Origin of the sequence: Nocardia sp. NPDC004604 (genome assembly GCF_040609795.1) — a bacterium.
Taxonomy (GTDB): Bacteria; Actinomycetota; Actinomycetes; order Mycobacteriales; family Mycobacteriaceae; genus Nocardia.
In genome coordinates, this window is the sequence record NZ_JBEXLC010000053.1 from 1 (window position 1) to 54,470 (window position 54,470).

General features: G+C 65.2%; 51 protein-coding genes and 2 pseudogenes. 36 read left to right on the forward strand and 17 right to left on the reverse strand.

Annotated elements, in window-relative coordinates; genetic code table 11:
• Positions 1 to 457, reverse strand: a 457-nt coding sequence (locus ABZW16_RS20165) for a TetR/AcrR family transcriptional regulator (protein ID WP_354957459.1), incomplete at its 3' end; no start/stop codon positions are given.
• A 127-nt stretch (positions 458 to 584) separates the two neighbouring features.
• On the opposite strand from ABZW16_RS20165, the gene ABZW16_RS20170 reads away from it, so the two are divergent.
• The 5 genes from ABZW16_RS20170 to ABZW16_RS20190 all read left to right on the forward strand — a co-directional run bounded on the left by ABZW16_RS20170 (position 585) and on the right by ABZW16_RS20190 (position 8,572).
• A complete protein-coding gene (locus ABZW16_RS20170; protein WP_354957460.1) occupies positions 585 to 2,396 on the forward strand; it encodes a long-chain fatty acid--CoA ligase in 1,812 nt (603 codons plus the stop codon).
• 1 nt (position 2,397) lies between these two features.
• The gene (locus ABZW16_RS20175; protein ID WP_354957461.1) at positions 2,398 to 3,270 is read left to right on the forward strand and encodes an SDR family NAD(P)-dependent oxidoreductase; all 873 of its coding nucleotides are present in this window, start codon (positions 2,398 to 2,400) and stop codon (positions 3,268 to 3,270) included.
• Entirely contained in the window at positions 3,267 to 4,790 is a 1,524-nt protein-coding gene (locus tag ABZW16_RS20180; protein WP_354957462.1) for an aldehyde dehydrogenase family protein, read from the forward strand. The genes ABZW16_RS20175 and ABZW16_RS20180 overlap by 4 nt, the downstream gene beginning before the upstream one ends.
• A 159-nt stretch (positions 4,791 to 4,949) precedes the next feature.
• Complete coding sequence (locus tag ABZW16_RS20185; protein ID WP_354957463.1) at positions 4,950 to 5,897, forward strand: formylglycine-generating enzyme family protein; 948 nt, start codon at positions 4,950 to 4,952, stop codon at positions 5,895 to 5,897.
• Positions 5,898 to 6,193: 296 nt separating this feature from the next.
• Positions 6,194 to 8,572 carry an arylsulfatase gene (locus tag ABZW16_RS20190; RefSeq protein ID WP_354957464.1) on the forward strand — a complete coding sequence of 793 codons (2,379 nt, stop codon included), beginning with the start codon at positions 6,194 to 6,196 and terminating at the stop codon, positions 8,570 to 8,572.
• Positions 8,573 to 8,963: 391 nt separating this feature from the next.
• Here the strand turns inward: ABZW16_RS20190 and ABZW16_RS20195 are convergent, their stop codons facing one another.
• Positions 8,964 to 9,902 (reverse strand): class I SAM-dependent methyltransferase, encoded by a 939-nt coding sequence (locus ABZW16_RS20195; RefSeq protein ID WP_354957465.1) that lies wholly within the window; start codon positions 9,900 to 9,902, stop codon positions 8,964 to 8,966.
• 151 nt (positions 9,903 to 10,053) lie between these two features.
• On the opposite strand from ABZW16_RS20195, the gene ABZW16_RS20200 reads away from it, so the two are divergent.
• The 7 genes from ABZW16_RS20200 (at position 10,054) to ABZW16_RS20230 (ending at position 17,504) form a co-directional block, all read left to right on the forward strand.
• Positions 10,054 to 11,817, forward strand: a complete 1,764-nt coding sequence (locus ABZW16_RS20200) for a helix-turn-helix domain-containing protein (RefSeq protein WP_354957466.1) — start codon at positions 10,054 to 10,056, stop codon at positions 11,815 to 11,817.
• Positions 11,818 to 12,472: 655 nt separating this feature from the next.
• Positions 12,473 to 13,168 (forward strand): alpha/beta hydrolase, encoded by a 696-nt coding sequence (locus tag ABZW16_RS20205; protein ID WP_354957467.1) that lies wholly within the window; start codon positions 12,473 to 12,475, stop codon positions 13,166 to 13,168.
• A 73-nt stretch (positions 13,169 to 13,241) separates the two neighbouring features.
• The gene (locus ABZW16_RS20210; protein ID WP_354957468.1) at positions 13,242 to 13,874 is read left to right on the forward strand and encodes a TetR family transcriptional regulator; all 633 of its coding nucleotides are present in this window, start codon (positions 13,242 to 13,244) and stop codon (positions 13,872 to 13,874) included.
• A 109-nt stretch (positions 13,875 to 13,983) separates the two neighbouring features.
• The gene (locus ABZW16_RS20215; protein WP_354957469.1) at positions 13,984 to 14,451 is read left to right on the forward strand and encodes a nuclear transport factor 2 family protein; all 468 of its coding nucleotides are present in this window, start codon (positions 13,984 to 13,986) and stop codon (positions 14,449 to 14,451) included.
• A gap of 476 nt (positions 14,452 to 14,927) precedes the next feature.
• Positions 14,928 to 15,776: an MBL fold metallo-hydrolase gene (locus ABZW16_RS20220; RefSeq protein WP_354957470.1), complete on the forward strand. Its 849-nt coding sequence runs from the start codon at positions 14,928 to 14,930 to the stop codon at positions 15,774 to 15,776.
• Positions 15,777 to 16,355: 579 nt separating this feature from the next.
• Positions 16,356 to 17,057, forward strand: coding sequence for an SDR family oxidoreductase (locus ABZW16_RS20225; protein WP_354957471.1), 702 nt, complete (start codon positions 16,356 to 16,358; stop codon positions 17,055 to 17,057).
• 27 nt (positions 17,058 to 17,084) lie between these two features.
• Positions 17,085 to 17,504, forward strand: coding sequence for a tautomerase family protein (locus tag ABZW16_RS20230; protein WP_354957472.1), 420 nt, complete (start codon positions 17,085 to 17,087; stop codon positions 17,502 to 17,504).
• 66 nt (positions 17,505 to 17,570) lie between these two features.
• On the opposite strand, the gene ABZW16_RS20235 is transcribed toward ABZW16_RS20230, so the two are convergent.
• Complete coding sequence (locus ABZW16_RS20235) at positions 17,571 to 17,834, reverse strand: helix-turn-helix transcriptional regulator (RefSeq protein ID WP_354957473.1); 264 nt, start codon at positions 17,832 to 17,834, stop codon at positions 17,571 to 17,573.
• 532 nt (positions 17,835 to 18,366) lie between these two features.
• Between ABZW16_RS20235 and ABZW16_RS20240 the strand changes: the two genes are divergently transcribed.
• On the forward strand, positions 18,367 to 19,011 hold the full coding sequence (locus ABZW16_RS20240) for a prolyl oligopeptidase family serine peptidase (RefSeq protein ID WP_354957474.1): 645 nt from the start codon (positions 18,367 to 18,369) through the stop codon (positions 19,009 to 19,011).
• A 244-nt stretch (positions 19,012 to 19,255) separates the two neighbouring features.
• On the opposite strand, the gene ABZW16_RS20245 is transcribed toward ABZW16_RS20240, so the two are convergent.
• From ABZW16_RS20245 to ABZW16_RS20255, 3 genes and pseudogenes are all read right to left on the reverse strand, one after another.
• On the reverse strand, positions 19,256 to 19,378 hold the full coding sequence (locus tag ABZW16_RS20245; RefSeq protein WP_354957475.1) for a hypothetical protein: 123 nt from the start codon (positions 19,376 to 19,378) through the stop codon (positions 19,256 to 19,258).
• A gap of 39 nt (positions 19,379 to 19,417) precedes the next feature.
• Positions 19,418 to 20,503 carry a sulfite oxidase gene (locus tag ABZW16_RS20250; protein ID WP_354957476.1) on the reverse strand — a complete coding sequence of 362 codons (1,086 nt, stop codon included), beginning with the start codon at positions 20,501 to 20,503 and terminating at the stop codon, positions 19,418 to 19,420.
• 94 nt (positions 20,504 to 20,597) lie between these two features.
• Positions 20,598 to 20,726: pseudogene (locus ABZW16_RS20255) on the reverse strand (catalase); the annotation flags it as partial.
• Positions 20,727 to 20,998: 272 nt separating this feature from the next.
• Between ABZW16_RS20255 and ABZW16_RS20260 the strand changes: the two are divergent.
• Positions 20,999 to 21,382, forward strand: coding sequence for a hypothetical protein (locus tag ABZW16_RS20260; protein ID WP_354957477.1), 384 nt, complete (start codon positions 20,999 to 21,001; stop codon positions 21,380 to 21,382).
• A 309-nt stretch (positions 21,383 to 21,691) separates the two neighbouring features.
• Here ABZW16_RS20260 and ABZW16_RS20265 read toward each other — a convergent pair whose 3' ends face one another.
• Positions 21,692 to 22,609, reverse strand: coding sequence for a hypothetical protein (locus ABZW16_RS20265; protein ID WP_354957478.1), 918 nt, complete (start codon positions 22,607 to 22,609; stop codon positions 21,692 to 21,694).
• 289 nt (positions 22,610 to 22,898) lie between these two features.
• Positions 22,899 to 24,305, reverse strand: a complete 1,407-nt coding sequence (locus tag ABZW16_RS20270; RefSeq protein ID WP_354957479.1) for a selenium-binding protein SBP56-related protein — start codon at positions 24,303 to 24,305, stop codon at positions 22,899 to 22,901.
• A gap of 494 nt (positions 24,306 to 24,799) precedes the next feature.
• On the opposite strand from ABZW16_RS20270, the gene ABZW16_RS20275 reads away from it, so the two are divergent.
• The 3 genes from ABZW16_RS20275 (at position 24,800) to ABZW16_RS20285 (ending at position 27,837) form a co-directional block, all read left to right on the forward strand.
• Positions 24,800 to 25,618 (forward strand): class I SAM-dependent methyltransferase, encoded by an 819-nt coding sequence (locus tag ABZW16_RS20275; RefSeq protein ID WP_354957480.1) that lies wholly within the window; start codon positions 24,800 to 24,802, stop codon positions 25,616 to 25,618.
• A gap of 45 nt (positions 25,619 to 25,663) precedes the next feature.
• Complete coding sequence (locus tag ABZW16_RS20280; RefSeq protein ID WP_354957481.1) at positions 25,664 to 25,948, forward strand: hypothetical protein; 285 nt, start codon at positions 25,664 to 25,666, stop codon at positions 25,946 to 25,948.
• 224 nt (positions 25,949 to 26,172) lie between these two features.
• Positions 26,173 to 27,837, forward strand: a complete 1,665-nt coding sequence (locus ABZW16_RS20285; protein WP_354957482.1) for an NAD-dependent malic enzyme — start codon at positions 26,173 to 26,175, stop codon at positions 27,835 to 27,837.
• Between the two features lie 57 nt (positions 27,838 to 27,894).
• On the opposite strand, the gene ABZW16_RS20290 is transcribed toward ABZW16_RS20285, so the two are convergent.
• On the reverse strand, positions 27,895 to 28,695 hold the full coding sequence (locus ABZW16_RS20290; protein ID WP_354957483.1) for a crotonase/enoyl-CoA hydratase family protein: 801 nt from the start codon (positions 28,693 to 28,695) through the stop codon (positions 27,895 to 27,897).
• On the opposite strand from ABZW16_RS20290, the gene ABZW16_RS20295 reads away from it, so the two are divergent.
• Positions 28,676 to 28,909 (forward strand): hypothetical protein, encoded by a 234-nt coding sequence (locus ABZW16_RS20295; protein ID WP_354957484.1) that lies wholly within the window; start codon positions 28,676 to 28,678, stop codon positions 28,907 to 28,909. The two genes, ABZW16_RS20290 and ABZW16_RS20295, sit on opposite strands and share 20 nt — an antisense overlap.
• Before the next feature lie 296 nt (positions 28,910 to 29,205).
• Positions 29,206 to 30,117: a cutinase family protein gene (locus ABZW16_RS20300; protein WP_354957485.1), complete on the forward strand. Its 912-nt coding sequence runs from the start codon at positions 29,206 to 29,208 to the stop codon at positions 30,115 to 30,117.
• 4 nt (positions 30,118 to 30,121) lie between these two features.
• On the opposite strand, the gene ABZW16_RS20305 is transcribed toward ABZW16_RS20300, so the two are convergent.
• Positions 30,122 to 30,274 (reverse strand): hypothetical protein, encoded by a 153-nt coding sequence (locus ABZW16_RS20305; RefSeq protein WP_354957486.1) that lies wholly within the window; start codon positions 30,272 to 30,274, stop codon positions 30,122 to 30,124.
• 203 nt (positions 30,275 to 30,477) lie between these two features.
• Between ABZW16_RS20305 and ABZW16_RS20310 the strand changes: the two genes are divergently transcribed.
• The 3 genes from ABZW16_RS20310 to ABZW16_RS20320 all read left to right on the forward strand — a co-directional run bounded on the left by ABZW16_RS20310 (position 30,478) and on the right by ABZW16_RS20320 (position 35,543).
• Positions 30,478 to 31,182: a class I SAM-dependent methyltransferase gene (locus ABZW16_RS20310; protein WP_354957487.1), complete on the forward strand. Its 705-nt coding sequence runs from the start codon at positions 30,478 to 30,480 to the stop codon at positions 31,180 to 31,182.
• A gap of 1,079 nt (positions 31,183 to 32,261) precedes the next feature.
• Complete coding sequence (locus ABZW16_RS20315; protein WP_354957488.1) at positions 32,262 to 33,761, forward strand: wax ester/triacylglycerol synthase family O-acyltransferase; 1,500 nt, start codon at positions 32,262 to 32,264, stop codon at positions 33,759 to 33,761.
• A 324-nt stretch (positions 33,762 to 34,085) separates the two neighbouring features.
• Positions 34,086 to 35,543 (forward strand): NAD(P)/FAD-dependent oxidoreductase, encoded by a 1,458-nt coding sequence (locus ABZW16_RS20320; RefSeq protein ID WP_354957489.1) that lies wholly within the window; start codon positions 34,086 to 34,088, stop codon positions 35,541 to 35,543.
• Between the two features lie 34 nt (positions 35,544 to 35,577).
• On the opposite strand, the gene ABZW16_RS20325 is transcribed toward ABZW16_RS20320, so the two are convergent.
• A complete protein-coding gene (locus ABZW16_RS20325) occupies positions 35,578 to 35,730 on the reverse strand; it encodes a hypothetical protein (RefSeq protein ID WP_354957490.1) in 153 nt (50 codons plus the stop codon).
• Between the two features lie 241 nt (positions 35,731 to 35,971).
• Between ABZW16_RS20325 and ABZW16_RS20330 the strand changes: the two genes are divergently transcribed.
• A complete protein-coding gene (locus ABZW16_RS20330; protein WP_354957491.1) occupies positions 35,972 to 36,712 on the forward strand; it encodes an SDR family oxidoreductase in 741 nt (246 codons plus the stop codon).
• A 256-nt stretch (positions 36,713 to 36,968) separates the two neighbouring features.
• Here the strand turns inward: ABZW16_RS20330 and ABZW16_RS20335 are convergent, their stop codons facing one another.
• Positions 36,969 to 37,625: a hypothetical protein gene (locus tag ABZW16_RS20335; RefSeq protein WP_354957492.1), complete on the reverse strand. Its 657-nt coding sequence runs from the start codon at positions 37,623 to 37,625 to the stop codon at positions 36,969 to 36,971.
• An 18-nt stretch (positions 37,626 to 37,643) separates the two neighbouring features.
• Between ABZW16_RS20335 and ABZW16_RS20340 the strand changes: the two genes are divergently transcribed.
• The gene (locus ABZW16_RS20340; RefSeq protein WP_354957493.1) at positions 37,644 to 37,904 is read left to right on the forward strand and encodes a hypothetical protein; all 261 of its coding nucleotides are present in this window, start codon (positions 37,644 to 37,646) and stop codon (positions 37,902 to 37,904) included.
• A gap of 2 nt (positions 37,905 to 37,906) precedes the next feature.
• Here ABZW16_RS20340 and ABZW16_RS20345 read toward each other — a convergent pair whose 3' ends face one another.
• Both ABZW16_RS20345 and ABZW16_RS20350 read right to left on the reverse strand, forming a co-directional pair.
• On the reverse strand, positions 37,907 to 39,343 hold the full coding sequence (locus tag ABZW16_RS20345) for a TIGR00366 family protein (RefSeq protein WP_354957494.1): 1,437 nt from the start codon (positions 39,341 to 39,343) through the stop codon (positions 37,907 to 37,909).
• A gap of 499 nt (positions 39,344 to 39,842) precedes the next feature.
• Positions 39,843 to 41,033: a hypothetical protein gene (locus tag ABZW16_RS20350; RefSeq protein ID WP_354957495.1), complete on the reverse strand. Its 1,191-nt coding sequence runs from the start codon at positions 41,031 to 41,033 to the stop codon at positions 39,843 to 39,845.
• A 309-nt stretch (positions 41,034 to 41,342) separates the two neighbouring features.
• Here ABZW16_RS20350 and ABZW16_RS20355 point away from each other — a divergent pair, with 309 nt between their 5' ends.
• Complete coding sequence (locus ABZW16_RS20355; RefSeq protein ID WP_354957496.1) at positions 41,343 to 41,900, forward strand: DUF2165 domain-containing protein; 558 nt, start codon at positions 41,343 to 41,345, stop codon at positions 41,898 to 41,900.
• 66 nt (positions 41,901 to 41,966) lie between these two features.
• On the opposite strand, the pseudogene ABZW16_RS20360 reads toward ABZW16_RS20355, so the two are convergent.
• A pseudogene (locus ABZW16_RS20360) lies at positions 41,967 to 42,536 on the reverse strand (phosphoribosyltransferase); the annotation flags it as partial.
• A 159-nt stretch (positions 42,537 to 42,695) separates the two neighbouring features.
• On the opposite strand from ABZW16_RS20360, the gene ABZW16_RS20365 reads away from it, so the two are divergent.
• The 7 genes from ABZW16_RS20365 (at position 42,696) to ABZW16_RS20395 (ending at position 47,356) form a co-directional block, all read left to right on the forward strand.
• On the forward strand, positions 42,696 to 43,109 hold the full coding sequence (locus ABZW16_RS20365) for a hypothetical protein (protein WP_354957497.1): 414 nt from the start codon (positions 42,696 to 42,698) through the stop codon (positions 43,107 to 43,109).
• Positions 43,110 to 43,448: 339 nt separating this feature from the next.
• Positions 43,449 to 43,874: a hypothetical protein gene (locus ABZW16_RS20370; protein WP_354957498.1), complete on the forward strand. Its 426-nt coding sequence runs from the start codon at positions 43,449 to 43,451 to the stop codon at positions 43,872 to 43,874.
• Complete coding sequence (locus tag ABZW16_RS20375) at positions 43,871 to 44,170, forward strand: SH3-like domain-containing protein (RefSeq protein ID WP_354957499.1); 300 nt, start codon at positions 43,871 to 43,873, stop codon at positions 44,168 to 44,170. The genes ABZW16_RS20370 and ABZW16_RS20375 overlap by 4 nt, the downstream gene beginning before the upstream one ends.
• Positions 44,167 to 44,877 carry a thiocyanate hydrolase subunit gamma gene (gene scnC, locus ABZW16_RS20380; RefSeq protein ID WP_354957500.1) on the forward strand — a complete coding sequence of 237 codons (711 nt, stop codon included), beginning with the start codon at positions 44,167 to 44,169 and terminating at the stop codon, positions 44,875 to 44,877. The genes ABZW16_RS20375 and scnC overlap by 4 nt, the downstream gene beginning before the upstream one ends.
• Positions 44,874 to 45,203, forward strand: coding sequence for a ScnB (locus ABZW16_RS20385; protein WP_354957501.1), 330 nt, complete (start codon positions 44,874 to 44,876; stop codon positions 45,201 to 45,203). The genes scnC and ABZW16_RS20385 overlap by 4 nt, the downstream gene beginning before the upstream one ends.
• A 249-nt stretch (positions 45,204 to 45,452) precedes the next feature.
• Positions 45,453 to 46,610, forward strand: a complete 1,158-nt coding sequence (locus tag ABZW16_RS20390; RefSeq protein WP_354957502.1) for an FIST N-terminal domain-containing protein — start codon at positions 45,453 to 45,455, stop codon at positions 46,608 to 46,610.
• Positions 46,607 to 47,356: a Mut7-C RNAse domain-containing protein gene (locus ABZW16_RS20395; protein WP_354957503.1), complete on the forward strand. Its 750-nt coding sequence runs from the start codon at positions 46,607 to 46,609 to the stop codon at positions 47,354 to 47,356. The genes ABZW16_RS20390 and ABZW16_RS20395 overlap by 4 nt, the downstream gene beginning before the upstream one ends.
• A 189-nt stretch (positions 47,357 to 47,545) precedes the next feature.
• On the opposite strand, the gene ABZW16_RS20400 is transcribed toward ABZW16_RS20395, so the two are convergent.
• A complete protein-coding gene (locus tag ABZW16_RS20400) occupies positions 47,546 to 48,223 on the reverse strand; it encodes a FadR/GntR family transcriptional regulator (protein WP_354957504.1) in 678 nt (225 codons plus the stop codon).
• A 206-nt stretch (positions 48,224 to 48,429) separates the two neighbouring features.
• Here ABZW16_RS20400 and ABZW16_RS20405 point away from each other — a divergent pair, with 206 nt between their 5' ends.
• The 4 genes from ABZW16_RS20405 (at position 48,430) to ABZW16_RS20420 (ending at position 53,344) form a co-directional block, all read left to right on the forward strand.
• Positions 48,430 to 49,911 (forward strand): amino acid permease, encoded by a 1,482-nt coding sequence (locus ABZW16_RS20405; RefSeq protein ID WP_354957505.1) that lies wholly within the window; start codon positions 48,430 to 48,432, stop codon positions 49,909 to 49,911.
• Positions 49,908 to 50,975, forward strand: coding sequence for an asparaginase domain-containing protein (locus tag ABZW16_RS20410; protein WP_354957506.1), 1,068 nt, complete (start codon positions 49,908 to 49,910; stop codon positions 50,973 to 50,975). Before ABZW16_RS20405 ends, ABZW16_RS20410 begins: the two co-directional genes overlap by 4 nt.
• Before the next feature lie 13 nt (positions 50,976 to 50,988).
• Positions 50,989 to 52,392 carry an aspartate ammonia-lyase gene (locus tag ABZW16_RS20415; protein ID WP_354957507.1) on the forward strand — a complete coding sequence of 468 codons (1,404 nt, stop codon included), beginning with the start codon at positions 50,989 to 50,991 and terminating at the stop codon, positions 52,390 to 52,392.
• A 466-nt stretch (positions 52,393 to 52,858) separates the two neighbouring features.
• A complete protein-coding gene (locus ABZW16_RS20420; RefSeq protein ID WP_354957508.1) occupies positions 52,859 to 53,344 on the forward strand; it encodes a YbhB/YbcL family Raf kinase inhibitor-like protein in 486 nt (161 codons plus the stop codon).
• 317 nt (positions 53,345 to 53,661) lie between these two features.
• Here the strand turns inward: ABZW16_RS20420 and ABZW16_RS20425 are convergent.
• The coding region (locus tag ABZW16_RS20425) for an NAD(P)H-dependent oxidoreductase (RefSeq protein ID WP_354957509.1) at positions 53,662 to 54,470 on the reverse strand (809 nt) is incomplete at its 5' end.

Below are 54,470 nucleotides of genomic sequence, written 5' to 3' on the forward strand. Positions count from 1 at the left end.
ACGATCCGTCCGAGATGCCTTCGTCGATGAACTCGCGCAACCGGTCGGCCGAGGCGTGAGCGTTGCGGCGGTACAGGTCATCGCCGGGCTCGAAGGCTCGCATATCCGCATAGCAGGCACGCGAGAGGGTCGCCATCTCGTCGCGAACTCCGTTGATATGGCTGATGATTCGTTCTCGCGGTGTGTCCGCCGCGCGGGCTTGCCGATCGATCTTCTCGGCTCGGACACGAAAGACGCGCTCGAGCGTTTTGATGATCAGCTGCTCCCGACTGGGCGCGACGGAGTACAGGGTGGACTTCGAACACTGCAGCCGGCTGGTGATTTCGTCGATCGTCAGGGAGCCGAAGCCTTCGGCCAGGATGATGGTTTCCAGGCGCTGCAGGATCTCGTCGCGCCGCTCCTCGGTCATCCGGCGCACCGTGCCCGTCCGGCGTGGGCTGGTCCGCGCAGCTGGCATCGATAATCCTTCGCTTCCGACTCTCCATGGCTCGAAATTCAGGAGCTCATCGTACAGAGGCTCTTGACTGGGTACCCATTTGGGTACAAAATTACCGCGAAACGTACCCATCTGCTGAAGGATTCCAATGCCCGAATCAACGGCGATCGAGCGGATACGCGAGGCCGACAGCTTCTGCGAACTTTTTCAGGCCACGGCGGCGGCCCGCGCCGACCAGATCGCGCTGCGAACCTCGGATGGCGCGGTGTCGATCACCTGGCGGGAATACGCCCGGCGAGTCCGGCGCATCGGCGCGGGCCTGGCGGCGCTCGGCGTCTCCCACGGCGACATCGTCGCGATCATGCTGACCAACCGCCCCGAATTCCACCTGGTCGACACGGCCACCTATCACCTCGGCGCGACCCCGTTCTCGATCTACAACACCAGCAGCATCGAGCAGATCGGCTATCTGTTCACCAATGCCGAGAACACCGTCGTCGTGTGTGAAGCGCAGTTCTTTCCGAAGGTGCTCGAGGCACGCCGTGACGGCAAGGTCCAGCACGTCGTCTGCGTCGACGGAGATGGAGACGAGATCATCAGTCTGGCCGAATTGGAGTCGGCCGGACGCCCGGACTTCGACTTCGAGGCCGCGTGGCGGGCAGTGCGGCCCGATGACCTGCTGGCGCTGATCTATACCTCCGGCACGACCGGACCGCCCAAGGGCGTCGAACTCACCCATCGCGCCCTGCTGTATTTCACCGAAGCCGTGTTCGCCATCCCCGAATTCGCCGCCGGAGCCTTCGGCGGGCGGCTGGTGTCCTATCTGCCGGACGCGCACGCGCTGAACCGCTGGTTCGGGCAGTACGCAGCGTCGGCCGCCGGAGCGACGGTCACGACCGTGGCCAACAGTGGAGAACTCATCGACGTGTTGCCCACGGTGCGGCCGACACTGTTCCTGGCGGTTCCGATGCTCTGGTACAAGCTGCAGGCGGCCGTCGAAAACGCAGTGGCGGCAGAGAAATTCCCGCGCCGCTCCATCGCGTCCTGGGCGCTCGATGTCGGACGTCGCGGGGCCGCGCACCGGCTGGCGGGCACGGTCCCGCCGCTCCACGAGCGCCTGCGGCAGCTGATCGCCGATCGCCTGGTGCTGTCCGGCCTCGCCGCGAAGCTCGGACTCGACCGAGTGACGCTCGCACTCACCGGCGCCGCGCCGATCGCTCCCGAGTCCTTGGAATTCGTTCTCGGACTGGGTATTCCGTGCTGTGAAGGCTGGGGTATGTCGGAAATCCTGGTGACCACGATCAATCCGCCCGGCGCGATCCGGCCGGGGACGGTCGGCACGCCGCTGCGCGATGTGGAGATCCGGCAAGCCGAGGACGGCGAACTGCTCGTGCGAACTCCGGGGGTCATGCGGGGATACCGCAATGATCCGGTGCGCACCACCGAAACGATCGACGCCGACGGCTGGGTGCACACCGGCGATATCGGCTCCCTCGACGCCGACGGATACGTGACGATCGTCGACCGCAAGAAAGAGCTGATCATCAACTCCGCCGGAAAGAACATGTCACCGGCCAACATCGAGAACGCGGTCAAAACCGCATGCTCGATGATCGGTTGCGTCGCCGCCATCGGGGACCGGCGCAAGTACGTCACCGCGCTGGTCACACTCGACCCGGACGCTGGCGCGACATTCGCCCGCGAGCGCGGCCTCGCCGATGGATCGGCGGCGAGGCTCGCCGAACATCCGGAGGTCCGGCGCCTCATCGACGAGGCTGTCGCGCGGGCGAACGCGAAGCTGTCACGGGTGGAGCAGATCAAGAAGTTCACGATTCTGCCCGTGTACTGGGAGCCCGGCGGAGACGAGGTCACCCCCACCCTCAAACTCCAGCGCGGCCGGATCTCGGCGAAATACGCGAACGAGATCGACGCGCTCTACACTACGAAAGAGGGTGCCTGAGATGGCCCGACCATATGTTTCACCACAAGGCTTGCGCGGCAAGGTGATTGCCGTCACCGGCGGCGCCCGTGGCATCGGCCGGGCGACCGCGGCGGCGTTCCTCGCCGCCGGCGCCGCCGTCGCGATCGGTGACATCGACGCCGGGCTCGCCGCCCAGACCGCCGCCGAATTGTCCGCCCGCCCCGGCGCCCGCATCGTCGGACTGCCACTCGACGTCACCGACGCGGACTCCTTCGCGAGCTTTCTCGCCGCCGCCGAAGCCGAGCTTGGCCCGCTCGACGTGCTGGTGAACAACGCGGGCATCATGCCGACCGGACTGTTCTCCGACGAGGATCCCGCGATGACCGCGCGGATGGTGGATATCAACGTGAACGGCGTACTCATCGGCTCCCGGCTCGCCGTGCAGCGGTTCCGGCGACGGGGCAGCGGACACATCGTCAACATCGCATCGCTGGCCGGGGTGACGGTACTGCCGGGTCTGGCCACCTACTGCGGGACAAAGCGTTTCGTGATCGGGTTCACCGAGACGCTCGAGCGGGAGCTGCGCACCGATGGTGTGGCCGTCACGCTCGTATTGCCGGGCGTCGTCCGTACCGAGCTGTCCGCCGGAACACGAATGCCCAAATGGATGACAGGCATCACGACCGTCGATCCCGAGGACGTGGCCGCTGGAATCGTCGCGGCGGTCGCGAAACGCAAGCGGCGAGCGGTAATTCCGAAATCGCTCGGCCGACTTCTCTCATCGATGGCGATCCTGCCCACCACCGCGCAGTATGCGCTGCTACATGCACTGAAGATCGACGTCGGTGCCATGCACGTCGATCCCGTACTACGGGAGCGCTATCACCGGCGGCTCACCGGTGGCGCGGCATGACCGGCAAGATCGAGGTGCTGTCGCCGGTCGATGGCACAGTACTGGCAACGGTACCCAGCGAGCGGCCCGAGGCGGTGGCCGCGATCGTCCGGGAATTGCGTGAGCAGCAACGGGAATGGGAGGCGATCGGTCCCGCCGCCCGGGCCGGCTGGCTGCGCAAGCTGCGCGAGTGGCTGCTCGCAGAACGGGATCGCATCGCCGATGTGCTGCAGTCCGAGTCGGGCAAGCCGCGTGCCGAAGCGGAAATCGAGCTGCCGTTCGTGGCCGAGGCGATCAGCTACTTTGCCCGGCACGCCATGGAGTTCCTCGCCGACGAACGCGTCCGTCCGTCGGGACTGCTGAGCACACCGAAGCGGATGATGCGGATCCACCGTCCCTTCCCGGTAGTGGGTGTGATCTCCCCGTGGAACTTCCCGCTGCTGATTCCCGGCGCGGATGCGATCACGGCCCTGCTTGCCGGCGCGGCGGTGCTGCTCAAGCCGTCGGAGGTGACACCGCTGACGGCGCTGGAACTGCAGCGCGGCTGGCAGGAGATCGGGGCGCCGGCGGTGTTCGCGGTGGTCACCGGCACCGGCGAGACCGGTGCCGCAGTGGTCGAGAACGTGGACTACGTCCAGTTCACCGGATCCACCCACACCGGGCAGGCCATCGCACACCGGTGCGTCGACCGGATGATCCCCTACAGCCTGGAACTCGGAGGCAAGGATCCGGCGATCGTGCTGGCGGACGCGGACCTGGATCGGGCGGTGCGCGGAATCGCCTGGGGCGCACTGCTCAACTCCGGGCAAGCGTGTATCTCGGTCGAACGGGTATACGTCGAGGCGCCGGTCTACGACCGCTTCGTCACGAACCTGGTGGACTACATCGCCGGGCTGCGCCAAGGCGACGACACCATGCACTACTCCGTCGACATCGGCGCCATGGCCACACCGGCCCAGCGTGCGATCGCGCAGCGTCACATCGACGAGGCCGTCGCGGCCGGAGCCACAGCGCTCATCGGCGGCGGTGACGCAGGCGGGCCCTTCCTCGCGCCAACCGTGCTCGTCGACGTCGACGAGTCGATGACCTGCCTGCGCGAGGAGACCTTCGGGCCGACCATCCCGATCGTGAAGGTCGCCGACGCCGCCGAGGCGATCCGACGCGCGAATCAGTCGGTGTACGGCTTGTCCGCATCGGTGTGGACCCGCGATCCGGCCCGCGGCGCGCAGATCGCCCGTGCGCTGGAGGTCGGTGCGGTCAACATCAACGACACGGTCACCAATCTCTTCGAGATGGGACTGCCGCACGGCGGGTGGAAGCGGTCGGGATCCGGCGCACGATTGGGCGGAGCCGCCGGCCTGCACAAATACACGCGTCAGCAGGCGGTCACCGCGCCGCGCATCCGTCCCCTGCCTTGGGAACCACTGTGGTACCCGTACGGCCCACGGAAGGCGCGAGTCGTACGCCGGTTGCTCGCCGCGGTCGCCACGACCGGCAGCGCGTCGATGTGGCGACTTCCGGCGCGCACCGCGCGGACGTGAAGATGAAGCGCTGTCTGCGGAAGACCGCGTTTGCGACCACGCTCCGCATCGAAACCCTCTTTCGTGGGTCGCCGAGCGCATCGGATGACGGAAGTAGGTTGGCTCAGCACTGTCTGAGAGTGCATGAGGTTCTGATCGGTTCAGCTGGAGGCACGGACGATGTCAGGTAATGCGGTAGCGGTCGGGCGTAAGGGTATGGCGCGGGTCCCGGGCGGCGTGTTCGCCATGGGTTCGCTGGATTTCTTCCCTGAGGAACAGCCGGTGCGTGAAGTTGTGGTGGAGCCGTTCTGGATCGACATCCACCCAGTGACGAACGCGGCATTCCACCGGTTCGTGCGTGAGACGGGATATGTGACGATGGCCGAGCGAGAAATCGACCCGGCGAACTTCCCCAGTGCCGATCCCGCAGACCTCGTGCCGGGCGCATTGGTGTTCCGTTCGCCGGGCAAACCGGTGCCACTGGATGATTGGCACCTGTGGTGGTCCTACGTTCCGGGCGCGAACTGGCGACATCCGGGCGGGCCGGGCACAAATCTGGATGGGCGCACGCACCACCCCGTCACCCACATCGCCTACGCCGACGCCGCCGCCTATGCCGAGTGGGCCGGAAAGACGCTGCCGAACGAGGCCCAATGGGAGTTCGCCGCCCGCGGCGGATTGGACGCGGCGACCTTCCCGTGGGGTGCGGAGTTCGCCCCGCGGGGGCGGCGGATGGCCAACACATGGATGGGCCGGTTTCCGTGGGAGTTCTTACCGGGCAAGGGCCAGACGACGCAGCCGGGCACGACCAAGGTCGGCACCTACCCGCCCAACGGGTACGGACTGTTCGATGTGGCGGGCAACGTGTGGGAGTGGACCACCGACTACTTCCGTCCGGAACACCGCGCTCCGGCGGGCTCGTGCTGTGCACCCGCGACCAGTGCCGCACGCGCTGATGCGCCACCAGAACCGGAGTTCGGTGAGCGGTTCCCGCGTCGCGTGGTCAAGGGCGGTTCGTATCTGTGCGCACCGAACTATTGCCTGCGGTATCGGCCCGCGGCGCGCCAGGGCCAGACCGAGGACACGGCGACGTGCCACCTCGGGTTCCGTTGCGCCGTGTCCGAATGACCGCCCGACCGCAGCGACCCGGCACTACGGCCGCGACCAGGAGGCACCGTCATAGGCCATATCGGCTGGCCACTTTTCAGTTTCTGACTGCGCTTCGGAAACTTCGATTCGCTTGACGCTATGGCCCTACATCGAATTGATATCGAAAGGTTAGTCATTTAATCATGGACCGGTACGACGAGCAGTCTTCGCTCGAATCCAATTCCACTCCTCATCCTCCCGGCAATAAGTTATCCAGGCGTTCCATTCTGGGTGGCTTCGCCGCGGCAGGAGCAACTGCCGCCGCCGTCCCGCTGATGGCCGCGTGCGACAAATCCAAGAACGACACTCCGCCCGGTTACGGAACCGGGATCGACGACGGATTCCACGGCAAGGTCGAACTCGACGTGCGCGACTCCAAGCCGGACTGGACCCCGTACGAGGTCAAGAAGGCACCCGACGGCGCCCCGAATGTGCTGGTGGTGCTGTTCGACGACGTCGGGTTGGCATCCTGGTCACCGTATGGCGGCCGGATCAATATGCCGGTACTGCAACGCCTCGCCAACGATGGGCTGACCTACACCCAGTGGCACACCACGGCCCTGTGCTCGCCCACCCGATCCTGCTTCTTGACCGGCCGCAACCATCACGTGAACAGATTCGCGTCAATCGTCGAGGGCACCAACGGTTTTCCCGGCGCGGCGGGCCGCCTGCCCGCACAGTGCGCGACGGTCGCGCAGGTGCTCCAGGACAACGGCTACAGCACGTTCTGGCTCGGCAAGAACCACAACGTGCCCGAAAGCGACATCTCCAGCGGAGGCACCAAATCGGAATGGCCGCTGCAGAAAGGTTTCGACCGCTTCTACGGGTTCCTCGGCGGTGAAACCAACAACTGGTACCCGAACCTGGCGGAGGACAACCGGTTCATCGAGGCACCCTACAGCCCGGAGCAGGGCTATCACCTGTCCAGGGACCTGGCAGACAACGCCCTCAAAATGCTGCGCGACCAGAGGTCGAGCAACCCGTCCAAACCTTGGTACATGTGGTTCTGCCCCGGTGCCAGCCACGCGCCGCACCACAGCCCAGCCGAATACGCCGACAAATACAAAGGCCAGTTCGACGACGGTTACGAGGCGTACCGGGAATGGGTACTCGAGCGCATGATCGACAAGGGCATCATGCCGAAAGGCACCGCCCTCACGCCGATCAACCCGCTGCCCAAAGACGTCGCGCTCGCAGCGGACGCGGTGCGGCCCTGGAATTCGCTCGATCCCGACGAGAAACGATTGTTCTCGCGGATGGCAGAGGTGTTCGCCGGGTTCTCCGAGTACACCGACGTCCAGATCGGGCGCATCGTCGACTATTTGGAGCAGACCGGGCAGCTCGACAACACCGTCATCTTCTACTGCGCCGACAATGGCGCTTCCGGCGAAGGTTCGCCGAACGGGTCGGTCAACGAGAACAAATTCTTCAACGGCTACCCCGACGATCTCGCCGAGAACATGCGATATCTGGACCGGCTCGGCAGCCCCGACACCTACAATCATTATCCGACCGGCTGGGCCGCAGCATTCTCCACTCCGTTCCAGATGTTCAAACGCTACGCACAGTTCTCCGGCGGCACCTGCGACCCGATGGTGATCCACTGGCCCAAGGGAATCAAGGCCAAGGGACAGATCCGGCACCAATACCACCATTGCACCGACATCGTGCCGACCATTCTGGAGGTCACCGGCATCCAGATGCCCGATGAGTTCCGCGGGGTGAAGCAATACCCGATCAATGGTGTGTCGATGCGCTACAGCTTCGACAACGCCGACACGCCCACCACGAAGAAACGCCAGTATTACGCCATGCTCGGCACCCGCGGCATCTGGGAGAACGGCTGGAAAGCCGCGTCGCTGCACGCCGCCCTCGGCAACAAGGGCCACTTCGACCAGGATAAATGGGAGCTCTACCACGTCGACGAGGACCGCTCCGAATCCAAGAACCTCGCCGACCAGTACCCCGACAAGCTCGAGGAACTGATCAACGCCTGGAACCAAGAAGCCCACGACAACTACGTCCTGCCCCTCGACGACCGTTCCGTCGTCGAACAACTCGGCGTCCAACGACCCAAACCCGAACCGCCCCGCGACCGCTACGTCTACTACCCGGGTGCCTCGCCGGTCCCCGACGCCGCCGCGGTCAATGTCTGCGGCAGGTCCTACAAGATCGTCGCCAACGTCGACCTCACCCCCGAAGCCCGAGGCGTCATCTTCGCCCACGGCTCCCGCTTCGGCGGACACACCCTGTTCATCAAGGACCACAGGTTGCACTACGTCTACAACTTCCTGGGCATCCAACCCGAACAGGACTTCGTCGCCTGGGCACCGCTCCCTCCGGGCAAACACACTCTCGGCATGGAATTCAGCCGCGAAGCCTCTGGGCAACACGGCGAATCCGTAGGCACCACAACGCTGTACATCGACGGCCGACCCGTCAGCAAGGACACGATGCGCGCCCAACCCGCCAGATTCGGCCTCGCCGGCGAGGGACTCAGCATCGGTTACGACAGTGGCGACACCATCTCCCCGCAATACCAGAGCCCCGCCACGTTCGCCGGAGGAACCATCCAGAACGTCACCGTCGACATCGGCAAGGAATCCTTCAACGACCTGCAAAAGGAAGCCGAGGCCGTGTTGGAGGGAAACTAAGCTTCGAACGCGATCTACTCACACCGGGGCGGCCGATCCGGTTGCACCCCACCAGCTCTATCAGCGTCAAGGAAGTTGTAGGTCAGCCGCGCTGCAGTTTCGTTGTTCGATCAGATGGGCTGCACGACATCGCGAGCATGGTGGGGATGGTGCTGAACCACTTCTGATATTGAGTCCACTCGGTGGCCCGTGACACGGGCACCGGCCCGTCGTATCTGTTCGGCCAGCCAACCGTGCCCACACCCCAGGTCCAAGACATCGAGATCGGCGACCGGACCCAGCTGAGACCATAAGAACTCATGAATTCGCCGATAGAAGCTGTCGGCAGGACCCGACACCGTCGTGGTATATCTGTCGGCGGCGATCTGTCGTCGCTGGTCATGTGTCTGGTTCACTGCGTTGGGCCGGGTTTGGTGCACGTGAATTGCATGACGTCGATGCGGCCGCGGCGGGCGTAGTCGGCGCATCCGGTCAGATACCGGATGTAGGCGTTGTAGGTGTCGGGTCCGGCGAGCTCGATGGCGCGGTCGCGGTGCTCGTGCAATGCATCGGCCCACTGGTCGAGGGCGGTGGCGTAGTGCGGCCCCATCGACTGCATGCCGGTAACGGTGAATCCGGCGTCTTCGGCGTATGCGGTGACACCTTTGGGGTCGCGTCCGCTTGGGGGCAGCAGCGGGCCGCCGCCGAAGATGGTTTCGGTGAGGAACCGGATGAATGCGTCATCGATGCCGGTGTGCTGAATTCCGTATGCACACAGGTCGTCGCGGTTGTCGCCGACGATGGCCTGCAGCAGCAGCACTCCATCGGCGCGCAGTGTGCGGTAAGCGAATTCGAAGAACTCGCCGTAGCGGTCTCGTTCGAAGGGGTCGAACGCACCGATGCACACGATCCGGTCTGCGCGGCGGTCGAATTCCTCCCAGCCTTGCAGCCGCACCCCACCATAGGGGCGCCCTCGGACCACCCGGTCGACCAGCAGATTCCGCACATACCGGTACTGGTTGCGGCTGGGAGTCAGCCCGATCACATTCACCCCGTAGGTGTCCATGGCGCGCAACATGGTCGTACCCCAGCCACAACCGACATCCAACAAGGTCATCCCCGGGCGCAGATCGCACTGGGCCAGAGCGAGGTCGATCTTCGCCAACTGGGCTCGTTCCAAGGTGTCGTCCGGGTGGGGCCAGAACGCGCAACTGTAGGTAAGGGTCGGGTCGAGGAACAGTGCGAAGAACTCATCCGGCAGCTCGGCGCGGGGTCGTACCTCTGCGAAGGTCGGCTCCCCCGATAGATCGGTGACCTTTCGATCAGCCTTGCTGAGGCTCTGGCGGCTCAAACGTCTTCCTCCTGGTATTGCTGTGCGAAGCACTTCTCCCTGTGCCCATGACACAGCGGAAGCGATAGACTGACGGTCTCAATCTGAGACGCGTCATCCACTGAGACGGCCGCCACCATGGGTTGAGCAACAAGCACCGAGGTATGAGCAGATGCCGGATCCTCGAGCCGACGTCGCCGTGAGCCCAGAAAAGGCGCGCGAACAATTCCTCACGGTGGGTTCGCTCGATTTCCCGCCGGTGCGCGACACTGTGCTCAATTCGTGGTGCCGATCGCGCGCGCTGCAGATCCATCCCGACCGTGTGGAGCTGCCTTATGTGCGGGAACCGAATCTCGACTCCCCGCTGGTGAGCGCCGCTGCGCCGGTGCTGCAGCGGCTCGCGAGCGATCTGGCCGACCAGGCTGTCAGCGTCATCCTGACCTCGTCGGATGGGCTCTTGCTCGAGCGCTGCGCCGCCGATGCCACAATCATGCGCACACTCGACGGTGTGCAACTCGCTCCCGGCTACAGCTATGCCGAGGACTTCGTCGGCACCAACGGAATCGGCACCACGCTGGAAACAGCCACCCCGACGTTCATTCGTGGCGGCGAACACTATCTCGGCACCCTCGGCGGGCTCGCGTGTGCCGGCTCGCCCATTCGCCACCCGCTGACGCGCTCGGTGCTGGGCGTCATCGATCTCACCTGCTGGGCCAGCAGATCCGATCCGCTGATGCTCGCCCTCGCCAACAGCGCGAGCAGCCAGATCCAGGACCGGCTCCGCGTGCTCGCCAGCGAAACCGAGACCGCGCTGCTGGAGACATATCTGCGCCAATGCCGCCAGTATCCGCTCGGCGTGCTCGCGATCGGTGGCGACGTGGTGCTGATGAACCACTACCTGCGCCAGGCTCTTGACCCGCGCGACCAAGGGGCGTTGCTGCAATATTCGACCGACCTGGTTCGTCCCGGGGCCGTCGATACCCTCCTGGCCCCGCTGCCGAGCGGTCAGACCGCAAAAGTGACAGCAGTCGAACGTATTTCGATACGTGGCAGCAACTTCAACATGGTCCTGCACGTTCAGCTGATCGTTGACCACACCGTGCACCACCCGGTCGCACACGGCACGCTCGCATTGCCCGGCATCGCCGGTAGCAGCAGCTCGTGGCGGCGCAGCTGCCAGCAGGTCGAACGCTGCTGCCGGGATCGCGAATGGGTGGTCATCGATGGCGAAAAGGGTTCCGGACGAACAAAACTCGCGAAATCTGTCGTCGCGCACGTCAGCCCCGGCAAGATGGCCCGGGTGCTGCAGACGGCCGACTTCGCCGACACCGAGGGCCTACTGGCCGCGCTGCGCGCCGAAACCAGCAACAGTAATTTCAATGTTGTCATCAAAGATATGGACTGCCTGCCGACCGAGGCGGTCGAGCCGATCGCGAACATACTCCAGACCTGCGCCGGTCGCGGATGGATTGCGGCAACAATGCATTCGGCCACGCCCGCTACGGCTCTCGATTCGCTGCTGCCACTGTTCGGCCAGACCGTCGGCGTGCCCGCGCTCCGGCACCGCATCGAAGACCTCGAAGAGCTGGTCCCCTTCCTGCTGGGCGAGCTGACCAAGGGCGCCGAAGTCCGGCTTGCCCCGGACGCCATGCGCCAGCTCAACAAGCTATCGTGGCCAGGCAACGTCGCCCAACTACGCCGGGTATTAGCCGAAACCATTTCACAGCAGCGATCCGGTCTGATCCACATCGAGAACCTGCCACCACAGTGCCGTGCGCTGACCCGCCGCAGACTGAGCCGGATCGAAGCACTGGAACGCGACGCGATCGTGCGCAGCCTGCAGGAGAACGGCGGCAACAAGGCCGAAGCCGCCGCGGCACTAGGGATATCGCGGGCGACTATCTACCGCAGGATCAAGGACTTCGGCATCGAGTAGGCATAGTTGCCCCGGGTCGCGCTGCCCCGCCACTGGTGGTGCCGCCAACGCCCTGCGAGCACTCTGCCCGACCATTTCGTCGACGATGTCTGCAATGACCCCGGCACCGATCGCCGGAAACTTATCGGCAAGCCGCTGGACGAGCTCCTCGATCTGCTGATTCTCATCATTTGCTGCCATCATCCATAGTTGCCCCCACCATCGGCGCAGTCGATCAGCCCTGTGGTAATCTAGTCCGCGCAGTATTGCACGCATGGTAGCCAGTCCGCTCAGTGAAACTGACTATGCGCCTTGATGATTGGTGATGCGGCCGAACGCCGGAACGTGGTGCCTCGAAGGCAGATCGCCCACCTCGACCTCGCGCTCCGGCAATGCCCGCCGTCAACTCCTCCTCATCCGCCGCAACAACGGCGGGTGCCGGCCGCTCCCCCAACCAGCCCGGCCACGAGCGCGGCGATAAGCGATGACAAGATCGAGAATCATTGCGGTGCAATGACTTCGACCGGGATTACCTCGCGAGAGCGCGGTCCCGATGCGGGTCGCGGGAGGAGGATGGTGGCCATGAGGGCCCACCCGGCCGTCACAGATCGCAGACAGAGAACAAACCTAGCGCGGTGCGGGTCCCGCCGATTCGTGCCGAGGAAGGGTGCGCATCATGTCGACGCCGACCACACCGAGCATCGTATTCGCCCACGGCTTGTGGGCCGATGGGTCCTGCTTCAGCAAGGTGATTCCCGCATTGCAGGCGGCGGGACACGAGGTGGTGTCCACGCAGAACAGCCTCGACACCCTGGAAGGCGATGTCGCCGCGGTCAGGCGGGCGCTGGGCCGGGTCAGCAGCCCGGCCATCCTCGTCGGTCACTCGTACGGCGGCTCCGTCATTACGGCCGCGGGGACCGATGACCGTGTCGCGGGGCTCGTCTACATCGCCGCGCTCGCCCCGGACGCGGACGAGACGTCGCAGAGTCTGCAGGCCAAGTTCCCCACGACGGATGTGTTCGCGCACATCGAGATCGCCGAGGGTCGCATCTGGTTGCGGTCGGACGGTATCGAATGCTTCGCGGGCGATCTCTCCGAACAGGAACAGCAACTCCTGCTGGCCACCCAGGGCGTACCCGCCGTGGACCTCTTCGACCAGCAGGTCGCGGGCACCGCGTGGAAGTCGAAACCGAGCTGGTACATCGTGGGCAGAAACGACCGCACCGTACATCCGGAGCTGGAGCGCTTCTGCGCAAAACGCATGGACGCCGGCACCTACGAGGCGGACAGCAGCCACGTCCCCATGCTGTCCCAGCCCGGTCTGGTGATCGACGTGATCCGCACCGCCGCGAAATCCTGTTCGGGGGCGTAACCAGCCCCGTACCGCGGAAACAGCTTTCAGCAGGCGTTTGACAAGAAATTCAAGCGACTGCTTGACTTTCGTCGTGCGGGAACAGAAGACGGATTTGCGGCGGGAGACCGGGCAACGGACGCGCGAGCGGTTACTGGCCGCCGCGCTGGAGTTGCTCGCGCAGCGGGGACAGGAGGGGGTGACACTGCGCGAGCTCACCGAGAATGCCGGAGCCAATGTGGCGGCGGTGAGCTATCACTTCGGATCACTGAAGGCGCTGTGTCATGCGGCCATCGAACAGGCGTTGGAGCGGTACCTGGACGCACAGATCCAGGAGCTTGTCGCGGTGGAATCCACTGCGACGCTTCAGGACTTGGCCGCGGCGTTCACGCGGCCGATGATTCGCGCGCTTGCCGCCGGTGGGCAGGACCTGGCGGTCATGCGGACGGTGGCGCGGGTCGGAATCGACCCGCCGGCGGGGTGGGATCGATTGAACGAGAAGTTCGATCGGACCCGCGCCGAGAGCCTGCGGGTGCTCACGAACCACCTGCCCGAGATCGACGAGCAGGAACTGATCTTCCGGACCCGTTGTGCGGCCGGACTTTTGAACTGGCTCGCGCTGGCACCCATCGGCGCCGAGCTCGCCGCCGCACCCACGGCGGAGATCGAGCGGTTGCTCGTGCCCGTGGTGGCCGGAGCCTTCCACGGCCACGAGCACACTGCCTGACCAGGCCGAACAAACCCCTCCCCCAAAACAATTCAAACGATCGCTTGACAAGCCTTCTTATGCGGCAGAATATTTAATCAAGCGTTTGATTTTCCCCAAGGAGAGCGCAATGACCACCACCGCCGAAGCCGCCGTCCGCGCCGCCTACCACGCGGCCGAGGGCAGCGTCCTGGACGTGCAGGGATTCAAAGACCTGTTCACCGAGGACGGCGTATTCAACAACATCGTCGCCGGAGAGACCTACCGCGGTGAACACCTCGGAGACCTGGTCGTCTTCATGGGCCAGCTCGCCCCCGACATCCATCGCAACCTGCACCGATTCCACGTCATGGGCAACGTCGTCGCCGTCGAACTGACCATCGAGGGCACCTTCAACGGCCCGTTCCAGACGCCCGCCGGAACCATCCAGCCCACCGGCGCCAAGCTGGCCATCCCGACCGCCGACTTCTGGTACATCGAGGACGGCAAGATCAAGGAATTCAACTGCTACGTCGGCGTCAGCGTCATGCTCGCCCAACTCGGCATCCAGCCCGACTTCGCCGGCGCCGTGGCCGCGTCCACCGCGGCAGTCAGCTGACCCGACCTACCGTCGACCTCGGGTGCGCGCCTTTCCACTAAGGCGCGCACCTGTCTGTCTGCCCCGAATACCCCGGTAGCGCAGCTACTTCCGCACCGCAAGGACTTCCCGTCCTGAAGACACGACTCGGCTGCCCATGCGGCGAATACATCCGCGCCACACGAGAAGACCCGCGCCCATCTCACCCACAACCGTCCGTGCACGACTACAGCCGCGGGGAAGCCCTCTTCATCGCACGTCGACGAAGGCCACCACCTCCTCGGCGGTCAATGGTGTCGGGCCGGTTCGTCAGCGCGGTATGCGGAAACGGATATCACAGATCACGGTGGTTCGACTCGCCGAGGTCAGGAGCGCCGAGCAGGGTCACACATTCAGGTGATGGAGCGTCCAGGACCGACTGTGGATACTCGAGCTTGATCCGGCTTTCAGGTGGCCCAGGCCACCGATTGCCTCCATTGCGAGCGAAAGCTAATTCCATGTCTGTCACGATCGATGTCTTCAACACTGGATACCTGCCCATCGATGGTGGACCGGGGTGGGATCCGGACACTGCGGCCACCTGGCCCGCGTCGACCGCCACGCTGATCTCCGGTGCGCGCGACGCCATCCTGGTCGACGCTCTCATGACGGTCGAGGAAGGCCGCCGCCTCGCTGCGTGGATCAGCGAAACCGGCAAGAACCTCACCAGCATCGTCGTCACCCACGGTCACGGCGACCACTTCTTCGGCGCGGGCCCAGTCCTCGAGGCATTCCCCCAGGCCCGGCTACTGGCTTTGAACACCACCGTCATCGAGGAAGCGCGCTACAACCTCGGACCCGAGGTCCAACAGAACTGGATCGCCTGGTTCGGCGATCGGTTCGACCGCCGGCCAGCACTCCCGCAGCCGGTGGATTCGGACACGCTGACCGTGGACGGCCATCCGGTGCACTTGGTCGAAGTGGGGGGCGCCGACGGTGTCCTCAATACCGTGGTCCACATTCCAGAGTTGAATACCGTCTGCTCCGGCGACGCCGTGTACAACAACATCCATATGTGGCTGTGGAATTCGACTCCCGACAGCCGCCGGACGTGGTTGGCGACCATCGACAAGATCGCCGACCTGCGCCCCGCCACGATCATCGCCGGACACCGGGACCCCGGCGCGCCCGACGACGACGCCGAACGGCAACTCGCACAATCCCGTTCCTACATCGAGGCATTCGACCGTGCTGTTGCCAAACTGTCCTCGGCACAGGAGGTTATCGATGAAATGACCGGCCTTTTTCCCGGCTACGGGAATCCCTACACGTTGTTCGCCGCCGCCTATTCCCAATTCCAGAACTGATCGCCTGCACGGAAGGAGAGATCGACCCGACATGATCGGGTCGAGTCGGTGCCGGTCGGGCAGCACCCCCACCAGCGTTCAACTGTCGGTGTGGACGATCTCGATATCGCTGAATGTCATTCCGATCAGCACCGGGATACTGCGCCGCCATCCTGGTAGCGCGGCACGATCTCCCGGTCAGTCGCGAAGGCAATCCCATCGATCGTTGCATAGCCGGACAGGATGTGAGCCGCCCGAAGATCTGGGAGTTGTAGTCCAGCCGGCGCAATAGGTGGGTGTCATCGATGCACAGAGCCTGCAGGCGATTGTGGGTTGCAATGCGATCCGGATAGGAACACCAGATCCACTGCGACACGCCCGAGCCGGATCGATAAGGGGCCACCGATTCGAGGGTGAATCCGGGCCATCCGAGTAGGAAAGGCAAGTTCGGGTAGTTCCACACGTGGCGGTGCCGGGCGTTCTGGCCGCGCAACGGCCATAACGGCGGTGTGGATGAAAGCTTCACGCGACCTACCCTTACCCAGTTAACTATAGTTATATATAGTCAGATAGCCGCAAGAGTAGATCAGGGAGGCAGACATGACGACAATCGAGGGTGCGATCGCCCTGGTGACAGGCGGGCAGCGCGGGCTGGGCCGCGCGCTCGCACAGGAGTTCCTGAACCGGGGCGCGTCCAAGGTGTACGTGACCGCACGCAAGCCGGAAGCGAGCGACGATCCGCGGGTCGTGCCGTTCGAGCTGGAGGTAACCGACCCGGATTCGATCGCCGCAGCGAGGGAGCGGGCCGGCGATGTGAGCATCGTGGTGAACAACGCGGGCGTGCTGCGGCCGGGCCCGCTATTGCGGACCGAGATGGCGGATGTGGTGGAGACGTTCGAGACGAATGTCTTCGGGCCGCTGCGGATCGCACGGGCTTTCGCACCTGTCCTCGCGGCGAACGGCGGTGGGGCGCTGGTGGATATGCACTCGGCGCTGTCCTGGAGCTCGGGGGCGGCGGCGTACGGCGCGTCCAAGGCCGCGCTGTGGTCGATCACCAATTCGCTGCGGATCGAATTGGCGGAGCAGGGCACACAGGTGGTCGGTGTGCATCTCGGATTCGCCGACACCGACATGGTGAAGGCCATCGCGGTGCCGAAGATCGGCCCGGCAGAGGTCGCCGCGGCGGTCGCCGACGGGCTGGAGCAGGGAGCGTCCGAGGTGCTCGTCGACGAGTTCACCAGACAGGTGAAGGCCGCGCTGTCCGGGCCGGTCGAGGGCCTCGCTTTGCCATTCGCTCGCTGAAAATCTTCTCTTTCAAGGGAGTTCATCATGCCGCTGTGGCACATCTATCACTCCGCCGACACCTTCACGGCCGAAGACAAACAGAACTTCGCCAAGGACATCACCGCCTACTACGCGCACTTCGGGCTGCCCGAGTTCTATGCGGTGGCGCTCTTCCACGAAGTCCCGGCCGATTCCTTCTACGTCGGCGGCGTACCGACCCCCTCCGTGCGAATCACCATCGACCATCTGGCACGCCAAGTCGACGACCCCGATATGCGCAAGCGCATGAGCGAGCGCCTGCACGACCTCATGGCCCCGTACACCCACGACCGCGGGTTGCATGTCGAATTCAATATCAACGAGGTGCCCCGGGACACCTGGATGATCGCGGGACTGTTCCCGCCCCCGCCCGGCAGTGATATCGAGCGCGGCTGGGCCGAGACGAACAAACCCATTCCCTACTAACCAACGGGAAAACACGCACGCTCATCGGTATTTCCGTGCCTCAGCCACCCTGGATCGGAGCCGAACTCAGCTGGCGGCATGCTGATTCATCACGTTCGCGAGCTGAACGCGTGATCGCACACCGAGTTTGGCGAATACGGACCGCAGATGGGTTCCGATGGTGTTGGTGGATACAGCGAGTTCGGTGGCCGCGGATCTGTTGGTATTCCCCGCCGCGATGAGTGTGGCCACGCGACGTTCGGTCGGTGTCAAGGCATCCCACCCGGTCGTGGCCACGACGGCGGGTGCCTCGCTCGACCATTTCGCGCGCCGCGCGCCGGCCGAGCGCATTGTGCGCTGCACCTCGATGCCGGCAACCCCAGAACACCGGCCAGATCATCGAGTTCGAAGTAACGCCCGAGCGATGCCGCCACCGTGACGACCTCACGAGCAGAACCCGACAGCCCCCTCAGCCGATCGCGCACGCCCTCCACGACGCGCTGCCCCGGACGCCCGCTGCCAAGCTGCAGTGCGTCCGGCTCGGGCATCTGCACCCGCCGGTCCTGCTCGAGCCGGGCGGGTAAACGTGTGCGGTGAATCGGCACGCCTGGTATTCCGTCGTCGCCCACATCCGGCAGCCGAGGGGGCAAAATTCTCCCTGGGCGAAGGTCCGTACTGGTCACACTGAATGTGTACGTGTTCGGGACGACGAGGTGCATCACCTCGATCGGGTGATTGGGGTGACGGCGGGTGCGCTGAGGCCCGCACTCACTCATTCAGGTGAGTGCGACAGCTATATCGACTGCTGCAGGGTGAGAACATGTCGAGCGCCCAGCAGCCAACGGAGTGGTTACAGACCGGGGATGGACGCGAGGGAGGTTTGATGACCAGGACGCACATAATCGTGCTGCCCGGCGGTGGATACGCCGAACACGCACCGCACGAGGGAGAACCTGTTGTCGAATGGCTGCGCTCCATCGACGCTCGGGCAAGTGTCTTCCGATATCCGCTCAATGTCCGACACCCGGTTCCGTTGCAGGCCTTGCGTGCCGAGATCCGGCGCCGACGGGCCGAGGGCGCACACCGAGTCGGGGTCGTCGGATTCTCCGCCGGCGGCCATCTGGCCGGACTGGCCGCCTTGGCGCCCGGAGCAGACACCGACGAAGCAGTACAGTTCGCCGTGCTCGGCTACCCGATCACGTCGATGGAGACCGAGACCTATCGTCCTGCCCGGCTGATCCTGCTCGGTGCGGACGCCAGCCCGGAACTACGCCGGTCGACCTCGCTGGACGCCTTGGTTTCGCCTCAATCACCACCGTTTTTCGTCTGGCACACCGCAGAGGACGCCTACGTAGCGCCCGAGCACACCTACCGATTGGCTTCTGCGCTGGCCGCGAACCATGTACCCCATGCAGTGCATGTGTTCCCGCACGGTCCCCACAGCCTCGGCCTGGCGCGCGGCGCCGGTGACGCCGCGATCTGGACCACGCTGGCCGATCAGTGGATCCATGAACAAGTGCGGGCCTGACGGAAATCTCTGATGGCAGCCCGCACGACCGAGTTCCCGTCTATCGCAGCGGGCACAGGCACGAATTCGACTGTACCCAAGTCAGTTTCGTGCGAGGTCGATACAGCCATTCAGCTCCGGCGGCAGCTGACCGCCGAGCAATCGGATGAGGGTGGCCACAGTCGCTGTCAGAAGTTGGGGCGCAACAGCTTTCGTGTAGTCGCAGCATGCACTCGTTCGCGGCCCCTGCGGGAATTCCCAGCGGTCAGGCTTTGCCAGCGGCGGCGATCTCGGCGAGTTGGGCGCGCGCGGCGGTAACGAGTTCCGCATTGGTATCGGCGTGACCCGCGAGGCCCCACCCGCCGGGGACAGCCTCGGTCAGCAGCACCCAGGTCCGCCGCCATTACGGCGTGCACACCGCGATGCCTTACAGGATCGTCAGTTTGATGTGGGCCCAGGCGTTGTTGCCGTATCCGCGGGGATTCCATACGGATGCCAGGGATTCCGGTTGGGTGGCTCCGGCGTCGTCCCAGGCGCGGGCGGTGATGTTCAGTGGCCCGGGTCGCATGTCGACGGTCAGTGACCACGGCCGCCACGCCCACCGGCCGGGTGCGGGGTGCAGGTCTGCCTGCCGCCAGCTGCGGCCGTCGTCGACGGAGACGTCGACCCGTCTGATGCCGTGGCCGTCGCCGGCGATTGCCCATCCACGAACGGTCCGGGAGCCACGCGGAATCCGATCGCCCCCGGTGGGCACGAGGATGTCGCAGTTGAGCGCCAGCGACGATAGCGAGATGCCCTCGCCCGGTGCGACCGCCTCTGGGTCGGCCTCGGGCGGAAGAATGCGGTAGTCGAGGGCCTGAAAATAGTTCTGTGATGGGACCGGTTGCACGGTGACGGCGGTGACCCATTTGACGCTGCGAGCCCCGATGTAGCCGGGCACCACCACACGCACCGGGCCACCGTGAACGCGCGGAAGTGGCTGAGAATTCATCTGCCAGGCCAACAACACCTCCTCGCGGAGCGCCTTGGTCAGCGGGATGGAGCTGCCGTAGGACTGAACCGGCCGGGCCTCTTGGGCCACATCGGGCGCAGCGAATGCGACGTGCAGCCGGTCATCGTGGTGCACCCCGGCCGCCTGCAGTACATCGGCCAGCCTGGGCCCGGCCCACTCGGCGGTCGAGATCGCGCCGTGCTCCCATGGCTCCTTGCCGGGGATCGGGCGCACCGCCAGCAGTTCAGCGCGCCGGTTGCCGGCACACGCCAGCGTCGCTACCACGCTGTGTTGCTCAAAGCCGGTCGTCAGCTGGTCGTAGGTCACGGTGAGCGGATTGTCCACCCGTCCATCGACGCCCAACCGCCACTGCTCGGTGGGGATGTCGGGGAACGGACCGTGATTGCGCGCATAGAACGCGTCCACCGCGGTGATTTCGCTGCCCGCCAGCACCGATGGCGGCGGCTCGGCGTTGAACGGCAGCCGTCCCCGCACAATCATGTCCTCGCGCTTACCCCACATCTCACCGCCCCGGCAAGGAGTCGTCGCGGACTGCGACTGCGACTTCAATCCTATCGCCGGTTGCAGGGGATCTGCTCGTAGTCGACTCCGAGGCGGCGCGGTGTGCTTCGGCGTAGGAGAAGCCCCTAGCGAGCAGCATTTTGTCGGGGCTGAGACCGGTGCCGGGCACCTGGTTGCGCTTGAAGTCGGCCATCTGCTCGATGATCATCGCCGCCATCGGCACCTAGCGGCGCGAAGGGCTTCTACTGCCGACCGCGGTTCCGGCGGTGAACACCAGGCATGGACCAGATTTCGGCGCGGGCACAGGTGAGCAAACCGGGACGCTCACATTCGGTAGATTGGTTATTGAAATAATCAGATTATCGTTTGGATCACAGCCGATCCAGTGAGCCGAGTTCGCCACGTCGGGTCATGGTCATTGCCGGGCGTGGCGAAATCGGGGTTGCGCGAGGACACTGAAGACGTAGCGCCGAACTCGTCTCCAGGAGCAATGTGATGGCACCCGACCGGCCTTTCGGGATCGATCCGGAAGAATTCGAGCGCGCGTTACGGGAGGTGGGGATCGAATTCCGCGACCTCCTCGGAAAGGCCGGCGAGTACATCGATCGCGCAAGCGGAAGTACGCTGGCGTCGCTGCTCGGTCAGTTTGTTCAGCCGGAGCGTACGCGGCCGCCGCAGCCGGAGGGCGAGACCACCGGCGAGACCGGCAGTGGGGTGTGGGTCATCTACAGCATCGACGACGTCGGCGAGGCCAGGGTCGAGCAGGTTTTTCCGAGTGAGCTCGAGGCCTTGCGTGCGCATCGCGACAATACCGATGAACGCCGTCGCGTGCGGTTCCTGCCCTACGGCGTCCCGGCAACTGCGCTGGGCACGCCCTGACACAGGCTGTGGCCGCTCGCCTCTCGGGCTGATCAGTTCTCGGCATCGGGTACCGCCGAGTGGAGTGCAACCAGCTGACAGCGCACGAGTCCGCAGTCGAGCATTGTTCGCGACTCACGCTAGGACCAGCAATTTCTACTGGTACAGCGCGTGGGCGTAGTGATCAAGTCCCCCTCCGGACACTCAGATTTCTCCCTACTTGTATTTGGACATGCATGGCGTTTTCCTCCGCGCAGGAATGCCGCAGCCGACGCCTTGCGTAACGCGACGATCCGCTCTCCGGCGAATTCCGCGCTGTCAGGCGCGGTGCTAATACGACTGCAGTCGTGATGTGCGTCCGGCCCGGAGTTTGCAGCCGATCAGTAATGTTGGGGTCGCCGTGCGTAGCTCGCGGCAAACCGACTCGAGCGGATTCAGAGCTGTAACGTCGATTCGCGCCGCCCGCGCCAGTTCACCCCGTTCACGATGCGCCTGTGCTATAGCGGCAGTACATCTGATCAGCTGTCCCACCAGCAGAGATTCGACCGACGGATCGTGAACCTCCCTGCATAACTGGGCCAGGACCAACGCGGTCTGCGCAAGATCTGGCGCTGGCGTTCCGAGGGTGGGTGACCGCCAGCTTCCAGCCAGTGACGACATGCCGACCTCTTGCGCTGCCGCTGCGAACGGTCCGTCCGCATTGGGCTCTCTTCGCCGTGACCAGAGCGCCAGCACTCCAGAGATCCGATTTGCCACCCATCGCCATGCCGACCGATCATTGCCGGGAAAGCGCGCCAGTGTTCGATTGAAGTTCCGAGCATCAGCGAGTGCGTCCGTCCACAACGCCGGATCGCCCCAAAGCGCTGTTTCCCTGCTGGACGGCTCAACCGAGCGGGGCAGTTTCCATTCTGTCTGTGCGTCCGCTATAGCCTGCGCGTCGGCTTCCCATCCGTCTCGAAGATTGGGCAGGCTCAGACTGCCGCCCACTTCAAGATCAGTTACGGTGGGACCGAGGCGCGCGTTGTGGGGGTCACGCCACTGAGCAACGTATCCCGCGACATATCCATCGACAACATTGACTCGAGGCTCCAATTTCGTCCCGGTGGCTCGCATCCGGCGAATCCACTCCGCCTCGGAGAGGCTGACTACGGCCATGGCGCGGATCGTGTGCCGCAGCATCCGGTGGTCGGTCCCGACACTGTCCTCGAGCCGTTCGATTCTCGCCTGCATTTGCTCCTCGAAGCTCAAATGAGTTCCAGGCAGCCCGGGGTTCACCGACTTATAGATGCAGACGTTACAACCCGACAATGCCGCACGATCCCGTCAGAGTTGCAGCGATGACCTGGCTTGCCCAGAGCTGGCCACTTTCGCAGAAGCAGCCGCGGATACGTGGTTGCCTGCTGCCGGTCGTGTCATTGGGTATGGAGCTCATGTCTGCCGATGCTGTCAGCCGCGAGCAGTAACCGACCAATGTTGCGAAGAAGGTCGCAACCGCGGGCGTACGCGGTCGAGATCCAGTGGTCCCCACTCGATCCGACTACCGGTAGCAGTAGGAGTCGGAGGATGCGTCGCCGCCCTGGAGGCGCACCTGATGCACCCGCAGACCTCGAAAGTCCTCGTCGTGTGGGAAGAACGACTCCTCGATGGTCATTCCGCCGTCCGGATCGGTGTCTATCAGGGCCATCCAGGCGCCGACCCCATCCGGGTAGAACTGGTCGTCCCACGCGCTATAGAGCGAGTTGGTGAGGTAGACCCGCCGACCATTACGGCTGATCTCGACCATCTGGGGCCCGCCGGCAAGCGGCTGGTTCGGCGCGGCCGGGTGGGCGCTGCGGCCGACGATCCCGCCGAGCCGGATCGACCCGGTCTGTTTCGGGTCAGCCGGATTGCGCACGTCGAACTGCCGGAGTTCCCCGGTACCCCAGCACGAGACGTAGAGGTATGCGTCGTCGACCGACAGGTCGATGTCGGTGACCAGCGGCGGTACCGCGCCGAACGGTTTCAGTGCCGGCGGCAGCAGGTCGGGATCGGCCGGTTCGGCCGGAATGGTGATCACCTTGTCGACCGCCCACACACCACCATCGCGGTGCCAACGCCACACGGAGGCCGACAGATCCTCGGTCGAGATCACCACACCGACGAATCCCCAAGTGGCGTCCGGATCGTGCGAAGGGCGCAGCTCGAGTGGCATCTGGTACTGCTCGCCGAGATCGATCCGCTGCTGGTGCCGACCGGCGGCGAGGTCCCAGAAGTGGATCGCGTGACCGTACTTGTTGGCCAGCAGCAGCTCCGGCTTCAGCCCGTCCTCGATCATGGGCGGGGTGCCCCACTCGCTGCTGATCAGCGTGTTCTGGTTGAGATGCCACCAGGCGTCGTACGCGAAGTACTGCGGCCCACGGTCGGTCTCCCATTGCCGCAGCACATCGAACGTACCGTGATCGAGCAGCGCGATCCCGCCCGGCCCGTCCGATCCGTTTGCCCCGCCGAGGCAGGTCATGAACACACCGTCCGGCCCACAATGCAGCGTGTGTGGACGGGAGTAGCCGGCCTTGGCCGCGAGCTCGGAGCTGTCCACGATCTTGGACAGGGTGGGCTGGCGTGGGTCGGGCTGGGTATCGAATACATGCAGTCGTGACGAGCGCAGACCTGGCACGATCAGGTACCGCCGAGCCAGCCCCGCGCTGTGGTGGCCCTCATGCTTCAGCGCGCTGCTGCAGGCGTTCCAGCCGAAATGGTGCAGCTCGTTGCCCAGGTGCGGTACCTCGGTCCAGCCCACCACCCGGCCGTAGGTGGCAGAGCCCGGATCCACATCGACTACTGACAGCGCATCCGGCTTCTGTGCCGCGCCGTCGAATGCAACAACGTATGCGAGCCGCTCCGGTGGCGCGGCCGCCGCCTCCGCTGCGCTCCGATAGAAGGTCGGGTCCAAGTCTGAGTGATTCATTTCCAGCCTCCTTCATGTCGATAGGCGGAGACACACGCACCTCGCCCGATCTGGCGGTGCCGAGCGACTCGTATGGTCGCGTGCAGTAATCGCGCGGGCAGGCAGTTACCAGTCTCGGCCTTTCGACCTAGATCCACCAGCTACGGCCAGCGCAGCGGTCAGCTGGATGCATCACCGTGCAGCACACGGATCGCCTTGCCCGTGTCCGGATGGTGGGCTTCGAGGTCAGCCAGAGTCAGCACTGGAATGTCGATATGCTCGGCCTCGATTGCCCGAGAAAGGCACTACCGCATATCAGATAAGCCGGGCCGCAACACGGTGCAGATCAACCTACCGCTGTTCGAGGGCTCCGTGGAGCAACATATCGCCATGGAGATAACCGGTATCGAGATGGAGACATTCGATCGCGACCACAAGCTGCGACCGTACCGGCGCGTTTTCACCGGGCTGCCAACAGAATGGTTGGGTTCGACCGGACCGGGTGCGAGCAACAAATGACCGAATCCGGCCCCGAAGATCTCAAGGCGCGACATCGTGCAATGTGGGCACTGGGTGACTACCCGGCCGTCGCCACCGAAGTCATCCCTGGGCTGGGTCGACGTCTCGTCGAGGTCTGCCGTATCGGCCCGGGTCAGCGCGTGCTGGACATTGCGGCCGGATCCGGGAATGCAGCGATCCCGGCCGCGGAGACCGGTGCGGACGTGGTTGCGAGCGACCTCACGCCCGAACTGTTCGACGTGGGCCGGCGTCTCGCCGCCGCCCGGGGCGTCGACCTGCAGTGGCAGGAAGCCGACGCCGAGGCATTGCCCTACGCCGATGCCGAGTTCGACGCCGTGATCTCGTGCGTAGGCATCATGTTCGCGCCGTCCCACCAAGCGGCCGCGGACGAACTGGTGCGGGTCACCAAGCCGGGCGGCACGATCGGGCTGATCAACTGGACACCCACCGGTTTCATCGGACAGATGTTCGCCACCATGAAACCGTTCGCTCCGCCGCCCCCGCCCGGTGCGCTGCCGCCTCCGATGTGGGGCGACGAGACACATGTCCGGTCGCTCTTGGGTGATCGCGTCACCGACCTCGAGCTGCGACGCGAAAACGCAGTCATCGATCGCTTCGCCGACGGCGCCGAGTTCCGCGACTTCTTCAAGGCCTACTACGGACCGACCATCGCCGTGTACAAGGCCATTGCCGCGGAACCAGACCGGATTGCACGGTTGGACCGGGAACTCGCCGATCTCGCTTCCCAACACGACATGGGCAATGGGCGAATGGAGTGGGAGTACCTCTTGGTCACCGCACGCCGATCGGCCTGAACTGGGCGGCAGGCGCCAGGATCGCGCGCTCGAAAGTGGTCTGCGATGGGCGAATTCGGTTCGGGCGCGGTCGTCACCGGGGCTGGCCGCGGCCTCGGCATTCCCCTCCGGACGCGACTGAACACGAAAGCCGTTGCACTGCAACGGCTTTCGTCATTTACGGCGCAACGCCGACTGGAAACCCGAATCCCAGTTCGGATAGTTCGAGAAACCGCCGAACGCTTCCGCAAGCCCTACCTCGAACAAGCTCGGGATCTTCAGGACGTAATGGCGATAGCGATAACCGCATTTTTCTCTGCCGACGTCGCTGTGTCGAAATTAGACTGTTGATCAGCGCGATTGTCCGCTCGGTCACCGTGCGCAGGGGGTGGTTCGTCGAAGTGATCGACGATGACGTCGATTCGAGCTCGAGTTGCGCGTCTTGTGTTCTCCAACGTTTTCGATCTCCGCGGTCCAACTCCAGAGCGCCGTACGAACCGGGGGCCGCCGTCTCCGCAGCGTCGCACCCGATGAGCAGATCCGACGCTCTGTGCCTCCATGGAAAGAAGGTCGGCATGGCCACTACCACTAGTTTTCCCCATGGTCGTGATCTGCTTCGCGACCCGCGGTACAACCGCGGCACGGCATTCACCAGCGAGCAGCGGGTCTCGCTCGGGCTGCAGGGCCTGCTCCCGACGGGCGTTTTCTCGCTCGAACAACAGGTCGGTCGCGTCTACCAGCAGTACAGTTCGCAGCCCAGCGATCTGGCCAAGAACACGTTTCTCGCTGCATTGCACGATCGCAACGAGGTGCTCTACTACAAACTGCTCGAGGATCATCTGACCGAGATGCTCCCGGTCGTCTACGACCCCGTGATAGCGCAGGCAATCGAGCAATACAGCCACGAATTCCGTCGGCCCGACGGGGTGTACCTGTCGATCGACGCGATCGACGCAATCGAGCAGGCCTTTCGCAACTATGGCCTCGCCGCGGACGACGTAGACCTGGTGGTGGCGACCGACGCCGAGGAGATCCTGGGGATCGGCGACTGGGGGGCGAACGGGATGGACATCTCCATCGGCAAACTGGCCATCTACACCGCCGCTGCGGGTATCGACCCCGACCGGGTCATCCCGGTCATGCTCGACGTGGGAAGCGACCGTGAATCGCTGCTCAACGACCCGCTGTATGTGGGCAATCGCCACAGCCGGACGCGTGGCGAACGATACGACGCGTTCATCGACGCCTATGTGGAAAGTGCGAGCCGCCTATTCCCGCATGCGCTGTTGCATTTCGAGGATTTCGGACCGTCCAATGCGCGGCGGATTCTCGAGCGGTACCGGGACAAGGCCCGGGTCTTCAACGACGACATGCAGGGAACTGGTGCGATCACTCTGGCGGCAGTCCTGGCGGGTATGCGGGTCGCGGGCACGCGGGCGAGTGAACAGCGCGTTGTCGTATTCGGTGCGGGAACAGCGGGGGTCGGGATCGCCGACCAGCTGAGAACGGTCATGGTGCGCGACGGCCTGTCCGAGCGGGAGGCGACACGGCGGTTCTGGCTGGTCGACAAGCCGGGGTTGCTGGTCGATGACATGAACGACCTGCGCGACTACCAGAAGCCTTACGCCAGAACCCGTCCGGAGGTCGTCGGTCGGATCGACGGTAAGAGCGATCTGGCAGCGGTGGTCGCAGCGGTACACCCGACCATCCTGATCGGCACCTCGACGGTGGGCGGCGCCTTCACCGAGGCCGTCGTCCGCACGATGGCAGAAAATGTCGAACGCCCCATGATCTTCCCGCTCTCCAATCCGACCGAACGAATCGAAGCCCGGCCCGCCGACGCGATCCGGTGGACGGACGGACGCGGCCTCGTCGCGACCGGAACGCCGTGGGAGCCCGTCTCCTACAACGGAACCACCCACGAGATCGGTCAGGCCAACAACGCCCTCGTGTACCCGGGCATCGGTCTGGGCACAATCGTCTCGGCCGCCGATCATGTGACCGATGGAATGTTGTTCGCCGCTTCGGAAGCCATCGGTGGGATGGTGGACAGTGCGCGCAAGGGCGCCGGTCTGTTACCGAATGTCGAGAACCTGCGGGTCATGTCGGCGACGGTTGCCGTCGCAGTCGCCGAACAAGCCGTGCGGGACGGCGTCGCAAAGCCGTTGACCGACCCCGGCAGAGCCGTCCAGGACGCGATGTGGCATGCCAGCTACCCCGACTTGGCGGTGGCACCATGACCAGAGTCACCGATAACAGCATCCGCGATCGCACACAAGGCCGACGCAACCCAACGCCTACCGACCCGTGAACCTGGGTTCCCGGCGTTCGAGCATGGCGGAGACCGCTTCGTGGTGGTCGTCGGTCTGATGGGCGATGGCCTGTAGGGCAGCGGATAGTTCGAGCAGACTTTCCAGGCTCTGCCATTGGCCTTCGCGGAGTAGCTTTTTGGTCATCCGCAGCACCTGGGGTGGATTGGCGGCGACCCGGGCGGCCAGCGCGTGGGCCGCGTCGAGCAGTGCGTCGGGTTCGACGACCGCCGAGACCAGCCCCCAGTCCAGCGCCGTGGCGGCGTCGATCGGCTCGCCGGTGAATGCCATCTCGCTGGCGCGAGCCATGCCGACGGCCCGCGGAAGTAGCCAGGCACCGCCGTCACCCGGGATGATGCCGACCTTGGCAAAGCTCTCGGCGAATGTCGCGGTGTCGGCGGCAATACGCATATCGCACATGAGGGCCAGATCGCAGCCCGCGCCGATGGCGGGGCCATTGACCGCGGCGATGGTCGGAATTTCGCAGTGATACAGGGCCTTCGGGATGCGCTGGATCCCGTGCCGATATCCCTGCCGCAACTCGGCGGGTGCGCCGCCGAACATGCCGGTCCGGTCGTGCATGTGCTTGATATTGCCGCCCGACGAGAAGGCGGTACCGGCACCGGTCAGGATCGCCACCCGCACCGAGGGATCGGCGTTGGCGGCCGATACCGCCCGCTCGAGCGCATCCACCGTCTCGGCATCGGATATCGGGTTGCGGGCCTCAGGGTTGTTGAGGGTCCAGACGACGATGTCGCCGGTGCGCTCGATGAGGACGGGCTCACTCACGATCTACTCCTCGGGTGCGATAACGATCCGGACATCCACCGGAATTGTGCCGGTGCCCGAGGCGACGACGGCATCGAGGTCCAGTTCCGCGATCGCGCCGCGGGTGCACGTGATGGGCCTGCGCACATGCCATGCGCCCGCGTATCTGCTGGCCGACCTGCTCGGCATGGTGCGTGAGGACATCGCGCTGGTGACGGCACAGCTGGCGCCCTGACCGACGACCTGCGCCGGGTGCGTGCGGGAGATTGCTTCGTGGCCATGTCGATTCATCGCTATTCGACCGACACGGTGCGCGGCGTGGGCTCGGTCGGTCGGCGCCGATGTCGTCGCACTCCGCGGAAATTCGCTACCGCGGCGAGCTCGGACGGGACGCTCCGGCGGTCTGGCGTCGGCCGAGCGTGGGGATGACTGTCCTACTACCCCAGCGCTATTCCGACACGCCCTTTACACTCGCGAAGTAACCTACGCCGAACGAACCATGCCCTCAGCCGTGAAACCTGGGAGTAGACGATGTTTTCTCGATGGAAGAACACCGCCGCATGCGCGGCTGCACTGGTGAGCGCCGCCCTTCCGGTCGGCGCGGCCTCGACCGCGCAAGCAGCCCCACAGCAGTGCCCCGACATGTATGTCGTAGCGGTTCCCGGCACCTGGGAAACGTCGAAGTCCGAACCGGGCCAAGGGATGCTCGCCGCCGTCGCCAACGGCTTGCCCGGCAACGTCCAGACGGACTACGTCGCCTACGCGGCGACCGCGTTCCCTTGGGAAGGCGACGTGTACGGCCGCTCCAAACGAGAAGCCCTCGACAATGCCCGTGGCCTGGTCAGCGCGATGGCCCAGCGCTGTGGCGCAACACGATTCGCGCTGGTGGGCTACAGCCAGGGCGCGGACGCCGCCGGTGATCTCGCCGCCGAGATCGGCACCGGGCTCGGTGTCGTATCGCCGAACCGCGTGGAATTGGTCGGACTGATCTCCGACCCCCGCCGCTCCCCCACCGACAACCTCATCGGCCCGCCCGTCCTGGGCGCGGGCGCCGGTGGTCCACGCCTGGGCGGTTTCGGCTGGCTCACCCCGAAGACGTACACCTTCTGCGCCATAGGAGATCTGTACTGCGCAACTCCCGACGGCGACTTCGCTGCTCGCATCGCCGGATTCTTCGCCCAGATCTCCAACCCCGACCCCGCCCAGTTCGGTACCTATCAGCTGGAGGCGGGCAACCTCATCGCCGACGCCCTCGCCGCGGGTGGTCTCGGGCTGCTCAACGACCAGCTCAATAACTCGGCCTACGAACAGCGCAAACAGCAGATCGACGATTTCGTGAAGTCCGGGATCCACCAAAGCTACCCGCACTACGCGATCGGCCCCGGCGGCGCCACTCCGCTGACGTGGCTGCACCAACAGCTGATCGACGCGGCACGCAACTAGCCGCTTATGCGGTATCGGCGACCGACTGGCCGGTCGCCGATACCGCCGTCGCATTACGTCTTTCAGCAGACCCGATCTGCACGCTCATCGGCAAATATTCGCCGGACATGCGGTACGTCGCGCCATCAACCGGCCGATACCACAAAATCCGCTCCAACGAACAAGTCGACCACTGAGAAACGGTTGGTCGCACCGGATCCCATCGGTATGGAGCGCCACCAAAAGGCGGTCAACGACCGGTCGGCAGCTCCGCCGTTGGAGCATGCTGACGGCAGATGCCGACGAGGCCGTCCGCTCAGATCTGTTATCACCTACATCAAGGACATTGACAGGCATCAGCAGCACTGATAGTCGTAGGCTATGACCTATCCGGATGATTTCGATTTCGAAGCCGTCTACCAAGGCACAGGCGGCCCGTTCGGGCCGGGCGTCAAACCGCCGTGGAGTATCGGGGAACCCCAGCCCGAACTCGCCGCGCTGATCCAGCAGGGCAAATTCCATGGCGAAGTCCTCGATGTCGGATGCGGAGAGGCGGCGATCTCGCTGTATCTGGCCGGGCAGGGCTACACCACCGTGGGACTGGATCTGTCGCCGACCGCGATCGAGCTGGCCCGCGCCGAAGCCGCCCGGCGCGGCCTGGCCAACGCCTCCTTCGAGGTCGCCGATATCACTTCCTTTACCGGCTACGACGGCCGCTTCGGCACCATCGTCGACAGCACGCTGTTCCATTCGATCCCGGTCGAGTCGCGGGCGGGCTACCAGCAGTCGATTGTGCGCGCCGCCGCGCCTGGCGCGTCCTATTACGCGCTGGTTTTCGACCGGGCAGCCCTGCCCGATGCACCCGTGCCGGGGCCCGCGCCGGTCACCGCCGACGAGCTTCGGGAGGCGGTGGAGAAGTACTGGGTGGTCGATGAGATCAGACCGGCGCGGATCCATGGCGACCTGCCCGAAGGCGACATCGGTGTGTCTGCGGGCGGCCCGATGTTCCGGTTCGAGGGCATTCGCGACGAACCCACCGGCCGCAAGTCGGTTCCGGCCTGGCTGTTGAGCGCCCACCTCGGCTGATCCCGCCACAGCGAGGTCACAGGTGCGGGGCGCGCTGTTTCATGATCTCGGGTTGACCGAGAAGTACCGCACCGCCGCCCCAGCTCGATCGGAGACCGCGACTGCCCCGGTCCGAGGCCGGACCGGGGCAGCTCATGCCGGTGCTCGTTCAGGAGTGTTCGCTCACGACGTCGACAACCCAGACAATGCAGCAGCGGTCCCGCATCCGACAGGCGCCTCCGCCCCTTCGTCACCGAGGTCCTCCAGATTCGCCAGCGCATCGCGAGATCGCCGCTATCCGGCCGAGCGCAGCGTCTGCACAGATTTGAAGCATCGCCCGGTCGCTTCTGGCTCATTCATCCCCACTTCGATGGTGGTAGATATCTGGAACTTCCGGTTCTGTCCCAACAGGATTCGGCTCCCTCGATCATCGTCACTCACCTTTTCCGCCAGCGTTAATAGCTCGCGGCATCGAATAATGCTGTGCCGCACGGGATTCGGGTAGGTTCGACTAAAAGCAAAAGTAAATGCAGAGTTCCGCGCGGTCGGCCCCGCACAACTCCGATATACCACAAACGTCCACCCGACCTGCAGAGTTCATGGCTTGATGGAACATTCGCCCCCTGTGAGTGCATCAGCAGTCCTTCAGCAGGGCGATCCGACAACTTCGCGATCGACGTGACGCTCGAGCGGCGACAGCGGGACATCAATGTCCGATTCCCGAATTCTGTGGCAGTCGCATATCTTTCGCGGAAATCCGAGACCACCGATTACATCTTGTCGGACTTCGGCGGTCACTGCGATGGTTCGCGAAAGCTGACGCTGTACCGGTACACCCGCGAGCAATTAGCGGGGTCCGCACGTTTGCACAGAATTAACGTGGAAGGCACACGACCGCAGCCGACGGAACCCCGCAGGCCACTAAGCTCGATGACGCGTCCTCGACACGCACATCGGCATCACCGGAAGAGCGGAGCGGCTCGAACGGTTCGCAGCGCCCGCAGATACCGACCGACCACAAATGCGGCGCGGCACCATCACACCGCCCATTGAACTGAATCGGCAGTCTGTCCCGAACCATGCGACAACGCGGAGTCCCCATGTTCCACGCCGACTTGAAAACCGCCCGACACCTGGAAGCCCGCATCATGACACCGGGCCAACTCACCAGTGGCACATCCGCTGACCGAGCGACACCGTCGCAAAAGATTCCGCTCTCGCCCGACAACGGGCCATCCCGGCAGCTCAGCTCGCTCGATGTCCTGCTGCTCAATGCCGAATCACCCACCATGCTGCTCCACGTCGGGTCGGTCACGCTGCTGGAACCACCCACCACCGGTGACGCGCTGGATGTCACGGTACTGCGCCGGTTGATTGCGGGCCGACTACATCTGATCGCACCCCTGAGATGGCGATTGCGCACTGTTCCGTTGGGTCTGGACCTCCCCTATTGGGAAGACAGCGACACCATCGACCTCGGATATCACGTGCGCGATACGCGCCTGCCCGAGGGTTCGACCGACGTGGCGCTGGCCGATCTCGCCGCCCGCCTGCACGCGCAGCCGCTCGACCGAACTCGACCACTATGGGAATGCCACCTGATCTCGGGGCTGGCCGACGGCCGACAGGCCATCTACACCAAGGTGCACCATGCCCTGATCGATGGCGTATCCGGAGCGGAGGTCATGGCCGCAGTCTTCGATATCGTGCCCGAGTCCCAGCCCGTGCCGCCACCGCCCGACGGGCTCCGCTTGGCTCGAACGCCCAATCCCGCCGAAGTTCTCGGCCGCGGCATCGCACACACGATGACCCGCCAGGCCGATCGAGTACGCCTGCCGCTGCGCCTGGGACCGATGCTGCCGAACGCACTCACCGACATGCCCAAAGTAAATCCCGCACTGCCGGGCAACGGCCCCAACGGCACCGACCGGTCCTTCGCCTTCGCCTCGCTACCGCTCGACACTGTCAAACACATCAAGAACAGCTTCGGCGGCACCGTCAACGATGTGGTAATGACATTGTGCACCAGCGCATTTCGCCGCTGGCTCCTGGACAACGACGCACCGGCCGACGACCCGGCCGTGGCAGCGATCCCGGTATCGGTGCGCACCCAGGATCAACTCGGCACAGCGGGCAACCAGTTCTCCATCATGCTGTGCGAACTACCGATCGGCGAACACGACCCACAGCACCGCATGAAACTCACCCACGCCGCAATGCTCGCCGCCAAGGACCGCTTCCAAACCACCCCACCAGCCCTGCTGCACTATGCCACCGCGGCCCTACCACAGATCCTGCACGGTCTGGCCACCCGCCTACTCCTGCGCGTCGCCGCCCCCGCACTCCCCTTGGCCAACATGGTCGTCTCCAACGTGCCCGGACCGCAGATACCGTTGTACGCCGGGGGAATTCGGGTGGCAGGGAGCTACCCCATCTCCGTACTCACCGATCTGTCCGGCCCGCTCAACATCACCGTCATGTCCTACAACGGCCACCTCGACTTCGGCATTCTCGCCTGCACCGACGCCATCCCGGACGTCTGGAACTTCGCCACCTACTTACAAGAGGCACTCGCCGAACTAGTCGATTGCGCCCATTAGTTCGTCGGGGTTGCCAGGTGGTGGAGTCGTTGAGGTAGGCCCTGGCCATCGAGCCGTCCCCAAGTGCCTCCCCGCGTTCGAGGCCGCGGCCTCGCTCCAGCAAATTGCGGGCACCCGCTCCGACGCCAGCCTCACCTTCGTCAACGGCCACGCCCGCCCCAGCGCTCGATGCCCGGACCGATTCCGGCGGCATGGCACTCCATGCGATTCGCGCTGTGCCCCATTCCGTCCATGGCCTGTCGGCGATAGGCAGACAATATGACCGGGCGCTGGTATCCGGTGCGTCGTCTGTATGTGGTGCATTCGACGGAGAGGAGGCTGAGCATGACTCCGGCAAACAGTGGACACAAAGGTGAAGACACCTACGACGTTGTCGTCCTCGGTGCTGGTCCGGTGGGCCAGACCGCCGCCCAACGCGCCCGCGCCGCGGGGTTGAGCGTCGCCGTGGTGGAGCGGGAATTGGTCGGCGGTGAATGTTCGTATTGGGGTTGTATCCCGAGTAAGGCCCTGCTTCGTCCGGTCATCGCGGTGGCCGACGCGCACCGGGTCGATGGGGCACGGCAAGCGGTCTCCGGTGCGCTGGACGTGCCCGCGGTATTCGGTCGCCGCGACCGCTACGTGACCGATTGGGACGATACCGGGCAGGCGGACTGGGTGAAGAACATCGGCGCCGTGCTGCTCCGCGGTCACGGTCGCCTCGATGGCACCCGGCGAGTGGCTGTCGGCACCGAAGCGGGCGACCCGGTGGTCCTCGCGGCGCGGCAGGCGGTCGCGGTGTGCACCGGCAGCCGGGCGGCGGTACCGGATCTGCCCGGTATCGCGGAGGCGCGCCCGTGGACAAATCGCAACGGCACCGACAGCAGCCAGGTCCCCGCCCGGCTTGTTGTGGTGGGCGGCGGCCCGGTCGGCGTGGAGATGGCCACCGCCTGGCACGGCTTCGGCGCCGAGATCACCGTGCTGGCACGCACGCCGCGACTGCTGCCACGGATGGAACCGTTCGTCGGGGAACTGGTGGCCGATCGGTTCGCCGCCGATGGTGTCGAGATCCGCTTCGGTGTGTCGGTCAGCGCGGTGCGGCGCCCGGAGCCGCAGGGCCCGGTCACGCTGATGCTGGACGACGGCACCGAGATCGAGACCGATGAGGTGCTATTTGCCACCGGCCGCCTGCCCAACACCGACGACATCGGTCTGGATACCGTCGGACTGCCGCCGGGTGACTGGCTGGATGTGAACGACAGCTGTCAGGTGCGCGGTGTCGACGACGGCTGGCTTTTCGCGGCAGGCGACGTCAACCACCGCGCGCTGCTCACCCATCAAGGCAAATACCAGGCACGGATCATCGGGAACGTGATCGCCGCCCGTGCGGCCGGAAAGCCGGTGGTCGCGAGCGAGTGGGGCGCTTACACCGCGACGGCCGATGCCGGTGCGGTGCCGCAGGTGGTTTTCAGCGATCCGGAGGCCGCCGCGGTCGGGCTCACCGCCGAGCAAGCCGAGCGAGCCGGACACCGCGTGCGGGTCGTGGATGTCGAGATCGGCGATGTGGTCGCGGGGGCATACCTGTATGCCGATGGTTATCGTGGCCGGGCTCGCATGGTGGTCGATCTGGACCACAGCCATCTGCTCGGTGTCAGCTTCGTCGGTCCGGGAGTGGCCGAGTTGCTGCATTCGGCTACCGTCGCCGTGGCGGGTCAGGTGCCGATCGACCGCCTCTGGCATGCCGTTCCGTGTTTTCCCACCATCAGCGAGGTGTGGCTGCGCCTGCTCGAGGCCTACCGAGGCTAGCTCCCCGGCTGCCTGAAATCGGTGTCGGTGCGTGTCAACGGCCGTCTCGCCAGGCGAGTAGTTCCTTCAGGGGGCTGAGGTCGTAGCGGAAGACATCGCGTCGCGCCAGGCCCGGTAGTTCGGTGCTCCGCCGGGCCAGATGTACGCGCCGATACGAATATGACGAGTCATTGTCTGTCTGCTCCATTCCGGTAGATGGACGGGATGCGGGTCGACAGCGAAGTGTGAACCCGCATCTGCTGTCAACGCCGGATTCGGCGGCGGCTTCCCGACCCGCTGCAAGTTCTGCTTATCGCCGCGAGCGGCAGAACCGATGGCGAACCGGGATGTCCCGCAGCGGAATTCGGTTGGAACGGACTGCGGTGTCGGCGACATATCCGACGCCGGACGAATGGATCGATTCGACGAATACGAAATGAGGAGATGTGATGTCGGAACTGTCTGGACTCTCGGCCTTGGTTACCGGCGGCACCAGCGGAATCGGTCGAGCCACCGCGTTGACATTGGCTCGGCGCGGTGCTCGGGTGGCGCTGTCCGGGCGCAATGAGCAGCGCGGTAAGGAGGTGGTCGCCGAGATCGAGGCAATCGGGGGAACCGCAGTGTTCATCCCGGCAGACCTGCGGGGTGAGGCATCCGCGCGGGCGCTGGCCCGGGATGCGGTTGCCCGGCTCGGCCAGGTCGATGTGCTGGTCAACAATGCGGGCATCTATCCGTCCGGTCCGACGGCACAGATGACCGAAGCCGATTTCGACGCGGTGTACGCCATCAACGTCAAGGCGCCGTATTTCCTGGTCGCCGAACTCGCCCCGCAGATGGCCGCGCGCGGCCACGGCGCGATCGTCAACGTCACCACCATGGCCGCCGAATTCGGTATTGCGGGGACGAGCCTGTACGGGTCCAGCAAGGCGGCCGTTGCGTTGCTGACCAAGGCGTGGACCGCCGAGTACGGATCCCGCGGGGTACGGGTCAACGCGGTCAGCCCCGGACCCACCCGCACCGAGGGCACCGCGGCATACGACGGCCTCGACGAGCTCGCGGCGACCACACCGGCGGGACGCACGGGAACGCCGGAGGAAATCGCCGAAGCCATCGCCTTCCTGGCCGACAGCCGGGCGGAATTCGTCTACGGTGCGATCCTGCCGGTCGATGGCGGGCGCACCGCTATCTGACCGGGCACCGACGCGGGCATGACCCGCACCGCATAACCCGATCCCGACGACGGAAACCTTCGCCGTCGGTCCCGAACCGTACCGCGCGAGCCGATGCCTTGCCGGGTTCTTCAGCTACTCAACAGAATTCGCGGACGCATGAGGTCACGCAGCCAACCAACAGGGATCGAGTCCGCAGCAGAGACCGGCACCAAGTCTTCTGCCAGTAGTTCAGTGCGACCGCGGATTCGGCATTTGACGTCGCGGAACTCGTTGGTCAGGAGTTGGTCTCGGCCGGTGTCTGCACGGGTATTTCGCCGCCCAGCTCGTAGCCGCCGTTCAGCTGCAGTCTGTCTCCGCTCCAAAAGCGTCCAGGGTCGTACCAGTTGGGGCTGTGGTGCCGCGACAGCAGTCCCATCTCCTGGTATGTCGCGGCCACGACTTCCGCGCAGTACGCGTTCTCGAATTTTTGTGCGGCAGCCTGGCGAGACTTGTTGCGCGGCAGGCGCGCCCGGCCGCGTAGCCAGCGTCCAGCGAGAGCAGCGGTGGATGGGAACGGGGTGCCGTCGAGTCGGGCGATGGTGCGCAGCAGGCTGTCCTCCATCTCCCGGGTGGCCGGACGGCTCAACTGGCGCAGCCAGGTCTGCTGACCGTAGCGGTGTGCCCACACCAGCACGGCATCGCGCAGATTGTGCAGCTGGACGCCGCGGTGCACGACTCCCGACCACATATCGGGCAGCGATCGGCCGAGTTCCGCATGCCAGATCAGCGCGGGCAGATCGTCGATCACAACCGACATGCCCACATGGTTCACCGGACTGTTCGTCGTCATCCGGATCGCCCGGTCGGCGGCCGAATGACCACGGAACAGCCAGATGTCGCCGGTTCTGGTGAGCTCGAGTGCTCGGTCGAGACCGATGCCCGTACCCGTCATGGCCGTAGCCTATGCGGTATGAGGTGGTGGAAGGCAGTGGGATTGGCGGGTGCGGCCGGTGTAGTCGCGACCGGCGTGGTGATCGTGCGCGCCGAGCGCCGCCGCCGTGCCTACACCCCGGACCAGGTCCGCGAACAACTACACATGCGATTCGCCCAAGCGACCTCGGCCGGGGCAGCTGAAAGCCCCGCTCCGACACCGCAGGACGCTTCCGGTATCCGCGTGCGCATCCGACGTTTGTTTCGACGCCGACCACAGCCGGGGCGCCGACCTGGTTGAGGTCACGGGGTGGGCAAGACCGGCGGAACGTATTCGAACGTCCTTCCGAGCAACCACACGAGAAGCAGTACCACTGGCAAGTGGAACATGAACTGCAGGAACGTGAACCCGACGAGGTCTCGCGCCCGCAGTTTGAGCACTGCCAGCAGGGGCAGCATGAAGAACGGATTGATGAGGTTGGGCAATGCCTCGGCCACGTTGTAGATCTGGACCGTCCAGCCCAGGTTCATGTGGACATCGGTCGCTGCCTGCATGACGTAGGGGGCTTCGACCAGCCACTTTCCGCCGCCGGACGGGACGAAGACGCCCAGCACCACCGTGTAGATGGCGATGACGATGGCGAAGCCGCCACCGCCGCCGATGTTCGTGAAGAACTCCGCGAGGTGCTCGGAGACGGTAAGTCCGCCCCTGCCCTTCGCTTTGGTGAGTATCGCGGCCATGGCGGCGTACAGCGGGAACTGGACGAGAATGCCAGCCGTGGCGGGCACGGCGAGCGAGACGCCCTGCAAGAACTTGCGCGGCGTTCCGTGGAGCACCAGGCCGAGCATGAGGAAGACGAGCAGATAGCCGTTCAGGCTGCTGACAACGGTGAGTACCGGTTTGGTGACGAGCTGGGAGATCAACCAGCCTGCCGTCATCAGGCCAGCCAGGACCGGCAGGGTACGGCTGTACTCGAGCCATTCCCCCGGCCGCGAGCGTGGCGCCACTTGCGCGGGCTGGTCGTCCAGATCGACATCCAGGTCCTCGGCGGTCTTGATGGCCGCACCCTTCGGCGCCGAGAAGTGCGCGACCACCACGGTCAGCGCCATGATGATGGCGCACATGAGCAGGGACTGCCACGTGAAGATCGTGCGGCCGAAGTCGAGGACACCGGTGATCTTCAGTAGTGCCGGAGGCAGCGAGCCGGCGGTGGCCTGTAGTTGCGCGGCCGAGGAGGATATTCCCAACGCCCACACCGCGCCCAACCCCATGAACGCCGCCGCGCCGAGCGCGCGATAGTCCACGCGCAGATCGGTCCGACGGGCGATCGCCCGGGCCAGCAGACCGCCGAAAACCAAACTGAGTCCCCAGTTCAGAAACGATACCGACATGGCAAGGAACGCAACGAGACCGACTGCGCTGCTAGCGGTTTGCGGCACGGTGGCCAGCCGGTCGATCAGCCGGGCGACAGGCGGGGATGTCGCGACGACATATCCGGTGAGCACCACCATGGCCATCTGAAGAGTGAAAGCTGTCAGATCCCAGAAGCCATCACCGAACGCGTTTACCACCGTTTGTGGCGACGAGCCGTTGGCCAGTGCAGCGGCGGCCACAATGAATACGCCTGCGAGCGCGACCACATAGGCGTCCGGAAACCACTTCTCCGTCCACCCGGCGAGCGACTGCGCGACCCGCGCAAGGCCCTTTTCGGAGCTGGCTTCTTCGATGGTGGACGTCATCCAGTTATCCCTCTTCTTTCCACACACTGCGCGTGCGCATGTGACGCACCGCACAAGCTCGGTTGGTCAGTATTGGTGCCAATTTGTGTGTGGGGCAATAGGGAAATGCGCAGGTACCATCTGCAAAAGTGCAGAAACTGTCGGTGGTCTCGCACTCGACAAGCAATTAGCGGCTCGTCCCGCGCCGCGCTTATCCGACGAGCCTCGGATCCGTGAGCTGCCCGTCCGGCAACGCCCCGGTGACCTCAACCAATTTTGGCGACGGGTAACGTTTTCCATCGCATCGACTTCGGGAAGCACAGCGGCACAGCCAATTTCGAAGCACAAGCCGAAGTGATATCGACCGAGGGCAGATGCGGAGGGTTCTGTTGCGGCACAGGTGATCAGCGATCCGGCGCCCGCCGTTCAAATTCGATCACCCTGTGCTCACGACGCCCATTCGCCCGAATCCAGAATTCAACGGCGACTTTCGAGGGTCCTGCGGACCGGACAGAGGAGGTTAGCCGCCGCCGAGCCAGCGTTGCTGCAACCGCCAGTGGTTATCCCACCAAGCGCGGATGACCGCGGGATCCGCGTTCAACGGTGGTGGCGGGGATTCACCGGGAAAGAGCCAGTCGCCGTTCGACGACTCGGCGGTGGTCGAGGTCGGTGTCGACGACTCGGAGGTCGTGGCGGTGGTTGGTTCGGGCGGGTCCGTGGTTTCGGATGTGGGGGCGGAGGCGGTGCTGGGCGGGCGGTGTACCGGTGTCGGGGTCATGGTGGTCGACCAGCTCGCGGCCGACGTCGGTTCGATGGTGATGGGTTCGGACGAGGCTGTGGTCGGCGCGGGCTCGACCGTGATCGGCGCGGCTGGTGCGACGGATACGGACCTGCCCGGCGGCAGCGATTCCGTGGTCCGATTGACAACCTCCGACGGATGGTCGTCGCGGATCTGTGCCACCGCAATTCCGGACGCACCCAGCACGGTGGCGACGGCGGCAGCACCCAGGAGCAGTCGCCGGGTCCGGCCGCCATCGGCCGACACCACCTCCGGTAGATCTCGAAGCCGCTGGGCGGCGATCAGTGCCGCACCGCGCGCCGCGGCATCGGCGGGATCCGCAACCAGGATCACCGGCGCCTCGAATCCGAGTACCAGCATGGTCGCGATATCGGGATCCGCCGCACTCGAACCGCAGACGGCGACCGCGTCCGGTCGCATGTCGACCGAATCCAGCATCGGCAAGATCCGGCCGATCGTCTGCCCCGCGGTATCGGCGTCGACAGTGCCATAAGCCCATGAGCCGGCTGCCGATACCGCCTCCCGATCCGGTCCGAGCAGCACGAATGACGTGTGACCGTCCGCCATCTCCAATACGAGCACGGTGCCGAATTCGTCGAGTCCCGGCTCTTCTCGGGTCAGCACGGCCAGCGCCGACCGCTCCGAGACCAGTGACGATGACGCCCATCGTCCGCCCGCCAGCTGCGACACGATCAACCGCCGCTCGACCACCGACCGGTACACGATGGCTATGTCCTCGACCCGGGCACTGTCACCCAGAACTTCCGCGAAACCGTCAAGTACGCCAGTGATCGCAGCGCCGACCTCATCTTCATGCGGGCGTGCCGCAGACGACACGATCTCCGGTACCCCGTCCGCCAGCACGACCCCGCGTACCACCGTCCGCTCCGCTGATATCCCCACTGTGGCCATGCCGAACACCCTTTACTCGGTAAGGACTCTCCGGACTCTCCTCTGTCATTCGCAACGGACGCGTCAACCGACTGCACGTCTGCCCGGCTTCCTCCGGTACATCGCCAGCACTGTCGGCTTCCGCGTTCCCGACCACCAGCGTTCACCTGTTTGCGCAGATCGCCGCTTCGGCACGCCGAGTGAGATCAGATTCGGTGCCGTCACCGAGCCCTGGGCCGCCTGCGTCCTTCCCAACCATGAAGTCTCCTCGCCCCGTTCGAGTGGTTCGGATGGTCGAACATGGAGTCCAGTCGATCCGAGGAAGGTCATATGGAACCCAGCGGCACAAGGATTCTCGACGTTGTGGGCAGCCGTCGGATGGCGTTGGCGGCGTTGGCGACGATCACGGGGTTCTACTACCTGTTCGTCGCATTCACCAACTGCGTGGACACCGATACCAACCGAAACGCGGTCGCCGCTGTGCTGTCGATGAAATCGACGATCCACAATGCCGGAACCGATTGGCGAGCGATCACGAATAGCAGCGTCGCCCTCATCGCCTACATCCTGATCGTCATCTGGGAATTTCTGATCGCCTTCGTACTGCTGGCGGCCGCAGCGGTATGGGGCCGAGTACTGACCGGACGGCCGCGCCGACTTCGAGCGGGTCTCGACACGGCGGTGAAACTGTCGAGCCTGGGCTGGACCATGGCAATGCTGCTGTTCGCGGGCGGGTTCCTCACGATCGCGGGCGAATGGTTCCGGATGTGGGCCAACAAGCAGGTGAACGCATCATCGGCGGCGCTGCAGAACTTCCTGATCGCCGCCGTCGGCCTGATCCTCGTTCACCTTCCGGACTCGAACACACCGCGGGATACGCCCGCGTGACGCGGGTGCAGCCGCAGGACAGAGAGCCGCAGTCGAGGACGAAAGCCACCGCGGTGGACCAGGTGTTCAGGCACTCGCAACGCTGAGATGGCGGCGGAACCAGTCGAGGGCCAGATCCGCGACCTGCTCGAGCGCGCCGGGCTCCTCGAACAGGTGCGTCGCGTGCGGTACGACGTCGATCTCGCTCGGACACGGCATCCGCAGCCGGGCCTCATGATTGAGCTCCAGCACTCGCCGGTCGTTACCACCGACGATGAGCAGCGTCGGCACGCGCACCAGCGCCAACCGCGGACCGGCCAGGTCGGGGCGGCCGCCACGAGAGACAACGGCGGCAATCTCGATGCCGGGTTCGGTGGCTGCCCACAGCGCCGCACCAGCTCCGGTGCTCGCGCCGAAATACCCGGTGGGAAGCTCGCTCAGCTCCGACCGCGTGCGCAACCAACGGGTCACCTCGACGAGCCGATGGGCCAGCATCTCGATATCGAAAACGCAGGCACGATCTCCCTCTTCGTCCGCGGTCAGCAGGTCGACCAGCATCGTCGCGAGTCCCGCACGATTCAGAACATCGGCGACCAACCGATTTCTCGGACTGCGCCGACCGCTACCACTGCCGTGCGCGAAGGCGACCAGACCTGTGACGTTCTGCGGGACGGCCAGTATCCCCGCCAGCCGAATGGAATCCGACGGCACTATGACCTCGTCTGTCCGTGTCAAGGGATCGGATGCAAACGACTGCATCGAACACCTCCTGGTATCCGGACTACCCGACGATTCGGTCATGCACAAGGGGTTGGCATGGTCGGCTTGCGCATCTCCCCGGCCAACGTGTTCAACGACATCGTCGAGGACGGCTACCGCGACACCTACCGAGCGCTGGTCGAGGCGACCGAACCCCTCGGCCTGGCCTACCTGCACGTAGCGGAAATGGGCCCCAAGGCCGATCGGGACCTCACCCTGGATTTGCGCAAGCGTTTCACCGGCACATTCGTCCTCAACCCCGACACACCCGGCGCCGCGACCGGCCCCGCCGAACTGTCCTTGATCGAGGACGGGACCGCCGACATGCTCTCGTTCGGCGCGCTATTCCTGGCCAACCCCGACCTGCCCGCCCGGCTGGCGGCCGGGGGCCCGTTCAACACCCCCGATCAAGCCACCTTCTACGGCGGCGACGAGCGCGGCTACACCGATTACCCCGCGCTCACCGCATGATCGCGGCCGCCTGAGCGACCCGGGTCACCACCTCCCGCGGCGGTGGTGACCCGGGTGGTCGCAGCCCAGAGCGGCGTCTTCAGCAACCCGATCTCGGCGTGTACGCTCTCAAAGAAGATCATGTAATTGTGACAGGGGTCACAGCTCCTGCCGCCAGTTTGGTTGTGCCAGATCGTCGAACCAGTCGCCCTATTGGAGTTCCATGGCGCTCGTTCACACGCCCGTCTCGGCGAGTGAAAGGGTTCGTTCCGGCACTCGGGCATCGTTGCTCGATAGCCGGGTGTGCGCCGTATGCAATCACCCTGTCGGGGAAGCCGGATCCGTCACTACGGAGACCTCATGAGTTCACCGAACCGATTCGACGAAATGCAAAGTCGCGTTGCAGATATCGCTCCAGTGTTCCGCACTCCGCTGGACTCGCCGTACGAGATTTCGAATGAACTGTTCGCCGCGCTGCGACACGTCCTGCACGACGTCGGCGGACAGCCGGATGTACCGATCGAATACCAGGAAAAAGTCGAAGAACCCTGGGAGATGAACACCTACGTCACGTGTGAATGCCTCGGCTGGCGTGGTGTGTGGAATTCCGAGGAACGCCGCCGCGCCGAGAACGACCTCGGCGCGACGCTGTACTTCGGTCTGCCCTACTACGCGCGCTGGGCGACTGTCGCCGCGAAGTGCCTGATCAACAAGGGTTTGATCACCCCGGACGAACTGTCGGCGAAATTGGACGAGGTACGCGCACGGCTGGAGGCGCGGACATGACAAGGAAATACCAGATCGGCGATCGCGTGCGGGTGCGCGACGCGACATCGATGTTCCACACCCGCACCCAGGCCTACACCCGCGGGCGAACGGGTGTCGTCGTCGAGAACCGGCCCGAGTGGGTGATTCCCGAGGACGAGGCATGGGGACGCGATAACGGCCGCTTCGAACCGTTCTATGTGGTGCGGTTCCGCCAGATGGACCTGTGGCCCAAATACACCGGCTTCGACGTCGACACCCTGGAGACGGAGGTGTCCGAGCACTGGCTCGAACCAGCGGAGGAGGATGGCAAGTGAGTCGAACCCACGATCACGGGGCGCACGCACCGATCCAGACGAGCGGCGAGATCAGCGAGTTCGAGGTCCTGGAGACCGCGGTTCGCGAACTCGCCATCGAGAAAGGCCTGTTCTCACAGGAAGACCACCGACGGTTCTCGGAATGGGCCGAATCGGTCGGTCCGCACGGCGGTTCGAAACTGGTCGCGAAGGCGTGGACGGACCCGGATTTCAAGGCGCGCCTGCTCGCCGACGGGACCGAGACCTGCAAGGAAGTCGGCATCGACTGGCGTGACCCGACCGGCTCCGGAACGCCGAGCGACTACACCTATTTCTACGTGCTGGAGAACACGCCCAAAGTGCACAATGTGATCGTGTGCACGCTGTGTTCGTGCTATCCGCGGCCGGTTCTCGGGATGTCTCCGGACTGGTATCGCACCCCCAACTACCGTCGGCGCCTGGTGCGTTGGCCCCGGGAGGTGCTCGCCGAATTCGGCCTGCACTTCCCGCCCGACGTCGAGGTCCGCGTGCACGACTCGAACCAGAAGTCCCGCTTCATGGTGATGCCGATGCGCCCCGTGGGCACCGAGGGCTGGACCGAGGAACAACTCGCGGCCATCGTCACCAGGGACACGATGATCGGCGTGGCATTGCCCCAGGTCGACTGGACCGCACAGGTGCCGCCGAACCAGGTCCAGGCCGCCACGGGCAAGGACGGGCAGCGATGAACAATGGTCCCTACGAAGTCCTGCTGGATACGCTGGACCCCGCGTCCCGGAGCGAGCGCACCCTGCCGGAGCTGGACCGCAAGCCCGACCCGTGGGAGTCGAGCATGCAGGCAACCTGCGAATGCCTGTCCTGGCGCGGCACATTGGACAACCTGGAACGCCGCCATGCCGAGGATGCGCTCGGTGAGACGATCTACCACGACTTTCCGGTACGGAGCCGATCGGTCGTCGTCACGGCGCACACGCTGATGGATCGTGGATTGATCACCCCGGAGGAACTGCGTATGCGGATGGAGACGGTTCGGACGCGGTTCAACCGGGACTAACCCCTCCTGCGGATTCGTGGTGTCCGTGCGGTTCGGACAGGCCGGGATCGCAATGGTTCCGAAACGGTATAGCTCGGCCGGGCGGTGACCTCGACCTCGGCATTCCCAATAGGACCAAAGGCACCTCCACTACCACGCACTCGACACCCACCACCACTCCGATGCGGTAGCGGCGGAACTCCGCGTTGACCGAAATTTGTTGTGCGGCAACAGCTCCTACACTCTTATCGCGGCCGCTAGGATGGAGGGGTGCGGATCGGAGTCGGACTCTCCACCGCGCCGCAAGCGCGGCAGGCGGGCGTGGAGGCCGCAGCGATCGCACGCGACCAGATCGCGGGCGAGTCGCCATCGATTGCTGTGCTACTGGCGTCACGCGCACACACCGACGAGGCCGCGGCCGTACTCGCCGGAGTCCACGAGGCGGTGCGGGTGCCCGCACTCGTCGGATGTGTGGCGCAGGCGATCGTGGCGGGTCGCCGCGAGATCGAGGACGAGCCCGCGGTGGTGGTATGGCTGGCATCCGGATTGCCCGCCGCCGCCGAGACCTTCCAGCTCGACTTCGTCCGCACGACGGCCGGAGGGCTACTCGCGGGCTACCGCTTCGACAAGGCCGCACGCGATTTCCATCTGCTGCTGCCGGACCCGTTCTCCTTCCCCGCCGACATACTGCTGCAGCATTTGAACGCGGACCTGCCCGGCACCATCGTGATGGGTGGGCTGGTGAGCGGCGCGCAATGGCCCGGCGGCAGCAGGCTGTTCTGCGACCATGACGTGGTGACCTCCGGCGCCGTCGGCGTGCGACTGCCCGGCCTGCACAGTGTCCCCATCGTGTCGCAGGGCTGCCGACCGATCGGGTACCCATATATCGTCACCGGCGCGCGTGGCGCACTGATCACCGAACTGGGTGGCCGCCCGCCGTTCGATCGGTTGCGCGAAATGGTCGAGGCGCTGCCGCCCGACCAGCAGGAACTGGTGACGCGCGGGCTGCAGATCGGAATCGTGGTCGACGAACACCTGGCAACGCCCGGACAGGGCGATTTCCTGATCCGTGGCCTCCTCGGTGCCGACCCGTCCAGCGGCGCTATCGAAATCGGTGAGCTCGTCGAGGTCGGTACCACCGTGCAGTTCCAGGTCCGCGACGCGGTCGGGGCCGACGAGGATCTGCGGGCGGCCCTGGTGCACATGGGTTCGGATCTGCCGGGCCGCCCGGCCGGTGCATTGCTGTTCACCTGCAACGGACGCGGTCGGCGGATGTTCGGGGTTGCCGACCACGATGCCGCGACCATCGAGGACCTGCTCGACGGCATACCGCTCGCCGGCTTCTTCGCCGCGGGCGAGATCGGTCCCATCGCGGGCCGCAATGCGCTGCACGGATTCACGGCGTCGATGGCGGTCTTCACCGAATGAGCGTCGATATGCGGGTCTACGCCGAGCTGAACGACTTCCTACGGCCCGGCGAGCGATACACGGTGCAGCGCAGACAGTTTCGTCCGCACCAGACCGTGAAGGATGTCATCGAGGCGGCTGGCATCCCGCACACCGAGGTCGACCTGGTACTGGTCAACGGGCAACCAGTGGCCTTCGACCGGCGTCCGCACGACGGCGATCGGATCACCGCCTATCCGGTGTTCGAGAGCCTGGATATCGGCCGGGTCACCAGGGTGCGCCCACATCCGCTGCGCGAGCCGCGCTTCGTCGCCGATGTCAATCTCGGCGGCCTCGCCAAGCTGATGCGGCTGATGGGCCTGGACGTGCGCTGTCCCTGGGACGCCGACGATGCCGCACTCGCCGAACTGTCGGCGGCCGCGCACCGGATCCTGCTCACCCGCGACCGCGGATTGTTGAAGCGGCGCAACGTAACTCACGGCGTGTACATCCGCTCGGACCAGCCGGTCGATCAGATCGTCGAGGTGATCCGGCGGCTCGACCTCGGCGAGCAACTTGCACCGTTCACCCGCTGCCTGCGCTGCGGTGGCGCCGTCGTCGCGGTCGCCAAAGCCGAGGTCGAAGCTCTGCTGGAACCGCTCACCCGACGCCATTACGACACGTTTCGGCAGTGCCGCGGCTGCGGTCGGGTCTACTGGCAGGGCTCGCACCAGCGTCGGCTCGATGCCACGGTGGAGAAGATTCGCAGCGAGCTGACTCGATCCTGACACCGGGCAGCCGGGGCATGTAGATGCCGACACCGCGGCCGGAATCTACTGTCATCGGCTATCGTCGCGGCGCTGGCGGCGATGGCCGAAGTCCGGTGAATTCCGAAAGCGGTGCAGCGGGCTTGGTGAGCAGCAATCTCACCGAGCTGGTTCGGTCGGACGGAGCGCTGGCTTGCTGAGCGTTGGCGCTCAGGCGCCGATGCGGGCCACCGTCGCGGCCACTCGCTCCAGGTGATCGGTCATTGCGGCGCGTGCGGACTCCGGCGAACCGGCCTCGATGGCGCGGACGATGGCGTCGTGCTCGTGGTCGGAATCGGTGCGGCGGTCCTGGGTCAGATTGAGGAATTCCGATTGCAGGTCCAGCGCGCGGCGGGTGTCGGCGACCATGGCGGTCAGCATGGCGTTACCGCTGGCCGCCGCGATGGCGGTGTGCAATTCGCCGTCGTAGCGCACCCAGTCGTGCGCATCGGTGGCCGTCGCCAGCCTGTCGAGGATCTCGAACAGCAGTCGCAGCTGGTCCGGCGTGCGCCGCTCGGCGGCGAAACCGGCGGCCGGTATCTCGACGAGCCGCCGCGCCTCGATCAAGTCATCGGCGCCGACACCCGCGAAGGTCGGCTGGGTATCGGCGTTCTTGGAGAGGATGAAAGTGCCTCGGCCGGTATGGGTTTCGGTGAGTCCGAGGATCGCGCACGCATGCAGGGCCTCACGGACCACCGGCCGGCTCACGCCGAACTGCTTGGCCAGCGCCAGCTCCGCGGGCAGGCGGTCGCCCACCGCGTAGTCCTCGCTCTGGATGAGACTCTTCAGCCGACGAAAGACCGCCTCGGTGGCGCCGATGCGCTGCACGTACCCCTCTTCGACCGTCACGCGACCAGTATGGAGACTTCCGCGATACGACGTCAAAATGCTCGTTCCAGCGGGTAACGGCCACCGACGGACCCGGCGTTGACAGTCGCTGTGACCCCCATTACAGTCAACCTGTCTTACAGCCTGACAGCCTTACTTCTGAGCGTTCCGAACAGCGCTGAGCCCGCCCATCCGCGGAGGCTGGATCCGGCCCATGGAAGGTTTCGATGCACGACCACGAACAACAGTCGACCGCCACCGCCGCCGCGCCCGAACCGCGCATCGATATCGGCGACCTCGGCTACCAGAAGCGGCTGCGCAAGCGCCACATGCAGATGATCGCGATCGGCGGTTCGATCGGCACCGGGTTGTTCCTCGGCGCCAGCGGCCGAATGGCGCTCGCCGGTCCCTCCCTCGCCCTCGTCTACATCGTGTGCGGGATCTTCACGTTCATGGTGGTCCGCGCGCTCGGCGAACTGGTGATGTACCGGCCGTCGTCCGGCGCGTTCGTCTCCTATGCCCGCGAATTCCTCGGTGAACGCGGCGCGTATTCGGTGGGTTGGCTGTACTTCCTGAACTGGTCGACGACGCTCGTCGCCGATATCACGGCGGTCGCGCTGTACGCGCACTTCTGGTCATTCTTCGTACCCGTGCCGCAGTGGGTGCTCGCGCTGATCGCGCTCATGGTCGTCGTCGGGCTCAATGTGGTGTCGGTCCGGCTGTTCGGCGAACTGGAATTCTGGTTCGCGCTGGTCAAGGTCGGGACCATCGTCGTATTCATGGCGTTGGCCATCGGGTTCATCGTCACCGGAACATCGGTGGGCGACAACGTCGCCGGCATCTCCACGATCACCGACCACGGCGGGCTGTTCCCGCGCGGCCTGGCGCCCATGCTCACCATCGCCCTCGGGGTGGTGTTCGCATTCGGTGGTACCGAGATGATCGGTGTCGCGGCGGGCGAATCCGATAATCCGCGGGCCGTGGTGCCGCGCGCGGTGAACTCCATCATGTGGCGGATCATCCTGTTCTACGCCGGGTCGGTCATCCTGTTCACGCTGCTGCTGCCGTGGACTGCCTACTCCCCCAGTGAAAGTCCGTTCGTCACGGTGATGAGCTCGGTCGGCATCCCGCACGCGGGCGATGTCATGAATCTGGTGGTGCTCACCGCCGCGATGTCGAGCCTGAACGCGGGGCTCTACGCGACCGGCCGCACCCTGCGTTCGATGGCGGTGGCGGGCGCGGCGCCGCGCTTCGCGCAGCGGCTGAATCGCAGCGGCGCACCGTACGGTGGGATCCTGATCACCAGCGTGGTCGGCATTGCCGGGGTGGTGCTCAATCTGGCCATGCCGCACAAGGCCTTCGAGATCGTGCTGAATCTGGCCGGACTCGGCATTGTCGGCACCTGGGCCTCGATCATGATCTGCCACTGGATCTTCGTGCGCAGAGCCCAGCAGGGACACTACGACCGGCCCGCCTTCCGGCTGCCGTTCGCGCCGGTGCTCAACATTCTCACGCTCGGCTTCCTACTCGCAGTGATCGTGCTGATGTTCTTCGACGACGAGATCGGCCGCATCACCCTGGCGGCGTTCCTGCTCGTCGTCGCCGCCATGGTCGCTGGCTGGTTCCGGGTTCGCGGACGGCTCGATCCGGATGTCCTCGCCCCCATCGAGCGGCCCGGCACCGCCGCGGACGGATCGGTGCACGGGTGAGCGCTCGCGAGCTACCGGTTGCGACTGCGCCGCAACTTCTTTCGCCGGTCACTGTCGACATCCTCTACACCGGTGGCACGTTCGGGATGGTCGATCACGGTGCTGGTCTGCGACCCCGCCGCGGCCTCGGCAGCGAGATCGCCGATGTCGTCACACAATTCGAGCGCGCCAGCGGCATCGCGGTGCGATTCGAGTACACCGAGCTCGAGCAGGTCATCGACAGCGCCGATGCGGGCGCCGGCACCGCGCGCCGAATCGCCGAACAGGTGCGCTCCGGTACTGCGCACCGGCGCCCCGACGGGGTCATCGTCGTGCACGGCACCGACACGATGGCCTATGTGGGCGCGCGGATGGCATTCGAACTGCACGATCTGAATGTGCCGGTCGTGCTCACCGGCGCCCAGATCCCGCTGGGTCGGCCCGGTAGCGATGCCGGGAGCAACCTGTCACTGGCACTGAACCACATTGCTGCCCAACCAGTTCCGGGAACGTGCATCGCATTCGGCACATCGCTGCATCCCGCCGTGCGGGCCAGCAAACGCGCCTGCGACCACTACGACGGATTCACCACGGTCCGGGAATTCACACCGCCGCCGACCCCGCCCCGGCTGCCCGAGCGGCGGCCGCGCGCGGACAGCCCACCGGTCGGATTGTTCGCCGTATTCCCCGGAATGGATCCGGACCTGCTCGACGCGGCACTGCGCCACTATCGCGGCGGACTCGTCCTCGAATGCTACGGCTCCGGCACGCTGCCACTGCACGGTGACGCCACAGCGGCGGTCATCCGGGCAGCAACCACACGCGAGACTCCCGTGGTCGTCATCACCCACTGTGACAGCGGCACAGTGGATCTCGACCGCTATCAGCCCGGCCGGGCCCTGCGCGCCGCCGGTGCCATCGGTGGTGGCGATATGACCAGGGAGGCCGCGCTCGCGAAGCTGGCGTATCTGGTCGACCTCGGTTTGTCCGGCAGCGGGCTGCGCCGGTGGATGACTGCCAATCTGCTCGGCGAACTATCGAATCATCATGCGACACAGTCGATCCCGAATCCGACGCACAACTGAACAGGAGCTATCGATGATCGAAAGCACGCGCACCGAACGCGATTCCCTCGGCACCCGAGCGGTACCGCGCGAAGTCTACTGGGGCGTCCACACCGCCCGCGCGCTGGACAATTTCGCCATCACGGGCGACCGCATCGGCAACTATCCGGCCCTGATCACCGCGCTCGCCGCGGTCAAACAGGCCGCCTGCCGCGCCAACCGGGACCTCGACCTGCTCGATACGCGCCGGGCCGACGCGATCGATAGCGCCTGCGACGAGATCCGCGGCGGCGCACTGCACGACCAATTCCCCATCGATCCCGTCCAGGGTGGGGCCGGGACCTCGACGAATATGAATGCCAACGAGGTCATCGCCAACCGTGCACTGGAACTACTCGGCCACGACCGTGGCACCTACACCGAACTCGACCCGCTCGATCACGTGAATCTCGGCCAGTCCACCAATGACGTCTATCCGACCGCGGTGAAACTCGCCGTCGTGCACCACATCCACGACCTGGTCGCCGCATTGGGCCGGTTGGCAACCGAATTCGACCGCAAGGCAATCGAATTCGCCGATGTCATCAAGATGGGCCGCACCCAGCTGCAGGACGCGGTACCCATGACGCTCGGGCAGGAGTTCGGCACCTTCGCCATCATGGTGCGCGAGGACTGCGCCCGCCTCGGCGAGGGCACCGCGCTGCTGCGCGAATGCAACCTCGGTGGCACCGCGATCGGCACCGGGATCAACGGCCACCCCGACTATCCGGCGCTGGCCTGCACCCATCTCAGTGAACTCACCGGTATTCCGGTGATATCGGCCGCCGACCTCATCGAGGCCACCCAGGATTGCGGCGCCTTCGTGCAGGTCTCCGGGATCGTCAAACGCGTCGCCGTCAAACTGTCCAAGATCTGCAATGACCTGCGGCTCATGTCCTCGGGGCCGACGACCGGCCTCGGTGAGATAAGCCTTCCCCCGGTCCAGGCCGGGTCATCGATCATGCCCGGCAAGGTCAATCCGGTCATCCCGGAGGTCGTCAACCAGGTCGCGTTCGCGGCCATCGGCAACGATATGACCGTCACCATGGCCGCCGAGGCGGGACAGCTCCAGCTCAACGCCTTCGAGCCGATCATCGCCTACAGCATGCTGCGCACCACCGCACATCTGACCGCCGCCATCGACACCCTCGCGACCAGATGCATCGCGGGCATAACCCCGCACCGCGAACATCTGGAACAGGGCGTCCGGCGCTCGATCGGCATTGTCACCGCCCTCACCCCACACATCGGATACGCCGCCAGCGCCCGAATCGCCAAGCAGGCATTGCATACCGGCCGTCCCGTCGAGGAGATCGCCATCGAACTCGGCCTGCTTTCGGCCGATACCGTGAAAGCCCTGCTGGCACCGCACCGCCTCGCCGGACTTTCGCGGCCATGACCTGGGACGACGTGCCGCCGGAGGGGTACTTCTGAACCCCTCGGGGGTCGACTGGAGCGCAACGCACCGCTGTTCCTGCGCCTGGCCCGCGACTTCGGCATCGCTATCGACGACAGCCGGGACACCCCCATCGTCCCGTGCATAGTCGGCGACTCGCTGAAGGCGCTGGAACTGTCCAATGCACTGCTGCAGCGCGGTATCAACGTCAATCCGATCCTGTGCCCCGCCGTCCCGGACAACCTCGCGCGCCTGCGGTTCTTCGTCACCGCATGCCACACCGAGGATCAGATTCGCGACACGGCCGATGAGCTGGCGCTGCTCTGACCTGCCCGATGATCGATCGCCCAGCGCGGCGGTTTAGCAGGTCGCTCAGTGGTAACTCGCACAATGCCCCTGCTCGGCGAGCGCGACCGCCGCGCTCCGATTCCCCGCGGGCAACGCAAGCACAATCGACGGGAGGAAGACGATGCCGAATCCTGGTAGCCACGTGCAACGGACCCCGGTGCGGGCCGAGCTGCGCAGTACCGCATTCAGCGACCACACGACAATTCCCGAGCGCTACTCATACGACGGCGGAAATGTATCCCCGCCGCTGGAGTGGCACGGCATCCCCGACGATGCCGCGGAGTTGGTCCTGCTGTGCGAGGACCAGGACGCGCCGGGTGGCGTGTTCACACATTGGGTCCTGACCGGGATCGCACCGACTACGACCGGAGTCGGTGCGGAAGCGGCACCGCCCCGGGCCGTCGCCGGTCGCAATGACTTCGGCGAAATCGGCTGGAGCGGTCCGCGACCGCCGCAGGGCGATAGCCCGCACCGGTACTTCTTCCGCCTCTATGCACTCGACCAAGCGCTCGAGTTCACCGAGGAAACCAGTGCCGATGTGGTCCGATCGGATATCACCGACCACGTCATCGCCAGCGGCACCCTCGTCGGGCTGTTCGCCCGCTGACTCGCCAACGAGCCCGACCGGTCGGCGTGTGCATCGGCCCGGGCGCAATACCACCCGCACCGGGTGCGACGGAGACATCCGTAGCGGGACGGCAAGGAGGCAGGGTGCACGATCACGGTCGCCGTTGCGGCCGATGCGTCGTTCGATATCGAAGTCGCCACAGCGGGCGCCGGGGGCAGCCCAGCGCCGGCCGTCGACACCTGCGGCATTGGGTACCGATGTCGCCGCGGCGGTGCCGGCCCATCCGCGGTGACCGCACCGGCAGCGGCGCAGGGTGCCCGGTGATCCGCCGATCGGCATGCCATGCGATTCGCGGATCAAGCGCGCACGTGCAGTCCGAAACCCGTGCGGCCCTTGGCTTCCAGACCCTCGCGCAGGCGCAGGGCGGGCAGTTCGTAATCGCCGCCGTTCTGGGTGCGGAAGGCGATCGGATCGGTCTGTTCGATCGATAGCAACCGCTGCTCCCATGCCTTGGCTGCATCGGTGAAGTCCGCTGGCGATACCCGATCCGCGCCGTATGTCACGAACGGCGGCAGCACGTCCATACCGGGGTAGTAGAGGATGCCGTGCTGGATCGGGAAGAGCAGATCGTCGATGGGGCCGTTGATTCCGCGGTCGGTGTAATGCGGTTCACGGCCACCGATCGTCACCGACAGCATGGCCCGCTTGCCCGCGAGGGTGCCCTCGCCGTAGCGGTCGCCGTAGCGGGTGTCGCTGTGTTCGCCGACGCCGTAGGCGAAGTTGAAGGTGAAGACCCGGTCGACCCAGCCCTTGAGGATCGCGGGCATCGAGTACCACCACAGCGGGAATTGCAGGATCACCGTATCGGCCCAGCGCAGTTTTTCCTGCTCGGCCGCGATATCGGCGGTGAGCGTCGCGGTGTCGTACGCGTGACCGGAGTCTTCGACGACTCGCAGCGGGCCGCTCGTCGCGCCGAAGTCGTCGGCGTCGACCGACGGCTTCCATCGCATCGCATACAGGTCGCTGACCTGCACCTCGTGCCCGGCCTCGCGCAGGGTGGTGACCGCGATCTGCTCTTCTTTTGTTACTTCTTCAGTATTTGATTGCTCTTCTTTTGCTGCTTCTTCAGTACTTGATTGCTCTTCTTTTGCTGCTTCTTCAGTAC

What these genes read in the sequence shown, in the direction of transcription:
- ABZW16_RS20250 (WP_354957476.1), bottom strand. Translation starts at nt 20,503, where the DNA reads ATGTGGGGTAAGCGCGAGGACATGATTGTGCGGGGACGGCTGCCGTTC.
- ABZW16_RS20395 (WP_354957503.1), top strand. Translation starts at nt 46,607, where the DNA reads ATGAGCGTCGATATGCGGGTCTACGCCGAGCTGAACGACTTCCTACGG.
- ABZW16_RS20200 (WP_354957466.1), top strand. Translation starts at nt 10,054, where the DNA reads ATGCCGGATCCTCGAGCCGACGTCGCCGTGAGCCCAGAAAAGGCGCGC.
- ABZW16_RS20300 (WP_354957485.1), top strand. Translation starts at nt 29,206, where the DNA reads ATGTTTTCTCGATGGAAGAACACCGCCGCATGCGCGGCTGCACTGGTG.
- ABZW16_RS20355 (WP_354957496.1), top strand. Translation starts at nt 41,343, where the DNA reads ATGGAACCCAGCGGCACAAGGATTCTCGACGTTGTGGGCAGCCGTCGG.
- ABZW16_RS20205 (WP_354957467.1), top strand. Translation starts at nt 12,473, where the DNA reads ATGTCGACGCCGACCACACCGAGCATCGTATTCGCCCACGGCTTGTGG.
- ABZW16_RS20350 (WP_354957495.1), bottom strand. Translation starts at nt 41,033, where the DNA reads ATGGCCACAGTGGGGATATCAGCGGAGCGGACGGTGGTACGCGGGGTC.
- ABZW16_RS20385 (WP_354957501.1), top strand. Translation starts at nt 44,874, where the DNA reads ATGAACAATGGTCCCTACGAAGTCCTGCTGGATACGCTGGACCCCGCG.
- ABZW16_RS20335 (WP_354957492.1), bottom strand. Translation starts at nt 37,625, where the DNA reads ATGACGGGTACGGGCATCGGTCTCGACCGAGCACTCGAGCTCACCAGA.
- ABZW16_RS20225 (WP_354957471.1), top strand. Translation starts at nt 16,356, where the DNA reads ATGACGACAATCGAGGGTGCGATCGCCCTGGTGACAGGCGGGCAGCGC.
- ABZW16_RS20185 (WP_354957463.1), top strand. Translation starts at nt 4,950, where the DNA reads ATGTCAGGTAATGCGGTAGCGGTCGGGCGTAAGGGTATGGCGCGGGTC.
- ABZW16_RS20370 (WP_354957498.1), top strand. Translation starts at nt 43,449, where the DNA reads ATGAGTTCACCGAACCGATTCGACGAAATGCAAAGTCGCGTTGCAGAT.
- ABZW16_RS20310 (WP_354957487.1), top strand. Translation starts at nt 30,478, where the DNA reads ATGACCTATCCGGATGATTTCGATTTCGAAGCCGTCTACCAAGGCACA.
- ABZW16_RS20270 (WP_354957479.1), bottom strand. Translation starts at nt 24,305, where the DNA reads ATGAATCACTCAGACTTGGACCCGACCTTCTATCGGAGCGCAGCGGAG.
- ABZW16_RS20420 (WP_354957508.1), top strand. Translation starts at nt 52,859, where the DNA reads ATGCCGAATCCTGGTAGCCACGTGCAACGGACCCCGGTGCGGGCCGAG.
- ABZW16_RS20175 (WP_354957461.1), top strand. Translation starts at nt 2,398, where the DNA reads ATGGCCCGACCATATGTTTCACCACAAGGCTTGCGCGGCAAGGTGATT.
- ABZW16_RS20330 (WP_354957491.1), top strand. Translation starts at nt 35,972, where the DNA reads ATGTCGGAACTGTCTGGACTCTCGGCCTTGGTTACCGGCGGCACCAGC.
- ABZW16_RS20260 (WP_354957477.1), top strand. Translation starts at nt 20,999, where the DNA reads ATGGCACCCGACCGGCCTTTCGGGATCGATCCGGAAGAATTCGAGCGC.
- ABZW16_RS20235 (WP_354957473.1), bottom strand. Translation starts at nt 17,834, where the DNA reads ATGCGCTCGGCCGGCGCGCGGCGCGCGAAATGGTCGAGCGAGGCACCC.
- ABZW16_RS20190 (WP_354957464.1), top strand. Translation starts at nt 6,194, where the DNA reads ATGGCCGCGTGCGACAAATCCAAGAACGACACTCCGCCCGGTTACGGA.
- ABZW16_RS20345 (WP_354957494.1), bottom strand. Translation starts at nt 39,343, where the DNA reads ATGACGTCCACCATCGAAGAAGCCAGCTCCGAAAAGGGCCTTGCGCGG.
- ABZW16_RS20215 (WP_354957469.1), top strand. Translation starts at nt 13,984, where the DNA reads ATGACCACCACCGCCGAAGCCGCCGTCCGCGCCGCCTACCACGCGGCC.
- ABZW16_RS20285 (WP_354957482.1), top strand. Translation starts at nt 26,173, where the DNA reads ATGGCCACTACCACTAGTTTTCCCCATGGTCGTGATCTGCTTCGCGAC.
- ABZW16_RS20320 (WP_354957489.1), top strand. Translation starts at nt 34,086, where the DNA reads ATGACTCCGGCAAACAGTGGACACAAAGGTGAAGACACCTACGACGTT.
- ABZW16_RS20230 (WP_354957472.1), top strand. Translation starts at nt 17,085, where the DNA reads ATGCCGCTGTGGCACATCTATCACTCCGCCGACACCTTCACGGCCGAA.
- ABZW16_RS20180 (WP_354957462.1), top strand. Translation starts at nt 3,267, where the DNA reads ATGACCGGCAAGATCGAGGTGCTGTCGCCGGTCGATGGCACAGTACTG.
- ABZW16_RS20340 (WP_354957493.1), top strand. Translation starts at nt 37,644, where the DNA reads ATGAGGTGGTGGAAGGCAGTGGGATTGGCGGGTGCGGCCGGTGTAGTC.
- ABZW16_RS20405 (WP_354957505.1), top strand. Translation starts at nt 48,430, where the DNA reads ATGCACGACCACGAACAACAGTCGACCGCCACCGCCGCCGCGCCCGAA.
- ABZW16_RS20220 (WP_354957470.1), top strand. Translation starts at nt 14,928, where the DNA reads ATGTCTGTCACGATCGATGTCTTCAACACTGGATACCTGCCCATCGAT.
- ABZW16_RS20170 (WP_354957460.1), top strand. Translation starts at nt 585, where the DNA reads ATGCCCGAATCAACGGCGATCGAGCGGATACGCGAGGCCGACAGCTTC.
- ABZW16_RS20315 (WP_354957488.1), top strand. Translation starts at nt 32,262, where the DNA reads ATGTTCCACGCCGACTTGAAAACCGCCCGACACCTGGAAGCCCGCATC.
- ABZW16_RS20295 (WP_354957484.1), top strand. Translation starts at nt 28,676, where the DNA reads ATGAGGACGGGCTCACTCACGATCTACTCCTCGGGTGCGATAACGATC.
- ABZW16_RS20325 (WP_354957490.1), bottom strand. Translation starts at nt 35,730, where the DNA reads ATGGAGCAGACAGACAATGACTCGTCATATTCGTATCGGCGCGTACAT.
- ABZW16_RS20275 (WP_354957480.1), top strand. Translation starts at nt 24,800, where the DNA reads ATGACCGAATCCGGCCCCGAAGATCTCAAGGCGCGACATCGTGCAATG.
- ABZW16_RS20365 (WP_354957497.1), top strand. Translation starts at nt 42,696, where the DNA reads ATGGTCGGCTTGCGCATCTCCCCGGCCAACGTGTTCAACGACATCGTC.
- ABZW16_RS20240 (WP_354957474.1), top strand. Translation starts at nt 18,367, where the DNA reads ATGACCAGGACGCACATAATCGTGCTGCCCGGCGGTGGATACGCCGAA.
- ABZW16_RS20375 (WP_354957499.1), top strand. Translation starts at nt 43,871, where the DNA reads ATGACAAGGAAATACCAGATCGGCGATCGCGTGCGGGTGCGCGACGCG.
- ABZW16_RS20280 (WP_354957481.1), top strand. Translation starts at nt 25,664, where the DNA reads ATGGGCGAATTCGGTTCGGGCGCGGTCGTCACCGGGGCTGGCCGCGGC.
- ABZW16_RS20415 (WP_354957507.1), top strand. Translation starts at nt 50,989, where the DNA reads ATGATCGAAAGCACGCGCACCGAACGCGATTCCCTCGGCACCCGAGCG.